At 67.5% G+C, this 57671-nt stretch carries 49 protein-coding genes (2 of these 49 cut by a window edge); 19 read left to right on the top strand and 30 right to left on the bottom strand.

Annotation, left to right across the window (positions count from 1 at the left end):
• Together adiC and WS46_RS25135 are read left to right on the top strand one after the other, a co-directional pair.
• A protein-coding gene (gene adiC, locus WS46_RS25140) for an arginine/agmatine antiporter (RefSeq protein ID WP_059526878.1) crosses the window boundary here: on the top strand, window positions 1-324 show its 3' portion. It extends 1203 nt beyond the left edge of the window; 324 of the gene's 1527 nt are visible here — the last part of the coding sequence; its start codon lies off the left edge, out of view; its stop codon occupies window positions 322-324.
• A gap of 3 nt (window positions 325-327) precedes the next feature.
• Window positions 328-2667 (top strand): Orn/Lys/Arg decarboxylase N-terminal domain-containing protein, encoded by a 2340-nt coding sequence (locus WS46_RS25135; RefSeq protein ID WP_059692111.1) that lies wholly within the window; start codon window positions 328-330, stop codon window positions 2665-2667.
• Between the two features lie 66 nt (window positions 2668-2733).
• Here WS46_RS25135 and WS46_RS25130 read toward each other — a convergent pair whose 3' ends face one another.
• Entirely contained in the window at window positions 2734-3459 is a 726-nt protein-coding gene (locus WS46_RS25130) for a hypothetical protein (RefSeq protein ID WP_059692110.1), read from the bottom strand.
• A gap of 172 nt (window positions 3460-3631) precedes the next feature.
• On the bottom strand, window positions 3632-4606 hold the full coding sequence (gene ftrA, locus WS46_RS25125; protein WP_059526889.1) for a transcriptional regulator FtrA: 975 nt from the start codon (window positions 4604-4606) through the stop codon (window positions 3632-3634).
• Window positions 4607-4717: 111 nt separating this feature from the next.
• Between ftrA and WS46_RS25120 the strand changes: the two genes are divergently transcribed.
• Both WS46_RS25120 and WS46_RS25115 read left to right on the top strand, forming a co-directional pair.
• On the top strand, window positions 4718-5137 hold the full coding sequence (locus WS46_RS25120) for a rhodanese-like domain-containing protein (RefSeq protein WP_059692109.1): 420 nt from the start codon (window positions 4718-4720) through the stop codon (window positions 5135-5137).
• A 90-nt stretch (window positions 5138-5227) separates the two neighbouring features.
• Entirely contained in the window at window positions 5228-5554 is a 327-nt protein-coding gene (locus WS46_RS25115; RefSeq protein WP_059526895.1) for a superinfection immunity protein, read from the top strand.
• Between the two features lie 18 nt (window positions 5555-5572).
• Here WS46_RS25115 and WS46_RS25110 read toward each other — a convergent pair whose 3' ends face one another.
• From WS46_RS25110 to WS46_RS25090, 5 genes are all read right to left on the bottom strand, one after another.
• On the bottom strand, window positions 5573-6739 hold the full coding sequence (locus WS46_RS25110) for a cytochrome P450 (protein ID WP_059692194.1): 1167 nt from the start codon (window positions 6737-6739) through the stop codon (window positions 5573-5575).
• Between the two features lie 146 nt (window positions 6740-6885).
• Window positions 6886-7152 (bottom strand): YodC family protein, encoded by a 267-nt coding sequence (locus tag WS46_RS25105; protein WP_059526900.1) that lies wholly within the window; start codon window positions 7150-7152, stop codon window positions 6886-6888.
• Window positions 7153-7485: 333 nt separating this feature from the next.
• Window positions 7486-8346 (bottom strand): oxaloacetate decarboxylase, encoded by an 861-nt coding sequence (locus WS46_RS25100; protein WP_059692108.1) that lies wholly within the window; start codon window positions 8344-8346, stop codon window positions 7486-7488.
• A gap of 135 nt (window positions 8347-8481) precedes the next feature.
• Window positions 8482-9342, bottom strand: coding sequence for a MurR/RpiR family transcriptional regulator (locus WS46_RS25095; protein WP_059526906.1), 861 nt, complete (start codon window positions 9340-9342; stop codon window positions 8482-8484).
• Window positions 9343-9405: 63 nt separating this feature from the next.
• Complete coding sequence (locus tag WS46_RS25090) at window positions 9406-9759, bottom strand: YgiW/YdeI family stress tolerance OB fold protein (protein ID WP_059526909.1); 354 nt, start codon at window positions 9757-9759, stop codon at window positions 9406-9408.
• A 227-nt stretch (window positions 9760-9986) separates the two neighbouring features.
• On the opposite strand from WS46_RS25090, the gene WS46_RS25085 reads away from it, so the two are divergent.
• The 3 genes from WS46_RS25085 (at window position 9987) to WS46_RS25075 (ending at window position 13021) form a co-directional block, all read left to right on the top strand.
• Complete coding sequence (locus WS46_RS25085) at window positions 9987-10649, top strand: response regulator (RefSeq protein WP_059692107.1); 663 nt, start codon at window positions 9987-9989, stop codon at window positions 10647-10649.
• The gene (locus WS46_RS25080) at window positions 10646-12022 is read left to right on the top strand and encodes a cell wall metabolism sensor histidine kinase WalK (RefSeq protein WP_059692106.1); all 1377 of its coding nucleotides are present in this window, start codon (window positions 10646-10648) and stop codon (window positions 12020-12022) included. The genes WS46_RS25085 and WS46_RS25080 overlap by 4 nt, the downstream gene beginning before the upstream one ends.
• A 798-nt stretch (window positions 12023-12820) precedes the next feature.
• Window positions 12821-13021, top strand: coding sequence for a hypothetical protein (locus WS46_RS25075; RefSeq protein WP_059526917.1), 201 nt, complete (start codon window positions 12821-12823; stop codon window positions 13019-13021).
• A gap of 330 nt (window positions 13022-13351) precedes the next feature.
• Here the strand turns inward: WS46_RS25075 and blaPEN-bcc are convergent, their stop codons facing one another.
• Window positions 13352-14245, bottom strand: a complete 894-nt coding sequence (blaPEN-bcc, locus tag WS46_RS25070; RefSeq protein ID WP_059526920.1) for a PEN family class A beta-lactamase, Bcc-type — start codon at window positions 14243-14245, stop codon at window positions 13352-13354.
• A gap of 115 nt (window positions 14246-14360) precedes the next feature.
• Between blaPEN-bcc and penR the strand changes: the two genes are divergently transcribed.
• Window positions 14361-15251: a beta-lactamase transcriptional regulator PenR gene (gene penR / locus WS46_RS25065; protein ID WP_059692105.1), complete on the top strand. Its 891-nt coding sequence runs from the start codon at window positions 14361-14363 to the stop codon at window positions 15249-15251.
• Between the two features lie 498 nt (window positions 15252-15749).
• Here penR and WS46_RS25060 read toward each other — a convergent pair whose 3' ends face one another.
• From WS46_RS25060 to WS46_RS25040, 5 genes are all read right to left on the bottom strand, one after another.
• Complete coding sequence (locus WS46_RS25060) at window positions 15750-16001, bottom strand: hypothetical protein (RefSeq protein ID WP_059527240.1); 252 nt, start codon at window positions 15999-16001, stop codon at window positions 15750-15752.
• A 103-nt stretch (window positions 16002-16104) separates the two neighbouring features.
• A complete protein-coding gene (locus WS46_RS25055; RefSeq protein ID WP_059692193.1) occupies window positions 16105-18330 on the bottom strand; it encodes an amylo-alpha-1,6-glucosidase in 2226 nt (741 codons plus the stop codon).
• A gap of 155 nt (window positions 18331-18485) precedes the next feature.
• Window positions 18486-24089 carry an autotransporter domain-containing protein gene (locus WS46_RS25050; RefSeq protein WP_059692104.1) on the bottom strand — a complete coding sequence of 1868 codons (5604 nt, stop codon included), beginning with the start codon at window positions 24087-24089 and terminating at the stop codon, window positions 18486-18488.
• 632 nt (window positions 24090-24721) lie between these two features.
• Complete coding sequence (locus tag WS46_RS25045; RefSeq protein ID WP_059692103.1) at window positions 24722-25381, bottom strand: YdcF family protein; 660 nt, start codon at window positions 25379-25381, stop codon at window positions 24722-24724.
• A gap of 205 nt (window positions 25382-25586) precedes the next feature.
• On the bottom strand, window positions 25587-26621 hold the full coding sequence (locus WS46_RS25040; RefSeq protein WP_059526935.1) for a rod shape-determining protein: 1035 nt from the start codon (window positions 26619-26621) through the stop codon (window positions 25587-25589).
• 271 nt (window positions 26622-26892) lie between these two features.
• On the opposite strand from WS46_RS25040, the gene WS46_RS25035 reads away from it, so the two are divergent.
• The gene (locus WS46_RS25035) at window positions 26893-29313 is read left to right on the top strand and encodes a patatin-like phospholipase family protein (protein ID WP_059692102.1); all 2421 of its coding nucleotides are present in this window, start codon (window positions 26893-26895) and stop codon (window positions 29311-29313) included.
• A gap of 6 nt (window positions 29314-29319) precedes the next feature.
• Here WS46_RS25035 and WS46_RS25030 read toward each other — a convergent pair whose 3' ends face one another.
• Both WS46_RS25030 and WS46_RS25025 read right to left on the bottom strand, forming a co-directional pair.
• A complete protein-coding gene (locus tag WS46_RS25030; protein WP_059692101.1) occupies window positions 29320-30450 on the bottom strand; it encodes an ATP-binding protein in 1131 nt (376 codons plus the stop codon).
• Window positions 30451-30514: 64 nt separating this feature from the next.
• The gene (locus WS46_RS25025; RefSeq protein WP_059526956.1) at window positions 30515-31225 is read right to left on the bottom strand and encodes a response regulator; all 711 of its coding nucleotides are present in this window, start codon (window positions 31223-31225) and stop codon (window positions 30515-30517) included.
• A gap of 224 nt (window positions 31226-31449) precedes the next feature.
• Here WS46_RS25025 and WS46_RS25020 point away from each other — a divergent pair, with 224 nt between their 5' ends.
• Entirely contained in the window at window positions 31450-32364 is a 915-nt protein-coding gene (locus WS46_RS25020) for a glutaminase (RefSeq protein ID WP_059692100.1), read from the top strand.
• A 138-nt stretch (window positions 32365-32502) separates the two neighbouring features.
• Here WS46_RS25020 and WS46_RS34500 read toward each other — a convergent pair whose 3' ends face one another.
• From WS46_RS34500 to WS46_RS25010, 3 genes are all read right to left on the bottom strand, one after another.
• Complete coding sequence (locus tag WS46_RS34500; RefSeq protein ID WP_082725396.1) at window positions 32503-32886, bottom strand: cytochrome c; 384 nt, start codon at window positions 32884-32886, stop codon at window positions 32503-32505.
• A 247-nt stretch (window positions 32887-33133) separates the two neighbouring features.
• Window positions 33134-33772 carry a hypothetical protein gene (locus tag WS46_RS25015; RefSeq protein WP_156443182.1) on the bottom strand — a complete coding sequence of 213 codons (639 nt, stop codon included), beginning with the start codon at window positions 33770-33772 and terminating at the stop codon, window positions 33134-33136.
• Window positions 33773-34071: 299 nt separating this feature from the next.
• A complete protein-coding gene (locus WS46_RS25010) occupies window positions 34072-34548 on the bottom strand; it encodes a hypothetical protein (RefSeq protein WP_059692098.1) in 477 nt (158 codons plus the stop codon).
• 328 nt (window positions 34549-34876) lie between these two features.
• On the opposite strand from WS46_RS25010, the gene WS46_RS25005 reads away from it, so the two are divergent.
• Window positions 34877-35512: an isochorismatase family cysteine hydrolase gene (locus WS46_RS25005; protein WP_059692097.1), complete on the top strand. Its 636-nt coding sequence runs from the start codon at window positions 34877-34879 to the stop codon at window positions 35510-35512.
• Between the two features lie 67 nt (window positions 35513-35579).
• Here WS46_RS25005 and WS46_RS25000 read toward each other — a convergent pair whose 3' ends face one another.
• Window positions 35580-36311 carry a ribonuclease T2 gene (locus WS46_RS25000; protein WP_059692096.1) on the bottom strand — a complete coding sequence of 244 codons (732 nt, stop codon included), beginning with the start codon at window positions 36309-36311 and terminating at the stop codon, window positions 35580-35582.
• A gap of 303 nt (window positions 36312-36614) precedes the next feature.
• Complete coding sequence (locus WS46_RS24995; protein ID WP_059692095.1) at window positions 36615-38018, bottom strand: HdeD family acid-resistance protein; 1404 nt, start codon at window positions 38016-38018, stop codon at window positions 36615-36617.
• A gap of 282 nt (window positions 38019-38300) precedes the next feature.
• Here WS46_RS24995 and WS46_RS24990 point away from each other — a divergent pair, with 282 nt between their 5' ends.
• Window positions 38301-38858, top strand: coding sequence for a helix-turn-helix transcriptional regulator (locus WS46_RS24990; protein WP_059692094.1), 558 nt, complete (start codon window positions 38301-38303; stop codon window positions 38856-38858).
• Between the two features lie 85 nt (window positions 38859-38943).
• Window positions 38944-39525, top strand: a complete 582-nt coding sequence (locus WS46_RS24985) for an HD domain-containing protein (protein WP_059692093.1) — start codon at window positions 38944-38946, stop codon at window positions 39523-39525.
• 35 nt (window positions 39526-39560) lie between these two features.
• On the opposite strand, the gene WS46_RS24980 is transcribed toward WS46_RS24985, so the two are convergent.
• Window positions 39561-41099 (bottom strand): MFS transporter, encoded by a 1539-nt coding sequence (locus tag WS46_RS24980; RefSeq protein ID WP_059692092.1) that lies wholly within the window; start codon window positions 41097-41099, stop codon window positions 39561-39563.
• 177 nt (window positions 41100-41276) lie between these two features.
• Between WS46_RS24980 and WS46_RS24975 the strand changes: the two genes are divergently transcribed.
• Window positions 41277-42182, top strand: a complete 906-nt coding sequence (locus WS46_RS24975) for a LysR family transcriptional regulator (protein ID WP_059692091.1) — start codon at window positions 41277-41279, stop codon at window positions 42180-42182.
• 72 nt (window positions 42183-42254) lie between these two features.
• On the opposite strand, the gene WS46_RS24970 is transcribed toward WS46_RS24975, so the two are convergent.
• The 6 genes from WS46_RS24970 to WS46_RS24945 form a co-directional block, all read right to left on the bottom strand.
• Window positions 42255-43394 (bottom strand): enoyl-CoA hydratase/isomerase family protein, encoded by a 1140-nt coding sequence (locus WS46_RS24970; RefSeq protein WP_059692090.1) that lies wholly within the window; start codon window positions 43392-43394, stop codon window positions 42255-42257.
• Window positions 43391-44182: an enoyl-CoA hydratase gene (locus tag WS46_RS24965; protein WP_059692089.1), complete on the bottom strand. Its 792-nt coding sequence runs from the start codon at window positions 44180-44182 to the stop codon at window positions 43391-43393. The genes WS46_RS24970 and WS46_RS24965 overlap by 4 nt, the downstream gene beginning before the upstream one ends.
• Window positions 44179-45081 (bottom strand): 3-hydroxyisobutyrate dehydrogenase, encoded by a 903-nt coding sequence (gene mmsB / locus WS46_RS24960; protein WP_059527008.1) that lies wholly within the window; start codon window positions 45079-45081, stop codon window positions 44179-44181. Before mmsB ends, WS46_RS24965 begins: the two co-directional genes overlap by 4 nt.
• Before the next feature lie 18 nt (window positions 45082-45099).
• Window positions 45100-46629: a CoA-acylating methylmalonate-semialdehyde dehydrogenase gene (locus tag WS46_RS24955; protein ID WP_059692088.1), complete on the bottom strand. Its 1530-nt coding sequence runs from the start codon at window positions 46627-46629 to the stop codon at window positions 45100-45102.
• Between the two features lie 109 nt (window positions 46630-46738).
• Window positions 46739-48445 (bottom strand): AMP-binding protein, encoded by a 1707-nt coding sequence (locus WS46_RS24950; protein WP_059692087.1) that lies wholly within the window; start codon window positions 48443-48445, stop codon window positions 46739-46741.
• Between the two features lie 197 nt (window positions 48446-48642).
• Entirely contained in the window at window positions 48643-49776 is a 1134-nt protein-coding gene (locus WS46_RS24945) for an acyl-CoA dehydrogenase family protein (protein ID WP_059692192.1), read from the bottom strand.
• Between the two features lie 137 nt (window positions 49777-49913).
• Between WS46_RS24945 and WS46_RS24940 the strand changes: the two genes are divergently transcribed.
• The 3 genes from WS46_RS24940 to WS46_RS24930 all read left to right on the top strand — a co-directional run bounded on the left by WS46_RS24940 (window position 49914) and on the right by WS46_RS24930 (window position 53403).
• On the top strand, window positions 49914-50948 hold the full coding sequence (locus WS46_RS24940; RefSeq protein ID WP_059692086.1) for an AraC family transcriptional regulator: 1035 nt from the start codon (window positions 49914-49916) through the stop codon (window positions 50946-50948).
• Window positions 50949-51070: 122 nt separating this feature from the next.
• Window positions 51071-52633: a nodulation protein NfeD gene (locus WS46_RS24935; protein WP_059692085.1), complete on the top strand. Its 1563-nt coding sequence runs from the start codon at window positions 51071-51073 to the stop codon at window positions 52631-52633.
• Window positions 52630-53403, top strand: coding sequence for a slipin family protein (locus tag WS46_RS24930; protein WP_059692084.1), 774 nt, complete (start codon window positions 52630-52632; stop codon window positions 53401-53403). Before WS46_RS24935 ends, WS46_RS24930 begins: the two co-directional genes overlap by 4 nt.
• A 110-nt stretch (window positions 53404-53513) precedes the next feature.
• On the opposite strand, the gene WS46_RS24925 is transcribed toward WS46_RS24930, so the two are convergent.
• The 3 genes from WS46_RS24925 to WS46_RS24915 form a co-directional block, all read right to left on the bottom strand.
• Window positions 53514-53744: a hypothetical protein gene (locus WS46_RS24925; protein WP_059692083.1), complete on the bottom strand. Its 231-nt coding sequence runs from the start codon at window positions 53742-53744 to the stop codon at window positions 53514-53516.
• A gap of 8 nt (window positions 53745-53752) precedes the next feature.
• Window positions 53753-54544: a hypothetical protein gene (locus tag WS46_RS24920; protein WP_156443181.1), complete on the bottom strand. Its 792-nt coding sequence runs from the start codon at window positions 54542-54544 to the stop codon at window positions 53753-53755.
• Window positions 54545-54900: 356 nt separating this feature from the next.
• Window positions 54901-56178, bottom strand: coding sequence for a haloacid dehalogenase-like hydrolase (locus tag WS46_RS24915; protein ID WP_059527026.1), 1278 nt, complete (start codon window positions 56176-56178; stop codon window positions 54901-54903).
• 431 nt (window positions 56179-56609) lie between these two features.
• Here WS46_RS24915 and WS46_RS24910 point away from each other — a divergent pair, with 431 nt between their 5' ends.
• Both WS46_RS24910 and WS46_RS24905 read left to right on the top strand, forming a co-directional pair.
• Entirely contained in the window at window positions 56610-57506 is an 897-nt protein-coding gene (locus WS46_RS24910; RefSeq protein ID WP_059692081.1) for a M24 family metallopeptidase, read from the top strand.
• A gap of 44 nt (window positions 57507-57550) precedes the next feature.
• Window positions 57551-57671: the 5' portion of an SDR family oxidoreductase gene (locus WS46_RS24905; protein ID WP_059692080.1), read on the top strand. It continues 1667 nt past the right edge of the window; the window shows 121 of its 1788 coding nt (coding positions 1-121); the start codon lies at window positions 57551-57553; the stop codon falls past the right edge of the window.

The raw sequence follows: 57671 nt of genomic DNA, 5'->3' as shown, positions 1-57671 counted from the left end.
ACGATCGTCGGCCTGATCGGCGCCGTCTACGCGCTGTGGGCGATGGTCGGCTCCGACGGCCAGCAGACGCGCTGGTCGCTGATCTTCGTGATCGCGACGATCGTGTTCTACGAGCTGTCGATCAACCGTCAGCGCGAAATCGAGGAAACCCATATCCATCCGGGCGGCCGCTCGCCGCGCTGGGTGCGCTACCTCGCGCTCGGCGTCACCATCGTCGCGCTCGTCGCGACCTTCTGGATCTCCGTGGGCCGACACACGGCCGACATCCTTCACGCACGCTCGCCGGCCGCGGGCGTCCAGGCAACCCAGCAAACGGGGGAATAACCCATGACCGCTTCCTTGACCCAACCGGCGTTCCGCCGCCTCGGCATGAAGGCGCTGCTCGTGCAGCACGACATCGACGAACGCACGGCCACCGGACGCGCGGCCACCGCGCTCGTCGAAGAATTGCGCACGCGGCTCGTCGACGTCGTCATCGCGACCTCCGCCGAAGACGCGCGCGCGGTGGTCGACGCCGATCCCGCGATCCAGTGCCTGCTGCTCAACTGGGAACTCGGCAACGATCCCGCCCATGTGCCCGCACAGGCCGTGCTCGACGCGATGCGCGCGCGCAATGCGACGGTGCCGGTGTTCCTGCTCGCGAGCCGCGCGAGCGCGGCCGCGATTCCCGTCGACGCGATGCGCAAGGCCGACGACTTCATCTGGATGCTGGAAGACACCACCGCGTTCATCGGCGGGCGGATCGTCGCCGCGATCGAACGCTACCGCGAAACCGTGCTGCCGCCGATGTTCCGCGCGCTCGCGCAGTTCTCGCGCGTGTACGAATACTCGTGGCACACGCCGGGCCACACGGGCGGCACCGCGTTCCTGAAATCGCCGGTCGGCCGCGCGTACTTCGAATTCTTCGGCGAGGCGCTGTTCCGCTCCGACCTGTCGATCTCGGTCGGCGAACTCGGCTCGCTGCTCGACCACTCCGGTCCGATCGGCGAAAGCGAACGCTACGCGGCGCGCGTGTTCGGCGCGCACCGCACGTATCACGTGACCAACGGCTCGTCGATGTCGAACCGCGTGATCCTGATGGCGAGCGTCACGCGCAACCAGGTCGCGCTGTGCGACCGCAACTGCCACAAGTCGGCCGAGCACGCGATGACGATGTCCGGTGCGATTCCGACTTACCTGATCCCGTCACGCAACCATTACGGGATCATCGGGCCGATCATGCCGGAACGGCTCACGGCCGCCGCCGTGCGCCTCGCGATCGACGCGAACCCGCTGGTGCGCGGGCGCGACGGCATCGATCCGACGCCCGTGCATGCGCTGATCACGAACTCGACGTACGACGGCCTCTGCTACAACGTCGCACGCGTCGAGGAACTGCTCGGCCAGAGCGTCGACCGATTGCATTTCGACGAAGCGTGGTACGGCTATGCGCGCTTCAACCCGATCTACCGCGATCGTCACGCGATGCACGGCGATCCGGCGCAGCACGACGCCAGCAAGCCGACCGTGTTCGCGACGCAGTCGACGCACAAGCTGCTCGCCGCGCTGTCGCAGGCGTCGTTCATCCACGTCCGCGACGGCCGCAATCCGATCGAGCATGCACGCTTCAACGAGGCATACATGATGCATGCGTCGACGTCGCCGAACTACGCGATCATCGCGTCGAACGACGTGAGCGCCGCGATGATGGACGGCCCCGGCGGCGAGGCGCTGACGACCGACGCGATCCGCGAGGCCGTGTCGTTCCGCCGGATGCTCGCGCGGCTGCATGCGGAATGCGAGGAGAACGACGACTGGTTCTTCAACGGCTGGCAGCCGGACACCGTGGTCGACCGCAAGACGGGCCGGCGCGTGCCGTTCCATGAAGCGGACGAAACGCTGCTCGCCACCGATCCGTCGTGCTGGGTGCTGCATCCGGGCGAGACGTGGCACGGCTTCGGCGACATCGAGGACGACTACTGCATGCTCGATCCGATCAAGGTGTCGATCGTCACGCCTGGCGTCGCACCGCACGGCGGGCTGATGCCGGTCGGCATTCCGGCGTCGGTCGTCACCGCGTATCTGGACCGGCACGGGATCGTCGTCGAGAAGACGACCGACTTCACGATCCTGTTCCTGTTCTCGCTCGGCGTGACGAAGGGCAAGTGGGGCACGCTCGTCAACACGCTGCTCGACTTCAAGCGCGACTACGACGCGAACGCGCCGCTCGAACAGGCGCTGCCGGAACTCGTCGCGCGCTATCCGGACCGCTACGGCAAGCTCGGCCTGCGCGAACTGTGCGACCTGATGTTCAGCGCGATGAGCGACCTGAAGACGACCGAGATGATGTCGCGCGGCTTCTCGACGCTGCCGCAGCCCGACTTCAGCCCGGCCGAGGCGTTCGAACATCTCGTGCACAACGACATCGAGATGCTGGAGCTGTCGGAGATGGAAGGCCGCACCGTCGCGACGGGCGTCGTGCCCTATCCGCCCGGCATTCCGCTGCTGATGCCCGGCGAGAACGCGGGGCCGGCCGACGGCCCGCTGCTCGGCTACCTGAAGGCGCTCGAGCAGTACGACCTGCGCTTCCCCGGCTTCACGCACGACACGCATGGCGTCGAAGTCGAGGACGGCGTGTACCGGATCGCGTGCATCAAGGAAACCGCGCGCGACACCAACACGCGCTGAGCATGCGCATCGTGACGCCGCGCCGGCAGAATGCGGCCGGCGTCGCGATGCGTGACGACCCGCCGGTCATGCCGGCAACCGGCCGACCCACGCGGCAAGCTGCGCTTCGCCTTCTTCGTCGAGCTTGCCCTTCAGTTCTCCGTACCAAGGTGCGATCGCGTCGGCCGGCTGCGTGGCCTTCAGGATCTCGAAACTGTTCTCGAGGAACGACGCAAAGAACGGAATGCCGCGCATGTAGAGGAAGGTCGAATCGGTGATGCGCACGTGGCCGTATACGTCGCGCACCCACGCGAGATGCGGCAGCGCCTCGCGCAGGTGGCCGCTTTGCATCAGCGCGGAAATGAAGTTCACGCGCGCGGCGACGTCGGACTGCTCGCGCGTGTCGTGATTGACCTCGGCGGCCTTCTGCATCCACGCTTCGCCGCGCTCCACTTCGTCGCACATCGCCGAGGTCGTCGCGAGCTGAACCGCGTTGTGCGCGCTCGGCTCGCGGTCGAACAGCGCGAGCCAGTACGGAAACGCTTCACGGTAACGCTTCATCGCCGAATACGACAGCGCGCACAGGCGCGCCGCATCGGCCAGCCGCTCCGCATGCGGCGCGGCGGCCGCGATCGCGGCTTCGTGCCGGCCGGCCTGGAATGCCTTCAACGCGGACGCGAGCTCCGGCGCGATGTCGGGGCCGTTCCGATCGTTCGCGCCTTCGGATGCGTCCGGTGCGTCGTTCGCGGACGGCACGGGCGTCGCCGCTTCATCACGCGGTTTCTTTCCGAACAGCTTTCCCAGCAGGCCCATGGCGATTGTCCTTGTCGTTGTGATGGATGAATGGCGGCGGGTTGCAGCGGCGCAGGAAGCGCGGCGCGCGTGAACCGGATCGCCGCACGGCGACCGCCATCTTACGCGCGCTCGAAGTCGGCAGGAAGCGAACGACGGCCGGGCGCCGCCGTGGCGAAGGAAGACGCGACGCTCACGCGTCCGTGGGCCTCACGCCGCGATCCATCCCGCGCCGGTATGCAGCAGGGCTCGTCGCGGCGACGCGCCGGAAATGCCGGCGCAACGACTCCTCGGAACCGAACCCCGCGCGCGCGGCAATCTGCGCGAGCGACAACCCGGGATGCGCTTCGAGCATGTCCTTCGCGACGTTCACGCGCTCGCGGATCAGCCACGCGAGCGGCGACATCCCCGTCGCGTCCGCGAACTGACGCTGCAGCGTGCGCGTGCTCATCGCCGCCTGCGCGGCCAGCGACGCGAGCGTGTGCGGCTCGGCCGCATGCGCGCGCATCCAGTCGATCAGCTTCGCGAGCCGGTCGCTGCCGCCCGGTGCGACCGGTCGCGGCACGAACTGCGCCTGGCCGCCGTCGCGATGCGGCGGCAGCACGAGGCGCTGCGCGACGCGGTTCGCGATCGCGCCGCCGTGGTCGCGGCGCACGAGATGCAGCAGCATGTCGAGCCCCGCCGCCGAGCCGGCCGACGTGACGATCTGCCCTTCGTCGACGTACAGCGCGTCGGGATTCACGCGCAGCGCCGGATAGCGCGCCTGCAGGCGCTCGGCGTAGCGCCAGTGCGTCGTGACGGTGAGCCCGTCGAGCACGCCGGCCGCCGCGAGCACGAACACGCCCGAGCAGATCGAACAGAGCCGCGCGCCACGGCGATGCGCGGCGCGCAGCTTCTTCAGCAGCGGTTCCGGCGGCGGCTCGTCCGGATCGCGCCAGCCGGGAATCACGATGGTGTCCGCGCGATCGAGCATCGCGAGCCGGTACGGCGCGGCGACCGTGATGCCGCCCGCCGCGCGCACGGGGCCCGGCTCGCTCGCGCAGACCGCGAAGCGATACCAGTCGACGCCGAGTTCCGGGCGTTCGAGCGCGAACAGTTCGACCACGCAGCCGAATTCGAAGGTGCAGAGGCGATCGTAGGCGAGCGCGACGACGAGATGATTGTGCATGGCGCGATGTTACCGGAACTTGTCGATCGCGCCACTGCCGCGATGGCCGCCGAACCGCGATACTGCCCTTCATCCCGGCGCATTCCGCGCCGCCCTTCAGGAGCGCCTTTCATGTCTTACGTCACCGACGTCCCCGCCGCCGACAGCGCCGCCGCCCTCGCGCACTTCGAAGCGTCGCTGCGCTTCGAGACCGATTGCTGGGACGTGCACGACGCGCTCGCGTCCGGCGCGCCCGATTTCGTGCTGCTCGACGTCCGGGGTCCGGAGCAGTTTGCCGCCGGCCACGTGCCCGGCGCGCGCAACCTGCCGCACCGCAAGATCGTCGCCGGCAAGCTCGCCGACCATCCAGCCGACACGCTGTTCGTCGTCTACTGCGCCGGCCCGCACTGCAACGGCGCCGCGCGCGCGGCGATCCGGCTCGCGCGCCTCGGCCGCCCGGTGAAGCTGATGATCGGCGGCGTCACGGGCTGGCTCGACGAAGGTTTCGCGTTGTGCAACGAAGCGCAGCCGGAGGACGTCGCGATGCGCTGATCGTCATTAAAAACGCAACAATCAATTGCCGGCACGCAAACGGAAAAAGCGCGACAATCGGCCACATTGCAGTTCGGATGGAGCAGCAACATGGAACACGCAGTCCCGATTCAGATGGCCGGCTCGGTCGCGGCGATCGCGCTCTATTTTCTTCCGGCCATCGTCGCCGACCGGCGCGCCCGGCACGACAAGCTGACGATCGCAATGTTCAACGCCCTGTTCGCGTGGACGGGCATCGGCTGGCTGATGACGCTCTACTGGGCTTGCCAGCCGAACCCGCAAACCGACGTCGCGCAAACCATCCTCGCAAAGCGCCGCGGCATCAGCATGCGGACCTTCTCGGCCGGCCTCGTCGAACGCGTGCAGCGCCGCGTCGCCGCCCAGGAGCAATGGGCCGAGAAGCAAGGTTGCCGCTAGGCAGTCCCGCTGTTCCCCTTACCTCGCCGCTTCGAACTTCGGCATCCTGACGTTGGTCGAGGCCCGGTAGTCCCACACCAGCCTGTCGCGCGGCGCCTCACCGCCCGCGCGCAACCACGCCCCGAACGCCCCCGCCGTCACCGCCCGCGCGATCCGCTCGCCCGGGCAACCGTGCGGCCCCGTGCCGAACCCGAAGTTCGCCCCCGGCGCGCGGCCCGGCAACAATCGGTTCGGCTCGCGATGCACGGCCGGATCGCGGTTCGCCGCCGCGAGCACGACCAGGATGGCCGCACCGGCATCGACGGTCACGCCTTCGATCGTCGTGCGCGACGCGACGAAGCGGCGCGTGTTCTGCACCGGCGCATCGAAGCGACCGACCTCGGCGACGAACGCGTCGAGCGTCGCGGCATCCGGCAGCGTGCGTTCGGCGCCGGTTGCGTCCCACGCGACCAGCACATTGCCGAGCCACGCGGCCGTCGCCTCGCACGTCTGCGACAGCAACCCGACGAGATTCGCGACGAGCGCGCCGCTTGCGTGCCAGCCCGCGGCACCGGCCGCCTGCTGAATCGCCGCGACCCATGAGCCGTCCTGCGCGCGTGTGCGCGCGACGCGCTCCGTCATCCGGTCGAGCAGTTGCCGCGCGGCCTCGCTCGCGCGGGCCAGCGCCGCGTCGTCCGACAGCGGCGATAGCGCGGCGACGAAGTCGACGACCAGCGCAGCGATATCGTCGAGTTGCGCGTCGTCGAAGCCGAGCAGATCGGCGACCGCGCAAACGGGCACCGTCAGGCACCACGCATTCAGTGCATCGGCGTCATGCGGTGCGCGCAGCCGGCGGCCGGCAAGTTGCGCGGCCCGCTCGCGCAACGCGTCGACGTCGATCGGCGCGAACGCCGCGCGCAGCGCCTGCTTCGGCACGTCGTGCCGCAATGCGCCGTCGTTCATGCGCACCAGGTCGCCGAACAGCGCGCCCGCCGTCGTCCCGCGCAACGCGGGCGGCACCGGCGCATCGAGCGGCCTGACGCGGCACGCCGGGTGACCGAGCACGGCCGTCACGCTCGCCGCCCGGCTCGCGACCCATAGGCCGAGCGAGGCGTCGAACGCGAGCGGTGGCCCGTCGACGAGCGTCGAGTAGTACGGATAGGGATCGCGGTGCGTGACCGCGGCAATCGGATTGGTCGGGTTCATGCGTGCAGTATCGGCGCGTCGGGCCGCCGCATGTTTCGGGTTGACGTGAAATGTCGCGGATGTCGCGGTCATGCCCACGCCTGCACCGCGGGCTGATGCGACGCAGCAGTCGGCCGCCGGCAAGCGGCGTCGTGACGGACGTCGCCTCAGGCTGCCGAACGGTAGCGGTGCGCCTGCATGCGCAGTCGGACGCGCCCGGCGGAAATCGCACGCGGTTCGGGCACCACCGTTTCGTGATGAAACATTTCCTGCCGGAAGTGGCCGCCGTCGTCGAACCACTGGCAGATGAGCCAGTCGGCATCGTCGAACACGACCGGCCCGGCATACGTGACCGTCATGCGCGGGCCGCCGGTTTTCAGCGTCACGACATCGCCGACGCGAAAGCCGTTGCTGTGATTTTCTCGGATTTTCATCGCTCTCTCGATTTTTTATATATTCATTTTCCGGCGGCCCGCTGACAGGTCTTTCGGATACGCGGCAGATTACCAATCCAATAAATAACCGGCAACTCCCGAATACCCGAAAACATCGACCTGAAAATCGCAACGATACGCGGCAGCGGTTCGCGCGGCGGGCTTCTGACACCATATTCGGCGCGGCTTGCGCGCCGAATATGGTCAAACAGCCGGAATGCGGAGAATAAACGATGAATTTCGCGCCGTCATCGAACTTCAAATCGGCGGCGGTTTCGATTGATTACTGTCAATCGGTTTTCGGCTGGAAACGTTCCCACGTTTTATCGGCGCTCATTGTTCGAACCGGACGGGCGAATTGTCCGGCGCCGAAAACCAGCGATTGAGGTCGCGCCCCGGCACCGCCGCCTGCGTGAACGTGAACGTGCCGTCGCGCGCCATTTCCGTCGCGGCGCGCAGGAACGCGCCGAATGCGGCCCGCGCCAGCGCGCCGCCGACGCTGACACGCTTCACGCCGAGCGCCGCGAGCGCCTCGAGGCTCAGCAACCCGCCCTGCAGCCCCATCACGACGTTGACCGGCGCGCCGACCGCGCGCGTGATCGCCGCGATCTCGTCGGGATCGGTCACGCCCGGTGCGTAGAGCACGTCGGCGCCGGCGTCGCGGTACGCGACGAGCCGCGCGATCGTGTCGGCAAGGTCGGGACGGCCATGCAGATAGTTTTCGCAGCGCGCGGTCAGCGTGAACGGAAACCGCAGCGAGCGCGCCGCGTCGACCGCCGCCGCGATGCGCTCGACCGCCAGGTCGTGCGGGTAGATCGGCGCGTCGGCGCGGCCGGTCGCATCCTCGATCGAGCCGCCCACCGCGCCGGCGTCGGCCGCCAGGCGAATCGTCTCGGCGACCGCGTCGGGCGCGTCGCCGAAGCCGTTCTCGAGATCGGCGCTGACCGGCAGGCCGCCCGCGGCGACGATCTCGGCGATGTGGCCAAGCATTTCGTCGCGGTCGATCGCGTTGTCGGGCCGCCCCCTCGAAAAGGCGAAGCCGGCGCTCGTGGTGGCAAGCGATTCGAAGCCGGCCATCGCGAGCAGCCGGGCGGAACCGGCATCCCACGGGTTCGGGATGATGAAGGCCCCGCGGCGCGTGTGCAGCGCGCGGAAGGTTTCGGCCTGGCGGAACTGCACGTTGGAATCGGACATTGCGGTCTCCTCGGAATGGAGACGTCAGCATACGCGCGCGCGATACCGCGACGGTTCAGCGCGCGGTGAAATATCGACGTGGATGCCGGGGCCTCGCGCGCGGCGCGGTGTGCCGCCAGTCACGCCGCCGTGCGGCTACACGACGTACGCGCCCTTCGCATGCAGTTCCGCTTCCGTGCGCTCGAGCGCCGCGATCGCATCGCTGCCTTCCATCGCCAGCAACTGCGCGACCAGCGCCTCGGCCATCGCATGTGCGGCGACCAGCGACGGAAAGAACGACGGGCTGTCGTGCGTGAAGATCAGCTGCGCGTCCGCATGCAGCGCGATCGGCGACACCGCGCTGTCCGTGATCGCGACGATCTTGCTGCCCTGCGCCTTCGCCGCCTGCGCGACGCGCGTCGCTTCCGCGGAATACGGCGCGAAACTGATGATCACCGTCACGCTCTGCTTCGCGATCGTGCGCAGCTCCATCTCGAGCGAGCCGGCGACGCCGTTGAGCAACGACACGGTCGGCCGGAACAGCCGATAGCCGTATACGAATCCGAACGCGACCGGATAGCAGGACCGAAACCCCGCGACGTGCACGTGCGATGCCTTGCGGATCAGTTTCGCGGCGTCGGCGAGCGCGTGCTCGTTCTGTGCGGCGGTGGCGACGAGATTGTGCTGCTGGGCGGCAAGGAGATCGTGCGCGAGCGACGCCTTCGCGTCGGGCCGCACGAGCGAACGCGCGCGCTGCGTAAGTGGCTCGGGACGCGCGCGCACGCGCGCGACGCACAGGTCGCGCAGCTCGTTCCAGCCGGGGAAACCGAATTGCTGCGCGAGCCGCACGAGCGACGCGGGCTGAACCTGCGCGCGCTGCGCGACCTTGCGCATCGACGAGGTGGCAACCTCGTCGGGATGATCGAGCAGAAATGCAGCGCCCGCCTGGAATTGCGGGCTCAGTTCGGAAAATTGCGCCCGGATCCGGGACGCGAGTTCATCGAAATTGGCAGCCATCTTGGTGAGAACGGGAACCGGTCGTCCATGGTATCACCGGCCCCGTCCGCACCGGTGCACCGGTCAGCGCAGCACTTCGACGTGATCGGCGTCGACCTTCACCTTGCCCGACCACTTGCGCTCGAACTCGCCGGTCAGCTTCACTTCGCTCTTGTCGCTGACGGGCTGGCCGGCCGCCCACAGCTTCTTGTCGATCTCGACGCGGATCGTGCCGGTTGCATCGGCGAACTCGTAGTCCTCGCCGCCGGTGTGCTTGACGATGCGCCCCTGCAGTTGCACGTGCTGGTCGTCCTTGCCGTTCGCGAGCAGTTCCTTCACGGTCGTCGTGGTCAGCGTGGACGGCCCCGTGTATTCCGCGTAGACGGCGGCGGGCAGCACGGCGAGCGCGATCGCCAGGATTCTCGTCAGGTGTTTCATGATCTCGTTCCTCCATTTTTTCGAGTGCGCCGCGCTCCCGTTGAACGCGACGGCCCCGAGATTACGGAGCGTAAGATTAAGCAAACCTGAAGGCCGTCCGCCGCGGCATGCCGTCGCGGCCTTTCGGTGCGCGAACGCACGGAGGCGCCCGTGTTTAAGCTCGGCCTAAGACACCTGCGCTTATCATGGGAACCCCGGGCGCCACGCCCGCCAACGGACACGAATCCATGCGCGTATTGCTCGTCGAGGACGATCCGCTGATCGGCAGCGGGCTCGAACAGGGCCTCAAACAGGAAGGCTTCGCGGTCGACTGGGTCAAGGACGGCGACGCCGCGACGCTCGCGCTGCGCGCCACCAGCTACGGCCTGCTGCTGCTCGACCTCGGGCTGCCGAACCGCGACGGCCTGTCGGTGCTCGCGTCGCTGCGCCGCCGCGACGAAACCCTGCCCGCGATCATCATCACCGCGCGCGACGGCGTGCCGGACCGCATCGCCGGCCTCGACAGCGGCGCCGACGACTACCTCGTCAAGCCGTTCGTGCTCGAGGAACTGCTCGCGCGCATTCGCGCGGTCAACCGCCGCCACGCGGGGCGCGCGCAGACGACGCTCGCGATCGGTCCGCTGCGGCTCGATCCCGTCAAGCACCTGGTCTGGCTCAACGACGACGAAGTCACGCTGTCGCCGAAGGAATTCGTGCTGCTGCACGAACTGATGCGCGACCCCGGCGCGGTGATTTCGCGCGAACAGTTCGAGGAACGGCTGTACAGCTGGGGCGAGGAAATCGAAAGCAACGCGGTGCAGGTACACATCCACAACCTGCGCAAGAAACTCGGCCACGACATGATCCGCACGGTGCGCGGCGTCGGCTACCGGATCGGTGACGGAGCATGACGCATCTGCAACACGCGATCGCGCGCTGGCGCAGCGCATCGCTGCGGCGGCGCCTGTTGATGTGGCTGCTGCCGGCCGCGTGCGTGATCGGGCTGGTCGCGAGCGCGGGCACCTACTGGGGCGCGCTGCGCGAGCTCGACGATCTCCTCGACGATCAAATGCGCAGCATGTCGAAGCAAATCGTCGTCGGTCCGAACGGCGAACTGTCGTTCCGCGATCACGGCGAAGGCAAGCACGACTTCGAGGCCAGCGATCCCGACGCCGTGCTGCTGCAGGTCTGGCGCAACGGCACGCTGGTTTACTCGACCGATCGCAAGTCCGCGCTGCCGCCGCCCGCGCAGACGGGCATCGGCAGCGTCGACGTCGGCGGCCAGCCGTGGCGCACCTACGTGACCGAACGCGGCGGCACGACGATCCGCCTCGCGCAGGCGCGCCACGCGCGCTGGGAAGCGATCGCGGGCATCGCGGTGCACCTGCTGTGGCCGGTGTTCTCGATGCTGCCGGTGCTCGCGATCGGGCTGTGGTTCGGCATCGGCGCGGGGCTTCGGCCGCTGCGCACGATCGCATCCGGCCTGAAGCGCAGGAATGCGAACAATCTCGAACCGGTCGACATCGCGTCGATGCCGAACGAAGTCCGCCCGCTCGCCGAAGCGATCAATGATCTGCTCGCGCGGCTCGACCGCTCGTTCACGCTGCAGCGCCACTTCATCGCCGATGCCGCGCACGAATTGCGCACGCCGATCATGGGGCTGTCGATCCAGTCGCAGTTGCTGCGGCGCGCGTCGACGGCCGACGAACGCGAGCAGATCCTCGCGCAGATCCAGGCCGGCACGACGCGCCTCGGCCACCTCGCCGAACAGCTGCTGACGCTCGCACGCCTCGAACCCGACGCGCAGGCGTCCGCCGCGGCCTCCGCGCCCGTCGATCTCGCCGCGCTGTGCCGCTCGGTGGTCGCCGACCGCACACGCGTCGCGGATGCGCACCATATCGACCTCGGCGCGATCGTGTCGTCGCCGGTGATGGCCGCGGGCAACATGGACACGTTGCGCGTGCTGCTGAACAACCTCGTCGACAACGCGATCCGCTACGCGGGCAACGGTGCGCGCGTCGACGTGTCCGCGCGCCTCGACGGCGCGACGCCCGTGCTCGAAGTCGCCGACGACGGCCCCGGTATTCCGGAAGCCGAACGCACGGACGTATGGGAGCGCTTCTATCGCGGCGAAGGCGCGCAGGCGGCCACGTCTTCGGGCAGCGGGCTCGGCCTGTCGATCGTCAAGCGGATCGCCGAACAGCATCGCGCGACGGTCGCGCTCGGCACGACGCAAGGCGGGCGCGGGCTGACCGTGACGGTGCGTTTTCCCGCGCCGGCCTGACGCTCGCCCGATGGCCGGCTTTTCCACAGATTGTGTTGGCAAGCTTGTGGACAACCGGCCGCTAACGACGGCAAGCGATTGATCCGAAAGGGTTTGGCGGTCGTGCGCAGCGAATGCGCCAAACCGCGCCGGACACGCTCGCGTCTCGACGCGACATCGCGTACCGATCCCCTCTCCTGCCAAACGCGGATTTCCTGGCCGTGTCGAACGACGACGCCGAGTTCATGAAACGGCGGCCGGGATTCATGTCGACCCGGCTTCATCGCGCAATCGCCACGCGGACTTCTCCACAGAAAATGTTGGCAAGCTTGTGGATATCCTGCGCACCGCGACGCTAAGCCCTTGATCCGACGGACTTTGGCACGCGTGATGCAGACGCGGCGCGCGCCGCGCCGTCGTACGCGCCGGTTCGCCGCACTTCGCATCACGATGCCACGTCGATGTGCGATCCGATGTGCATTCCAATATGCGTTCGATATGCGACGCAATCGTCGCGCCACTTACCCACAGATTTTGTTGGCAAGCTTGTGGATATCCTGCGCACGCATCGCCTAACCCGTTGATCGGCCAACGATTCATGCGCCGCGCCACCGTTGCGGCAGCGCGCGGTCCGCTCACGCGCACGATCGGACGATCCGGCGCAACCGCGGCACCCCGAACGCAGCTTGACGTTCATGTACGCGACGCGTCAGGATCACACGAACCGCACGCGGCCGCGCATCGCGCGACTGCACGCGCGGCGCCACGTGCGGGCCCTTCGGCCCGCATCGGACAACGACACATCATCCGAGGAAGACCATGGAACACTTCACCGCAGGGCAGTTGATCGTCTCGCTCGTGCTCGTCGCGATCGTCGTCTATCCGTATGTCCGAATCGTTCGGCGTACCGGACATTCAGGCTGGTGGATCCTGACGATGTTCATCCCGGTCCTGAACTTCATCATGTTGTGGGTGTTCGCGTTCGCGCGCTGGCCGTCGGTCGACGATCGGCATGGCTGAACATCGAGCGGGCTTGTCCACAGATTGTGTTGGCAAGCTTGTGGATAGCCTGCGCATACCGCGATCAAGCGCTTGATCCGAAAGGTTTTGTCCATGCCGCTTCGAATCGTGCAGGCAGGCCCGCGGCATACCGACGCGCGCCCGCCGCGCGCCGAACGCGACCGCTCGCGGGCTTGTCCACAATTTTTGTTGGCAAGGATGTGGATATCCTGAGCATGCGTGACCTAAGTCGTTGATCGCACAACGTTTCGCCCTGCCGGTCACGACCGCGGCACGGCGTGCCTCCATCGCTTCGCCCATCCGTCGATGAACGCACGCCGCGCCACGCGCTCAGGCGAACGTCGCGACCGCGATGCGCGCGGCGGCGGCGATCACGTCGTCCTTCGCCTTCGCATCGGCACGCGCCTGCGTGTAGTACACGACGAGCACGATCGGCGCACGCGACGGCGGCCAGATCACTCCTGCATCGTTCGTCGTCCCGTAGTCGCCGGTGCCGGTCTTGTCGGCCACCTGCCACCCGGCCGGCACGCCCGCGCGAATCCGCTTGTCGCCGACCTTGTTGCCGCGCAGCCACGCGATGAGCCGTGCACGCTGCACGGGCGGCAGCGCGTCGCCGAGCGTGAGCACGCGCATGCTCGCGGCCATCGCGGCGGGCGTCGTCGTGTCGCGCGGGTCGCCCGGCAACGCGGTGTTCAGTTCGGTCTCCCAGCGATCGAGCCGAAACATGTCGTCGCCGATCGAGCGTGCATACGCGGTCACCGCCTCCGGCCCGCCGATCAGCTTCATCGCCAGGTTCGCGGCCGAGTTGTCGCTGTACTGGATCGCCGCCTCGCACAACTCGGCGACGGTCATGCCGGTGCCGACGTGCTTGCCCGACACCGGCGAGTAGTTCACGAGATCGGACTGCGCGATCGTCACGCGCTGCTGCAGCAGCCCCGGGTGCTCGACGCTCTGCGCGAGCACCGCCGCGCTCAGCATCGCCTTGAACGTGCTGCAGAACGGGAAGCGCTCGTCCGCGCGATGCAGCGCGTGCAGGCCGCTCGCGGTGTCGATCGCGCACACGCCGAGACGGCCGCCCGCCGCGCGCTCGAGCGCGGCAAACGACGTCGCGGACGAAACGTCCCGCCCCGCGGCCGGCGGCGACGCACACGCGGCGACGGTCAGGACGAGCGGCGCCGTTGCGGCGGCCAGCAACAGGGTTCGACGTTGCGATGAGTAGGTCATGTCGTGTCTCTCGTGGTGGATGAATACGGAACGGCCGGCCGCCGAGACAGCACTATCGTGACTTTACGGTTGCCTGACAAGCAACGATAATTGAGCGCTGCCACAAGAAATTCTTATGACCAAGCTCCGCCCTCATCTTCCGCTGAATGCCTTGCGCGCGTTCGAATCGTCGGCGCGCCACCTGAACTTCACGCGCGCCGGCCTCGAGCTGAGCGTGACCCAGGCCGCCGTCAGCCAGCAGGTGCGCTCGCTCGAGGAGCGGCTCGGCTGCGCGCTGTTCACCCGGCTGCCGCGCGGCCTCGGGCTCACCGACGAAGGGCGCGCGCTGCTGCCGGTGCTCAGCGACGCATTCAGCCGGATCGAGACCGTGCTCAAGCAGTTCGAGGGCGGGCGCTTCCACGAGGTGCTGACGCTCGGCGCGGTCGGCACCTTTGCCCTAGGCTGGCTAATGCCACGGTTGAAGCGCTTCGGCGACACGCACCCGTTCGTCGAGCTGCGGCTGCGGACCAACAACAACGTCGTCGACCTCGCGGCCGAGGGCCTCGATTTCGCGATCCGCTTCGGCGAAGGCAACTGGCCGGCGACGCGCAACGAGCGGCTGCTCGACGCACCGCTCACCGCGCTGTGCGCGCCGGAGATCGCGCGGCGTCTCGCACGGCCGGCCGATCTCGCGAACGAAACGCTGCTGCGCTCGTACCGCACCGACGAATGGCTCGGCTGGTTCGACGCCGCGCAGCTCGAACCGTGGGCGGTGAACGGGCCCGTGTTCGATTCGTCGCGGCTGATGGTCGAGGCCGCGATGCAGGGCGCGGGCATCGCGCTCGCGCCGGCCTGCATGTTCGCGCGCGAATTGCAGCTCGGCCAGCTCGCGCGGCCGCTCGACATCGACGTGCGCGCGGGCGGCTACTGGCTCACGTCGCTGAAGTCGAAGCCGCTCACGCCGGCGATGACGCTGTTCCGCGACTGGATCGTTGCGGAAGCGGCCGACGCGGCGCCGGTCGAATGATGGCGCCGTGCTTGTCCACAGATTGTGTTGGCAAGGGTGTGGATATCCTGGGTACCCGGGGCCTAACCCGTTGATCGTGCACGAATTACCGCGCCGATGCACGCATCGGGCAGCCCGTGCGCAAAGGCGCGAGCCTGCCGGCCGCCGCGCGCCCGATCCTCAACCATCAGGAAGCAATCGCGTCAGACTTATCCACAGATTTTGTTGGCAAGCCTGTGGATATTCCACCAATGTGACGCGTAACATCCTGATACAAAAGGGGATTCAGTAGATCGGGCCAGACAGGTCAATGACGCGGCATCGTTTGCGGCCTCGAGGCCTGCACCACGCAGCCGGTTTTGGGGGCCGGACGGTTCTCCACAGATTGTGTTGGCAAGCTTGTGGATATCCTGCGCACCGGCGGGCTAACTCGTTGAGCGCACGGGGTTTTGTGCGCGCCGCGCAGGATTGGGCAGCACCGGCGCGGGCCGTGTGGCCGACGCCCGCGCTGCCGGTTCATCAATGGCGGTCGAGCCCGCCGCGCAAATCACGCGCCTTGTCGCGCAGCGCCTCGTATCCGGAACGCGCATGTTCGGGCAGGTCGGGATCGCCGATCAGCGCGCCGAGCGTTTCGATCAGGCTGAACAGGATGCCCTTCGCCGCGCCAGCCGCGATGCTCTGCGACTCGATCGACTTGTGCAGGTGGTCGACCGCCGCTTCCAGATTCTCGAGCTTGTGCTCGCCGTCGTCGGGCCGATTGTCGGTCGTCATCGTAGGTGCCTCCGCCATCGTTCAAGGGTCATGTCACGATTCTATGCCGCTGCGCGCGGACGTGGCGCGACATCGCGCAACGTCCGTGCAGGCCGCTGCACGACTACAGCACCGCGACCACCTTCACCCGCCCCGGCTGCGCCGCCGCCGCGACCACCTGGCCATCGACGCGCCGGAACGTCAGCGATACGGTTTCGTCGCCGACCCGCAGTTCGTCGATGCGCAGCCAGTCGACGCCTTCGGGCAGCGCCGGGCGCTCGACGCGCACTTCGTGGCGCGCCGCGTCCACGCTCACGCCGAGACAGGCCTGCAGCATCATGAACGGCGCACCGGCCGCCCACGCCTGCGGCAGGCAAGCGACCGGATAAGCCGTCGGCGGCTCGCCGCGCCGGCGCGGGAACCCGCAGAACAGCTCCGGCAGCCGCATCTCGAAACTGACCGCGGCTTCGAACAGCGCGCGCAGCAGGTTCACCGCGGCCGTCTTGTCGCCGTAGCGCGCAAGCCCGCGCGCGATCAGCGCATTGTCGTGCGGCCACACCGAACCGTTGTGATAGGCCATCGGATTGAAGCGCGGCTGGCCGGCCGCGAGCGTGCGAATGCCCCAACCCGTCTGGAACAGCGTCGAGCCGAGCACGCCGGCGACCGCCGCGCCGCGCTCGGCGTCGGGCAGCCCGAACGCGAGCAGATGGCCCGCGTTCGACGCCAGCACGCGGCACAGGTCGCCGTGACCGTCGAGCGCGATCCCGTAGAACTCGCCCTCCGGCATCCAGAACAGCGCGTCGACCTGGTCGCGCAGCGCCTTCGCGCGCAACGCGTAGCGCGTCGAGTCAGCCGCGTGGCCGCGCCGGTGCGAGCACATCGACATCGCATCGAGCGCCGCGCACGCATACGCCTGCACTTCGACCAGCGCGATCGGGCCGTCGGGGAAGCGCCCGTCCGCGTGGAACACCGAATCGTGGCTGTCCTTCCAGCCCTGGTTCGCGAGGCCGCGCTCCGACGTGCGCTGGTAATCGAGCAGCCCGTACGGATTGCGGTCGCACTTGTCGATCACCCACTGCGCGGCGCGCTCGAGCGCGGGCCACAGCTCGTCGATCAGCGCGTCGTCGCCGGTGTGTTCGACGTACGCGCCCGCGAGCACGATGAACAGCGGGGTCGTGTCGACGCCGCCGTAATACAGCGCGAACGGCACCTCGCCCGTCGCGGCCATCTCGCTGCGGCGGAACTCGTGCATGATCTTGCCGGGCTCCGCGTCGCGAAACGCGGACGTCTCGCGCGCCTGGTGCTCCGCGAGAAAGCGCAGCACGCCGCGCGCGAGCGACGGCTGCAGCCACAGCATCTGCAGCGACGTGATCACCGCGTCGCGGCCGAACGGCGTCGAGAACCACGGAATGCCCGCATACGGATACGGCCCGGTGTCGAGCTGCGTCGTGAGCAGCCCGAGATCCGCGAGCGACCGGTCGAGCCATGCGTCGAACAGCGGATTGCCGGTGTTCACGCGCGCCATCGACTCGCGCCGCGAGCGCATCTCGCGATGCACGCCGACGAGCGCGGTGCGCAGCGCGACGCGGCCGCATCCCGGGCCTTCCCCGTCGTGCGCGGGGCCGAGCGTCGCGTCGACGGTCAGGTAGATCGACACGCACGCCTGCGCGGCGATCGTCAGCGTGTAATCGGCGCGATCGACCGACAGCGCGTCGGGCGCCGGCGAGAAATGCACGGTCACGTTGCGCTCGACCTTGTCGAGGCCGTCGTAGCGCAGCCGCACCGCCCCGGCGTCGACGCGCGGCGCGACCACCGTGCCGCGCTTCGGGCGCGGCGTGCCGCGCACTTCGAACATGTCCTTGAAATCGGCCGCGAACGACAGCGACAGCGGCACCTCGGCCTCGCTCGCGCCGTAGTTCGTCAGCGTCAGCGCTTCGTACAGCACGTCGCCCGCGAGCACGCGCATCCGTTCGATGTGGATCACGCCCTCGGGCGTCTCGCGGCCGCCGAGCGGCGGCAGCGGGCGGTTCGTCAGGTGCGCGGTGAACGACGCGTTGTCCGCGCTCGTCGCGCCCGACAGCAGCGACGGCGCGCGGCCGCCGAAGGTCAGGCGCCATGTCGACAGCACGCGCATGTCGTCGACGAACAGGCCGTCGTCATGGCCGCCGATGTCGCCGAGCGCGTCGCTGACGACGAACGCATCGCCGGATTTCAATACGTACTGGTTGTTGCGTGCGAGTGCCTGCGGATCGGCTTCGGGGGCGATGAACGCGGCGCCCGTCGCCTGGGTGGGGGGAACCGGCGCGACTTGCGGCGCCTGCGTCGTGGTGGCTTCGGCGTGATTCGGCATCGATGCTCCTGTGTCGAGGCGCAACGCGCGGTGCGCGTCGCGTGTTTCGCACAGGATAGGCCAGAACGGGGAGTGCGCGCAGCGACGAAAAAGACGCGACCCCCGCGGCGTTGCCGTCGCCGCACGAGGTCGCGCACAGGCACATCAGGCAGCGCTCAGAATTTCCACAGGATGTTGCCGAGCACCGCGTTGTCACGCACGCCGCTGCCGTACTGGCCGCTGAACGTGAGGCCGAGCGTCAGGCGCTTCGTGATGGTCGCGTCGATACCCGCTTCGAGCACCGCGCTGTCGCGAGCAATCGGCACGCCCGACACCTGGAACGACGTACCGCCGTTCGCGAACGTGAACGCCGACGACGGCTGCACGTTGCCGAACGCGTGCCGCCAGCCGACCGTCCCGCGCGCGGTGAACGTGCCGCTCGCGATCGTGCCGAGCTGCGACGCGGCACGCACGCCGAGCGTCGAGAAACCGACGTGGGTCGTCTCGCCGCCGGCGCGCAGCGCGGCCGCGCCGCCGCTTTCCGTATAGCCGTCGGTATGCAGGTTCACGTAGGCAAGACCCGCGAACGGTTCGAGCGCGACCGGCCCGACCGGCAGCGCATAGCCGACTTCGCCGAACACCTGCGCGGAATGCGCGTTGTAGCCGGCCGAATCGTGATCGGAGAAGCCCGCGAAGCCCGGATTGCGGTCGCTGTTGATCCGGTACCACGTGTACGACGCGCCGCCGCGCACGCCGAGCGCACCGTACTGCGCGCCGCCGTACAGCGACAGGTAATAGCTGTTGACCGACGCCGACGAGCTCTGGTCGTTGTCGAGCGAGCTGTGCGTGACCCCGGCGGCCAGGCCGGCCCGCCACTTGTCGTTGAGCGCCATGTCGGCACCGGCGATGAAGCCCGTCATGCTGCGGTTGATCGCCGACGTGTTGCCGTCGCCCGCGAGCCTGCTGCGGCCGCCGAACGCCTGCCCCCAGACCACCGGCTGATACGGCGTGCCGCCATAGCATCCTTCGCGCGAACCGATCCGGCGCTCCGGCGGCAACGTCGGGTCGGCGACACCGGCCGTGTTGTCGCCGCACAGCGCGGCGCCGCCCGACGACAGCGCGGCGAGCGGCCCCGATCCGGGTGCGAGGCCCTGGCGCACGCGATCGGTGACGGCATCGCGCACGTAGCGGCTGTCGAGCAGCAGCATGCTCTTCAGGCTCGCCTGCAGTTCGCCGTCGAGCATCCCGTAGGCCCGGCGCGCGGTGGCCGCGTCGGTCGTCAGTATCGTGTCGTACAGCGGATTGCCCGTGCCGAGCGCGCCGATCGCGGTCGCGACCGCGCGCTGGTTCGGCGTCGTCGCGACATCGGGCAGCGACGTGCCGTTCGTGACGAGCTGCAGGTACACGTGGTCCGGATCGTAGCTGAGCGTCGGCATCAGGAACGCGTAGTTCGAATTCACCTGGCTGAACGTGCCCTGCACGCCCGACGATGCGGTGAGGATCGTGTACTTCGTGGTCGGCTGGTAGCTGGCCTGGTTCGCGAGCACCTGCACGGTGCCGCCGTTCAGCGTGGCCGCGCCGCTCGCCGCGATGCTGCCGCCCTGCTGCGGCGTGACCGCGACCTGCAGCGTCGAGCCCGGCTGGAACGTGACGTTGCCGGCGACGTTCAGCGCCGCGCCCGGCTGCGACACGGCCGCGAACGCGCCGCTCTGCACGACGACCCCGCCGACCGTGCCGGTGCCCGTCAGCGTCGCGCCGCTCTGCACGGTCACGGTCGACTGGCCGAGCGAACCGTCGACGGCGAGCGTGCCCGCGGCGACGGTGGTGGGACCGCTCAGCGTACTGAGGCCCGTCAGCGTCAGTTGTCCGCTGCCGGCCTGGGTCAGCGAGCCGGTGCCGGACAGCACGCTCGCGAGCGTCACGTGGGCGGACTGGTTGAAGATCAGCGCGCCATTGTCGACGACATTGCCGACCACGCTGCCCGACGTACCGCCGTTGCCGAGCTGCAGCGTGCCGCCCGCCGCGATCGTCGTGCCGCCCGTGTACGTGTTCGCGCCCGTCAGCGTCTGGATGCCGGTGCCCGCGACCGTCAGGCCGCCGGTCCCGCCGATCACCCCGCCGAACACGCCGCTGGCGGTTCCGCCCAGCGTCAGCGCGTTGCCGCCGAGGCTCACGTTGCTGCCGGCCACGCCCGACAGCGCGCCGAGCGTTTGCGCGCCCGTCGCGCCGCTCAGGTCGAGCGTCGCGCCGGTGCCGGCGAGGTTCACCGGGCCCGTCGCCGCCAGGCTGCCGCCCGCGCCGACCGCCAGCGTGCCCGCGTTGATCGTCGTGCCGCCGGTATACGTGTTCGCGCCCGTCAGCGTCGTGGTCGCCGCGCCGTCCTTCACGAGCGCGCCCGTGCCGGAGATCGCGCCGCTCAATCCGAGCGTATTGCTGCCGCCGAGCGTCAGCGTCGCGCCCGTGCCGAGAGCAACCGCATTCGTCATCGACAGGTTCGTGTTCGTATCGAGCGTCGCCGCGCCGCCGACGTTCAGCGCGCCGGTGCCGAGTGCCGCGGCGTTGCCGAGCACCAGGCCGCCGCTATTGAGGTTCGTGCCGCCCGAATAGGTGCTTGCGCCGTTCAGCGTCTGCGTGCCGGTGCCGGCCAGCGTCAGGCTGCCGGTCCCGCCGATCGCCCCGTTGAACGTGCCGCTGCCCGTCCCGCCCAGCGTCAGCGCGTTGGCGCCGATATTCACGTTGCTGCCGGCCACGCCCGACAGCGCGCCGAGCGTTTGCGCACCCGTCGCACCGCTCAGGTCGAGCGTCGCGCCCGCGTTCGCGAGATTCATCGCGCCGGTCGCGGCCAGGCTGCCGCCCGCGCCGACCGCCAGCGTGCCCGCGTTGATCGTCGTGCCGCCGGTGTACGTGTTCGCGCCCGTCAGCGTCGTGGTCGCCGCGCCGTCCTTCACGAGCGCGCCCGTGCCGGAGATCGCGCCGCTCAATCCGAGCGTATTGCTGCCGCCGAGCGTCAGCGTCGCGCCCGTGCCGAGAGCAACCGCATTCGTCATCGACAGGTTCGTGTTCGTATCGAGCGTCGCCGCGCCGCCGACGTTCAGCGCGCCGGTGCCGAGGGCCGCGGCGTTGCCGAGCACCAGGCCGCCGCTATTGAGGTTCGTGCCGCCCGAATAGGTGCTTGCGCCGTTCAGCGTCTGCGTGCCGGTGCCGGCCAGCGTCAGGCTGCCGGTCCCGCCGATCGCCCCGTTGAACGTGCCGCCGGTCGTCCCGCCCAGCGTCAGCGTGTTGGCGCCGAGATTCACGGTCGTGCCGGCCACGCCGTCCAGCGCGCCGATCGACTGCGTGCCCGCGGTCGCACCGCTCAGGTCGAGCGTCGCGCCCGCGTTCGCCAGATTCATCGCGCCGGTCCCCGCCAGGCTGCCGCCCGCGCCGATCGCCAGCGTGCCTGCGTTGATCGTCGTGCCGCCCGTATACGTGTTCGCGCCCGTCAGCGTCACGGTCGCCGCGCCGTTCTTCACCAGCGCGCCCGTGCCGGAAATCCCGCCGCCCAGCCCGAGTGCATTGCTGCCGCCCAGCGTGAGCGCCGTGCTCGCGCCGAGATCGATCGCGTTGCCGATCGCCAGGTTCGTGGTCGCATCGAGCGTCGCCGCGCCGCCGACGGTCAGCGTGCCGGTACCGAGGGCCGCGGCATTGCCGAGCGCGAGGACGCCCGCGTTCAGCGTCGTGCCGCCCGTGTAGTTGTTCGCACCGTTCAGCGTCAGCGTCGCCGCGCCGTTCTTCACGAGCCCGCCGCCGCCGGAGATCGTGCCGCCGAGCCCGAGATCGGTGCTGCCGACCACGGTCAGCGTCGTGCCGGTGGCGACGTTGATGCCGTTCGCGAGCGACACGTTGGTGGTCGCATCGAGCGTCGACGAGCCGTTGACGTTCACCGCGCCCGAACCCAGCGCCGCGTTGCTGCCGACGACGAGGTTGCCGCCGTTCAGGTTCGTGCCGCCCGTATACGTGTTCGTGCCGGTCAGCGATTGCGTGCCGGGGCCGGACAGCGTCACGCTGCCCGCACCGCCGATCGTGCCCGCGTAGGTCGCGTTGACGGTGCCGTCGAGCGTCAGCGTGTTGGCGCCGAGGGTCACGTTCGTGCCGGCCGCGCCGGACAGCGCGCCGATCGTCCGCGCGCCCGACGCGCCGCCCAGGTCGAATGTCGCGCCCGCGCCGGTCAGGTTCACCGTGCCGGTCGCCGCGAGACTGCCCGCACCGCTCAGCGCAAGCGTGCCGCTGACGATCGTCGTGTCGCCCGTGTAGGTGTTCACGCCGCTCAGTGACAGCGTCGCCGCGCCGTTCTTCACCAGGCCGCCGTTTCCGCTGATCGTGCCGGACAGCCCGAGGTCGTTGCTGCCGCCGAGCGTCAGCGTCGCACTGTTGTTGAGATTGACCGCATTGTTGAGCGTGACGCTCGCGCTCGTGTCGAGCGACGCCGCCGCATTGACGTTCAGCGCGCCCGTGCCGAGCGCCAGGTTGTTGCCGGCCACGAGGCCGCCGCCGTTCAAGTTCGTGCCGCCCGCATAGGTGTTGGCGCCCGACAGCGTCAGCGTGCCGCCGTCGTTCTTCGTCAGCGCGCCGCTGCCCGATACCGTGCCCGACAGCGTGAGCCCCGTCGCGCCCTGCACCGTCAGCGCGGTGCCGAGCGCCACGTTGTTCGACACGTTGAGCCCCGCCGTGCCCGCCTGCAACGCACCGCCGTTGGCCGTGATCGTGCCCGTGCCGAGCGACGCGTTGTCGTTGATGATCGCGACGCCGCCCGCGAGCGTCGCGTCCTGCGCGGTCGACGGGCCGTTGATCGTCCAGTTGCCGCTCGTGACGTCGAGATGATTGAAGTTGATGTAATTGTTGACCGCGATCGTGCCGTTCGCTGAGGTGCCCTGCTGCAGGTTCAGCGTGTTGTTGCCGCCCGCGCCGCCGTCGACGATCCCCGTCGCCGCCACGTTGATCGTGTTCGGCCCGATCGTGATGTTGAACGCGCCGCCGGTGCCGCCCGCCGCGTTGACCGACGAGCCCGTCACCGCGTTGAACGTGTTGTTGCTGTTCGCGCCCATCGACACGCCGCCGTTGATCGTGCCCGAGTTCGTGAACGTGTTGCCCTGCCCGGGCGTACCGTTGGTGCCGAGCGACACGCGGCCGTTGATCGTCCCGCTGTTCGTCATGTTGACCGTGCCGCCGCCGTACGCGGCGACCACGGGTGCATCCGCGCCGGACAGCGTCGCGCCGACCAGCGGATTCGAGCCGATCGTGCCGGTGTTGTTGATGGTCGACGTGCCGCCGGTGCCGTTCTGGACCGACAGCGCCATGCCGGTCACGCCGCTGATCGCCACCCCGGTCGAGCCGTTCATCGTGCCGTTGTTGGTGACGGTGGTGCTGCTCGCCGACGCATTGCCGACCACCGCCCCGCTCGACAGCACGCCGAGCCCCGAGCCGAGCGCGGACGGGTCGATCAAGCCGTTGTTGGTCAGCGTGTTGTTGTTCCCGGTCAGCGACATCGCGGTGCCGCCGACGCCCAGCAGCACGCCGACGCTCGCGCCGGGATTGACGGTGACGTTCAGGTTGTTCGCGCTGTTCGCATAGCTCGGCGCCAGCGGATTCGCGACGCCCGAGCAGGTGACCGTGGTGCCCGCCGTGCTGCAGGTCGCGTACGCGGGAACGATGCCCGCGCCGGACAATGCCAGGAAAACCCCCGTCGGCAACAGGAATCTCGGAAACGGCTCCCCGCTCTTCTTCGAATGCGCAATGTTCATGCTTCCCCTCATCATCGGCATGGATGCTGATCGGACCGGCGACAGCGGAAAATCCGGGACGCAAGCGTGCCCTCCGGCGGTCGCGGAACGACGTCGGTTTATTCGTGGATGAACTGCTGGTTAATCGATTCTCGTTTGCGAACGCAAAACTAACCGGATGCCATGATCGCGACCCCTCGTTTTTTTATGCAGCGACTTTCTGGTTGATTTGATTTCCGCCTGCTTTTGTCAGACTAGGCTATATCAAAAAAATGCGGTTTTCCAGTCGATGTTTCGTTATCTGATCGAGGTCAATCGAATGCGTATTTTTTACTTGGGGAAATGCGTGAAGCGACCGGCTTACGCAGGCTTCCCGGTCATTCCGGAAAAATCCGGGGCCAAGCTACCGACGCCGCGGAATCCGTGAAAACACCGATATTTCGCACTGAATCGCCGGCTGGATTTTCGCGGTGCGATATGAATGACGACGGCGGCAGTCGGCACACATTATCCGGATCCATTTCATTTGCTAATTGAAAGCACGGATTTTCAACGTCCCGCCAGGCACGTTCGAATCAGGCGCACGTGAAATCGCCGTTTTGAAATGAAAATGAAAGCCGTGAAATCGATCGATTCCCGGCCGGCACGGCGTGTTACGAAAACAGGCTCATCAGATAGAGCATCGGCCGGAACGACATGGGTCGCGCATCGGGATCGAGCCACAGGCGCAGTGCGTAGATCGCGTATGCGGGCACTTCCCGCCAGCTCGAATAGATATCGCGCCACTGGAAGCGGCGCGGATACGCGGCCGAGATGTTCGCGGGCGCGATGCCGACCCGCTCGAACGCGAGGCGCGCCCGCGCGAGGTGGTAATACTGGCTGACGATCAGCACGCGCGACATCCGGTGCGCCTGCATGTACGCGCGCGTGTGCTGCGCGGTCGCGAGCGTGTTGTCGCCCTGGTCGTCGACGGCGATCCGGTCGGCCGGCACGCCGCGCGCGACCAGATGGTCGCGCATCGCGGTCGCCTCGTTCAGCCCTGGGCCGTCGATCGCGCCGCTGACGAGGAACGCCGGACACTGCCCGGTGCGATAGCAGCGCACGCCGACATCGAGCCGCGCCGCGAGCACCGGTTTCGGCGCGCCGCCGTCGTCGAGCGCATTGCCGAAGATCACCGCGACGTCGGCCGGCGCGCTCGGCATCCGCATCCCGGTTCCGACGAGCACGACGGCCGCGACGATCCACAAACACGCGAAAGCGGCCAGCACGCGGCCGATCCGGGCCGCACGGCCCTTCTTGAAACGCTGGTTCAAAGGTGTCGGACTCCTGGGGAAGCATGCCGCCGGTTTGCACGGCACACGGCCCGGCATGCTGCCACGGCGCGCTTGCGCCTGTCCAGGTAACGCGGTCGATACGACCTGCCGAGCGTGTCCGGAGAATCCGGACGACGTTCGGCATGCTGGCGATTCGGGGTTCGAAAGACCGGCGAGGAGTGCCAATGCGCCGGCCCGGCCGGCGTCAATCCACCGGACACGTCGCGAGCCGCCCCATCGCCTCCCCCGCGCCGCGCACCGCGCAGGTGGCCGGCTCGTCGGCGATCCGCGCGGTCAGCCCGGTCTCGTCGCGCAGCAGGCGTTCGAGGCCCGCGAGCAGCGCGCCGCCGCCCGTGAGCACCACGCCGCGATGGGCGATGTCGGTCAGGAGTTCGGCCGGCGCATTCTCCAGCACCGACTTCACCGCGCCGATCACCTGCTTGAGCGGTGCGGCCAGCGCGTCCGCCACGTCGTGGTTGGACAGCTCGATCGAGCGCGGCAGGCCGTCCGCGACGCCGCGCCCGATCGCGCGCGTCGACGTGCGCGGCACCGCGCTGGTGGCCGAGCCGATCGAATTCTTCACGCGCTCGGCGGTCTGCTCGCCGAGCAGCACACCGTACAGGTTGCGCACGTGGTTGACGATCGCCGCGTCGAACTGGTTGCCGCCCACCCGGATCGCCTCGCGGTAGACGATGCCGCCGAGCGCGATCACCGCGACTTCGGTCGTCCCGCCGCCGATATCGATCACCATCGAGCCGACCGGCTCGGTGACCGGCAGGCCCGCGCCGAGTCCGGCGGCGAGCGCTTCCTCGATCAGTTCGACGTCCGATACACCGGCGGCGAACGCGGCCTCGCGGATCGCGCGGCGCTCGACCGCCGTCGCATCCGACGGCACGCACAGCGTGACCTCGACGCGGCGGCCGAAACGCGAACGCGTGCGCGACATGTCGATGAAGCGGCGGATCATCTGCTCGGCGGCGTGCGCATCGGCGATCACGCCATGCCGCATGGGCCGCACGGCCTCCAGATGCCCCGGCTCACGGCCGAGCAGCGCCTTCGCGAGCTCGCCGACCGCTTCGAGCGTCGGTCGCGCGTCGGTCGCGCCGCCCTTGCGAAAACACACGACCGACGGCTGGTTCAGCACCACGCCGCGCTCGTGCGTATAAATCCGCGTACTCGCCGTTCCAGGGTCGATCGCAACGGGTTGCGCAAACAACTTTCCGAACAGCGGTGTCGACATATCAAGCCTTTTTTTGAACAAACCGGCCGAAATGGCCAGGCCGCGTTCCCGCGGCGCGCTTTTACCGCCCCATCATGGACTTAGCGGCAAATCGTTCCGGTACTTTAGACAATTCCGATGATTTTTTCGCGACGAGATTGCCGAATGTGCGTTTCGGCAGGCCCGCGGCTACGCATCGGCCTCTCGCGTCGCGCTTGTAAAACACGGTAATCTCTCGGTCTTGCCTGCTCCCGGCAGGCGTCCGACGACCGATCACGCCAGGTATTCCTCCATGACAGCGACCGCTTTTCCCCGCTGGCTCGGGGTGCGCCCACTCGGCGCAACGCTCGTTGCGCTCTGGTGCTGCACCGTTGCCGCGCAGCCCTTGCCGGCCGCCGACACCCCCGCCGGCCCCGTGACGGCGGCCACTGCCGCCGCACCGGGCGCGCTCGCCGCGACGGCCGCCGCCCCCGCCGCCAAGCCCGCACCGACCTGCAACGCCGACGGCGGCCCGGCCGGCCGGCCGGCGATCGGCCTCGTGCTGTCCGGCGGCGGCGCCCGCGGATACGCGCACCTGGGCGTGCTGAAGGTGCTCGAGGAGAACCGCATTCCGATCGACTGCATCGCCGGCACCAGCATGGGTGCCGTGGTCGGCGGCCTGTATGCGAGCGGGATGGCCGCCGACGAGATGCAGAAGCAGCTGTCGGAGGTGAACCTGGCCGACATCGCGTTCGACGTGACCGACCGCGCGGACCTGCCGCAAAGCAGCCGCGAGGACGAGCGACTGTACATCAACAGCCTGACGCTCGGCTTCGGCAAGAAAGGCGTGAAGGCGCCGGTCGGCCTCGTGCAGGGCAACCGGCTGCAGGCGCTGCTCGCGAACTGGACCGCCGCCGTGCCGACCAACCAGCCGTTCGACCAGTTGCCGATCCCGTATCGCGCGGTCGCGACCGACCTGCAGACGGGCCAGATGGTCGTGCTCGACCACGGCTCGCTGCCGCTCGCGATCCGCGCGAGCATGGCGATGCCCGGCCTGTTCGCGCCGGCCGAGATCAACGGCCGCGCGCTCGTCGACGGCGGGCTCGTCAGCAACCTGCCGGTCGACACCGCGCGCCAGATGGGGGCGAAGGTCGTGATCGCCGTCGACATCGGCTCGCCGCTGCGCCCGCTCGACGCGCTCGCATCGCCGGCCGACGTGATGCAGCAGATGGTCGGCATCCTGATCCGCCAGAACGTGACGTCCCAGCGCAAGCAGCTCGCCGCGCAGGACGTGCTGCTCACGCCCGACCTCGGCGCGCTCGCGTTCACCGATTTCCAGAACGCGAAGCAGGCGATCGCCGCCGGCGCGGCCGCCGCGACCGCGGCGCTGCCGCGCCTCAGGCACTTCGCGCTCACGCCCGAGCAGTACGCGGCCTACCGGTCCGCGCATGCGCAACCGCTGCCGCCGCCGATCCGCATCACGCGGATCGAGATCAAGACGACCGGCGGCGTGCCGAAGCGTGTCGTCAGCGACGCGCTGCATGTGAAACCGGGCGACACCTACGATCCCGCGACCGTCAGCCAGGACCTGCTCGGGCTGACGACCGGCGGCAATTTCGAGAGCGTGACGCAGCAGATCGTGAGCCACGGCGACGAGAACGTGCTCGAGATCGATGCGCGGGAGAAATACTGGGGGCCGAATTTCCTGCTGTTCGGCGTCGGGATGTCGAGCAGCTCGACCGACGAGGGCGGCTTCCGCCTGCACGTCGGCTACCGGCGGCCGTGGCTCACCGAATCGGGCCTGGAGTTCCGCGCGGACACGACGATCGGCAGCGATCTGCAGTCGGCGCGCGTCGAATTGCGCCAGCCGCTGCCGGCCGCGTACGGCTTCTACATTTCGCCCTATGCGGAATACCAGCGCCGCTACGTGAACCTGTACGACAACAGCGGCGAGGTGAAGCTGAATCAATACTTGATGCAGACGGCGCGCACCGGGCTCGACTTCGGCCTGCCGATCGCACGGCTCGGCGACTTCCGGATGGGTATCGGCTACGCGACGGGGCATGGCTCGCCGAACTACAACCTGCCATTCCCGTTCGACGACGGCAGCTCGACGCTGATCTGGCCGAGCTTCACGTCACAGGCGCTGACTGCGCGTGCGCGGCTCGTCATCGATCAGCTCGACGATCCGATGTTCCCGCGGCGCGGCTACTACGGCGAATTCCGTGTCGAACGGTCGCTGTGGTCGCACAACACCCAGTCCGCCCAGGACCTCGCCGATGCGTCCAACACGCCCTATACCGAACTCTACGGCAAGGCGATGATCGCGCAGCAGTTCGGCCGGCACAGCGTCAGTGCAACGATCGAGGGCGGCAAGAGCATCGGCGGCACCAACCTGATCAACGCGTTCAACTTCACGCTCGGCGGATTCCAGCATCTGGCCGCGTATGCGGCCGACCAGCTGACCGGCAACGAACTCGCGTACGGCAACGTGACCTACATGAACCAGCTGATGACGTTCAACGCGTCCCCGATCAAGGCGCTGTCGGTCGGCGCCAGCGCGGAAGTCGGCAACGTGTGGTCGAGCGGCGTGAACGTCGGCGGCGGCACGCTCAAGCAGAGCTACACGTTCTTCACGAGCCTGTCGACCGCATTCGGTCCGCTGTACATGGGTGTCGCGCTCGCGCCGGGCGGCCGGCGCAACATCTACCTGCAGCTCGGCCGCACGTACTGACGGCGCTCAGATCGGCCAGCTGATCTCGAAGCGCGCGCCGCCGAGCTCGACCGGATCGACGACCGCGATCCGGCCGTTGTGCGCGTGGAGCACCTGCCGCGTAATCGCGAGGCCGAGCCCGTAGCCGCCCGTGCGGCGGTCGAGACGCACGAACGCATCGAAGATCCGCTCGCGCTCGCTCTCCGGCACGCCCGGGCCGTCGTCCTCGACGAAGATCGCGATGTTGCCGTGCTCGATCGCGATCCCGACGACGATCCGCGACGCCGCATATTTGCTCGCGTTGCGCAGCAGGTTGCGCATCGCGTACGACATCAGCCGCCGGTCCATCTTCACGCGCAGGTCCGACGCGATCGCGATGCGCGACTCGATCGCGCGCTCCGGATACAGCAGCTGCGCGTCGCTGATCTGGTGCTCGAACCACGCGACCGGCGCGGTCAGTTCGAGGTTCGACTGCAGCGAGCTGTATTCGAGCCGCGCATACGTGAGGCTCATGTCGATCAGCTCCTCGAGCTCGGTCACGTCCTGCGCGATGCTCTCCAGCGCACCGTGGTATTCGGCGGCGGAGCCCGGTTCGCGCAGCATCTCGAGCGCGAAACGCACGCGCGCGAGCGGCGTGCGCAGCTCGTGCGAGATCCCGTTCGTCAGGTCGCGCTGCGCGGCGATCAGCCGTTCCATGCGCATCGCGAGCGCGTTCAGCGTGCGCGCGAGCGGGCCGATGATCACGCTGTGCGACTCCCGTGCGCGCGTGTTGAAGCGCCCGCCGGTGAAGTCGATCGCGCGCTCGCGCACCATCACCAGATCCGACCAGACCGGCCGCATCCACCGATACGCGGCAAGCGCGGGCGCGGCGAACACGAACGCGAGCACGATCCAGATATCGCCCGGCAGCGCGTCGAACGCGTGCCACACGACTTCCGGCGACAGCACCACACACAACGCGAGCGCCGGCACGAGCGCGGTCAGCAGCACGAGGCCGAGCAGATGCAGGTAAGTCCGCACGTACAGGCGCGACCAGCTCGGAATGCGGTCGGCGCGCGTGTCGGTCCACGCGCGGCGGAAATGCAGCCAGCGCCATTTGACATAGCGCGGCGCCGAAAGCGGCGCTGCGTCGGGATGCGAAGGGGTGCGTCGGATCATCGCGGCTTCCGGCTATCGTGCGATGCGGGGATGCGGCGGCCGACGGCGTCGTGCCGGGCCGGCGTCATTCCCACGCATGCTTGCTGAACTGGTAACCCTTGCTGCGGATCGTCTTGATCCGCTGCGGGTTGCCCGCGTCGTCGTGCAGCTTGCGGCGCAGCTTCGAGATGCGCCCGTCGATCGTACGGTCGAGACCGTCGAACTCGACGCCGCGCAGCTGCAGCATCAGGTCGTCGCGGCTGACGACTTCTCCCGCGTGGCACACCAGCACCCACAGCAGGTCGAACTCGGCCGACGTGAGGTCGGGTGAGCTGCCGCCCGGCAGCACGACCGAACGGTCGGTGCGGTCGATCGAGAACTGGCCGAACGTGTAGCGCTCCGGCTGCGGCGCGGCACCCTCGGCCGCGCGCGCGGGGACGCGGCGCAGCTGCGCCTTGATCCGCGCGAGCAGGATGCGCGGCTCGACCGGCTTGTGCACGTAGTCGTCGGCGCCGAATTCGAGGCCGAGCAGCTCGTCGAACGGCTCGTCGCGCGCCGTCACCATGATGATCACGCCGTCGTACTGCTTGCGCGCCTCGCGGCAGATCTCGAAGCCGTCCTTGCCCGGCAGGTTCACGTCGAGAATGACGAGATCCGGGCGCGTGGACAGGATCGCCGGCACGGCGGCGTCACCGTGCAGCACAGTGTCGACTTCGTAGTCGTTCTTGCGCAGGTAGCCGGCGATCAGCGTGGACAGGCGGGTGTCGTCTTCGACGAGCAGGATGCGAAAAGACATGGGCAACGGTCGGATCATACGGGGAGACCGTGGCGGCGGCGGGCTTGCGCCGGCCGCCGGCCATCGGCCGAAACGTACCGCATGATACTGCGCCCGCCGATTGCCCGTTTGAAGATCTGGAGAATAAGGGCGCGATGGCTGCCGCGCTTGACGAATCGGCGCCGAAACGGTTCCATACGGGCTCTTTGAAAATCGGGCTCCGCGCCCGCCCTGCCTCGTACGCGATGAACTATCAGCCGATCCTCGAACGCATCCACGCCGAACTCGCCCCCTGGATCGGCCAGGGACGCGTTGCCGACTACATTCCCGAGCTCGCGAAAGTGCCCGCCGACAAGTTCGGGATGGCCGTCGTGACGCTGGACGGAAACGTTTACACCGTCGGCGACGCGCAGGAGCGCTTCTCGATCCAGAGCATCTCGAAGCTGTTCGCGTGCACGCTCGCGTTCCAGTTGCTGGGCGATGCGCTGTGGGAACGGGTCGGCCGCGAGCCGTCCGGCACCGCGTTCAACTCGCTCGTTCAGCTCGAAAGCGAGCGCGGCAAGCCGCGCAACCCGTTCATCAACGCCGGCGCGCTGGTCGTCACCGACGTGCTGTGCCGCCGCTTCGTCAAGGCCGAGACGGCGCTCGTCGAGTTCGTGCGGCGGCTGATCGGTGTTGGCGACGTCGACTACGATTCGCGCGTCGCGCTGTCGGAACTGGAACATGCGGAACGCAACCGCGCGATGGCGCATTTCATGGCGAGCTTCGGGAACATGCAGATGCCGCCCGATACCGTGGTGGACGCGTATTGCCGCCAGTGTGCGATCACGATGAACTGCATCGAGCTTGCGCAAGCGGCGCTGTTTCTCGCGAACGGCGGCATCGCGCCCGTCACCGGCGAGCGGGTCGTCGATGCGAGTTCGGCGAAGCGATTGTCGGCGCTGATGTTGACCTGTGGCACCTATGACGCGGCGGGCGACTTCGTTTATCGCGTCGGCTTGCCTGCCAAGAGCGGGGTCGGCGGCGGGATCGTCGCGGTGCTGCCGGGTGACATGGCCGTGTGCGTGTGGGCGCCGGGACTCGATGCGAATGGGAACTCGTTGGCGGGGACGTTGGCGCTGGAGTGGTTGACGACTTATACGGGGAGGTCGATTTTTTGAGGGGGCGGGGTTGGGTTTAGGCGTACCTCATTTGGCGCAATGTCGGTGGGTTCATATCGGCGGGCGCCGGTACGTTCGACGGGGAAGTCGGTTTTCGGCAGCGATCGCCCCATCGCGGTCAAACGGTCACCACGGTGATCATCGGCTTTTGGAAATCACGTCATTCATGTATTCATTCAGATCGCGAAAATCCTGAACGGTCCATGCGTGTGGCGCCAGCTTTACGCCGTTCTCCCTCAAAGTTCTCGGAATCAGGTCTCCGTTCGGACGAAGTATTACTGACGAGACAATGACGCCTGGATAATCATGGAGTCGCTTTTTGAACGCAGCAGTTGTGAGGTCAGGTGTGGCAGGATTGCTTTTCTTGGCCAGTGGCCCGGTGCCCTTGATATCTACGCCATGGCACATCGCGCATCTCTGTATATAGAGATTTTTCCCGTTGATGTTTTGCGAGAAGGATAGCGAAGGTTGAGTCAACACCAACGCTCCTAGCGAAGCGGCGAACAATTCTCTTGCTTTCATTTGGCCTTGTCGTATCACGCAAGTCGTCGGGCGGGTGAGTATAAACTCGTAATCGCGGAATGGCCGCTCTTGGCAGCAGACTCACGTGGAGGGCCGCTTCCGACCCGGAACGGACGGTTGAACTTGCCGATAGCGGCCATTCGCTGCACGACTTTGTTCCGGGTCGCAAGAGCAATTGGTCAAACCCGGTGCGCTATTCGTTTTCGATGTACCCCGTGAACGGACGGCGATTTGCGATCGTCGCCAGTCATGAGGCGTTTTGCTGGCTTTCGCCCGTTCGCTCTTTGGCCGCGCGAATGTATGCGTCTATCTGCCACTCCTCGTAACCTAGAAGGAATCCCTCCATGCGTTCAAGTGATTCGTTCCAGCCGTTCACTTGCCCCGTATGCCAAAGAAGGATATAGGCATCAATTCGCCACGCCTCGTCAGGTCGCGCATACAAAACGCGCCTTGTACGGTAGCCTTTCAGAATTTTTGTTTCGACGTACTCTCTCTTTAGAAATCGCCCATCCGTCACATAGCAGTCGAATAGTTTCTCTGGAATCACGCTGTCGTCTGTCAACGATGGGTATTCTTCGTAGAAGGCGGCAAAGGGTTTCATGCCGTCAAGCATCAGCGCAAGCTCCCGATTTGTGTGGACTTGGTAAGGAAGGTCATCAAGCCAATGACGGGGTCTAAGAATTGCCGAGGCCGATTCTCCAATCGAGAAACCGAAATGCGATGAGAATCTAGCCGTCTCGCTCGCGTCCAACTCATAGTCACAGTCTGCGTCAAATTCCTTGTCTACCAACAAAGAGGAAATGACAGACGAATTCGGCACTTCGATCGAAAAGCTCTTCGCAGGACACGCTGTGTTCACGTCAATGGTTTCGAGGATGAATTTCATGACCATATCGAAGCCCCCGAAGTTTGGTGCTGAAGATTGTCGCGCAATCTAGCGCCATCAGTCCAACGTCCGCTTCTGGCTGCGGATTCAACCCGTCGATGCAACACACTTGAAGCTGCGTAGCAGCAAGGAGTGTTGCATCGACGGGTTGAATCCGCAACTCGGAGCGGTCAGTCGAATTCAGCCAACCCAGACGTTGACGCGCCCACCCAGAAACCGCCAACGTCAGCAAGGTACTTATATGCAAACAAAATCAGGGGCGCAGGGGCTATCGTCTGGCAAAGCGTCCGTCGGAGTGTTCAAAGCTTAACTTCATTAAGTGCTGCACGGAAACGCACTTCGTCACGGGTGACCAAGAACAAGCCGGGTGTACCCGACCCAAGCACATGCAGAGGCTCAAACTTGATAACCTGCCCCCAGAATTGCTCCGTGTACTCGTCATCGAAGTTGAGCGCGCTAAAACCTAAGCGATTCACAAAGTTTGCGTGCGGCTCATACTCGTTAAGCCTATCGTACACGTACCACTCGTCAAAGCCTGGCATCGGAAGCTGCGATACCGCCTTGACTAACGGACTGACCGCGAGTTTGCCGATCGTCGACCACCCCGCCATGAATTCCTCATCGGTCGGCATATACGGGCCGCTGTCGCAACTCGCGATTGCAACATGCCGCCCGAGCACAAGTTCCGGGCAGCGTAGAACTAAGTCCTCGATAGCCCCGTCAGTCCCGTCGCTCCATTCGGCAATCAAATACCCAGCTCGTTCACCAGTTCGCATTAGTCTCACCTCGCTCGATCTCAGAAGTTTTGGTTCCCTTGATCATGAAATTCCACTTATCGCGCGATGCCCCTTCTATGCTGCGGGTGACGGAAACCCAGACCGGATTCGTCTCGCCCCATACCAAATTGTCGACGACTTACTGGGGAATGTCGACCGACCGAAATTGGCCGGTAGCAGTCGTCCACGGGCTCGCCACTCGCTTACGGGATCACGTGCCCGGCCACATTGACCGAGTTCCGCCCCCCTTGCACTGAAATGGTTGACGACGTATAACGAGCGATCGATTTTCTGAGACACCGAAATGACTCATGGGAGAGCATCAGTCATGCAACCGGAACACGCTTCAGATCTCGCAACGACTCATCACGCCAACGCGGAAGGCCGCACGCACTCACCGATTCCCCCGATCGTGCCCGCGCAAACCGCACTGATCGTCATGCACTATCAGACCGACATCCTCGGTCTCTTTCCATCGGTCGCCCCCACCCTGCTCGCCAACACGCGCAAGCTGTGCGATGCAGCCCGGGCGGGCGGCGTCCACGTCTGTTTCGCGAATCTCCGCTTCAGCCACGGCTATCCGGAGGTCAGTCCACGCAACAAGAACGGCCAGGGAATCAAGCAGCTCGGCCTGTTCGTCGACGACGGCCTGTGCCCGGAACTCGGGCGGCTGGACAACGAGCCGCTGACCATCGCACATCGCGCGAGCGTGTTCTTTCGCACCGACTTGCAGGCACGGCTCGTCGCGCAGGGTATCGACACGCTGATCCTCGTCGGGATCGCGTCGACCGGCGTCGTGCTGTCGTCGGTTGCGCACGCAAGCGATGCGGATTTCCGGCTGTATACGGTGAAGGACTGCTGCTACGACCCGGATGAGGTCGTGCACGACCACCTGTTCGCGACGGCGTTCGAGACGCGCACGACGGTGTTGTCGCTCGCGGATGCACTGCGACTGCTCGCATAGACACGCAACACCCGCACCACGCCGGCCGGAACGCACCCGACCGGCGCTCCCCACACAACTTCGCGCGTTACTTCGCGATATACACGCCGGACGTCGGGCACGTGCCCTGCGTATTCCCGTCCGTCACGAGCGACGCCGCGCTCGGAAACTGGGTAGTCGCATTCGTCTTGACCGCGATCCACGCCTCCGTGAAATAGCTGACGCCGTTCGTCTTCGTACACTTCAGCGACACCGCGCTGCGCGTATTGCTGCCGAACGCGCCTTCGAACGCGGACAACAGCTGATTGCGCGTCACGGTCTTACCCGCGTTCGCCTGCAGGAACGCGTTGAACGACGTGTTGCCGAGCCGGCTGATCATGCCGGCCGCCTCGTTCCAGTACGCATCCGGCGACGCCGAATTCGAGCAGGTGCCGTGCTTGAACCATTCGTGCTTGTCGAGGCACGACGCCACGCCCGGCATGTAGGTCGACAGCGTGTTGCGGGTCGCGGTGCTGACCGGATACGCATCCATGCTGCACCACTGGTGCGCGTTGTCGAGATCGACGTCGCTCTGCGGCACGCCGCAGTAGAACGGCTGGTTGCCGTCATATCTGTTCGGCCACAGGCCATGCAGCGACAGGCTCGTCGCCGCGTACGTGCCGGCAAGGTTCGTACATTCCGGCGTGTCGTGCGACGCGCAGAAGCCGGGCTCCCACGAAGCCGCGAGCAACAGGTAGTCGTAGCTGGTCTGCGCGACGGCGTGCAGCGAGGCGGATGCGACGGCGAGTGCGGCCGCGGCGCGGGCGAGCGTCTTGAGCATGGCGTTTCCTCGGAAAAGGCTTGCGGTCGCGGGATGCGCCGCAAGATTGTCGAATGTCTGCCTGCGATTGTTGCCTGCGCAACGTTGCATCAATATGAAGGTGGACGAAGGAATTCGTAGTGCAACGCCGAACCTCTTGTTTCCTGCAACGGATCCTCCCCACGATGACGGCCACCCAGCCAGGCATGCCCTACCGCGTCGAGATCGGAAACGGGCGAAGCCATGTGCTCACCGACGACACCCCCGCGCTGACGACCCGCTACCGAGCTGCGTGCACGCACGCGCGAGACCGGCGCCACGCGATTATTTCACCGACGCGGCTTCCGATCCACCCGGCGACAGTGCCGCACTGTCCTGCTCGCGCCACGCGCGGCGCGACGCCATGATCGCCTTCACGGCCGAGCGCGCGACCTTCCACCACGCGAACGGCCGCGGATCGGCGAGCATGCTGAGCGCGCGCGCATAGTCGAGCGTGAGCCCGGGCGTCCAGGCCATCGTCACCGCACGCTTGCGGATCTGCGCGGCGACCCACAGCTCGGGCGTGAGCAGCAGCCGGACGAATGCGCCCCACCCGGCCCGCGTGCCCCCGAGCCGCCACACCGCGCCGTCGAGCGCCGCTTCGAGCGCATTCGACACGGTGCTCGAGCAGTTGCGGTGCGTGAGGTTGTATGTGACGGTCTGCCGATACGACGACCAGAATGCGGCCAGCTTCGCCGGATCGTAATTGCGGATCCGCACGCGCACGGTGGACGGACACCACGCTTTCGACTCGGTCGCATAGTCGGGCTGAAACAGACCCGGCACGTCGTTCTCGCGCGTCGCACGCAGGATCCGCGTGAATTCATCCGGAGAACGATCGATCTCGACCGCCGGATAGAGGCTGATGTAGATGCCCTCGGGCGACTCCAGCGCCGCGTGACCCGTGGAGATCACGCCGTTGACGTCCACCGCCGCGATGTAGCGGTCGATCACCGGATAGCGCTGCGCTTCGGCCTTCGACGTGCCGGTCGGCGTCCACACGTGCACGGTCAGCGCGTGCTCGTGGTCGGCCGGCGGGCCGTCCCATTCGGATTGCGTGAAGCGCGGGATGTCGGGCGCCGCGTCGATGTCCGGCACGATCGACGGCGCCGGCGACGTGACGAACGCGGGGTTGCGCGTCAGCCGCCGCACGCGCGCGGCAAGGCTCAGCATGTGCATCCCGCCGAACATCAGCAGCAGGCCGAGGCAGTACGGCACGGTGCCCACATAATGGGTCGGATACGGCTGATAGAAGAAGACCGCGAGCAGGATCTCGACGACGCCCCACGCGAATGCGACGTTCCAGCGCCGATAACGCACCATCCACGCGGACGTGCATTGCAGCAGCCCGTCGACGAGGAACAGCGTGCCGAAGATCATCGACAACAGGAAGTGGCCGTGATGATGGCCCGCGAACACGAGCCCGGCGGCCACCACGACCGCGATGCCCTTCACGTAGCGCAGGATGCGCTGCCCGCCGACGCCGCTGCCGGCCACCGCGAGCGTCGCGAGCCCCTCGATCAGGAACAGCCATGCGAACAGTTCGATCGGAAAATGCAGCGCACCGTCGAGCGCGTCGACGAAGATGCCGACGCCCGCGACGACCCACAGCCAGCCCAGCACGGTCAGCCCGCGCCAGCGCGTTCGCAGATATTCGATGCCCAGCAGCAGCAAGACCAGTCGTACCATGGCGCCCTCGTATGTATTTTCGGGATACGCGCTGGCACGCATCTCCTGTCATGCCGACCGCCGCATCATGCCTCGACATGCACAATGGCAGCCGGCGCGCTCCGCTTTCGCCGAATAATAAGATATGGATGAGCCGGTTGAAAGCCCGGCGAAAACAATTCCGGCGAGTCAGAACGCCCGACGTCACGCTCTTCGTGATTCAGGCACCCCCGGAATAACGGCCGATTCATCCATTTCGCAACGCGGCGCCAGCACGGCCCGCATCCCGAACGGAACACGAACATGCCCGCCTCACCGCTTCACACTCCGCCGCTCGGCCCGCAACTCAAGCGTTGGCGCACGCTGCATCGCATGAAGCAGAGCCACGCGGCCGAGTTGTTCGGCGTCGCGCAATCGACGATTTCGCGCTGGGAAGCCGGCATCCAGCAGATGTCGCCCGACGAGCGCGCGATGGCCGAGCGGCTGCTTGCCGCGCGTCTCGATTCGGCCGGCGACCACGCGCTCGCGCGGCTGATCGCGAGCAGCACGGCCCGCATGCATCTCGTGTGCGATCTCACGCATCGTCTGCTCGCGTGCTCGCCGTCGCGCGCGGCCGAGTTTTCGCGGCCGCTGCCGATGCTGCTCGGCACATCGCTGTGGCGCTACGCGACGCCGGAAATCGTCCGCATGGAAGCCGCGCTCGACCCGCTCGGCTGGCACGATCGCGCGGGGCCGCCGAGCGTCGAGTTCGCGACCGGCGCCAATGCGTCGCGCATCGTGCCGATCCGCGGCAGCACCTGCCGATGGACGCGGATGACGCTGTCGGACGGCTCCGCCGCGCGGCTCGTCGAAACGCTGTAGCAAGCGCGGCGCGCATATTTCATGCGTGGACGCATCGCGTCCGCGCGACGTACGCTTGAGGGCTCGATTCAAGCACTTCACTGCCATGAACCTCGACACGATCCACGCGCGGCTCGATTTCCTGCGCGAAGCCGAACGCCTGAAAAACGTGCTGCGCAGCGGCCATACGTCGACCGGGCGCGCCGAAAGCACGGCCGAACACAGCTGGCGGCTGTGCCTGATGGCGCTCGTGTTCGCCGATGCGCTGCCCGACGTCGACACGACGAAGCTGCTGAAGCTGTGCGTCGTCCACGATCTCGGCGAAGCGCTGCACGGCGACATCCCCGCGATCGAGCAGGCCGCGCATCCGGACAAGAGCACGCACGAACGCGACGACCTGCTGACGCTGACGGCCGGGCTCGATCGCACGTTGCGCGACGAGATCGTCGCGCTGTGGGACGAATACGAGGCGGCGGCATCACCGGAAGCGCGCGCCGCGAAGGCACTCGACAAGCTCGAGACGATCCTCCAGCACAACCAGGGCAGCAATCCGCCGGATTTCGACTACGCGTTCAATCTCGGCTACGGTCGGCGCTACACCGACGCGGCGCCGCTGTTCGGCGCGATCCGCGCGATCGTCGACGCGGACACGCAACGCCGGATCGACGCTCGCGGCGACGGCACGTAAGCGCGCGGAACCGGCCGCGCGCGACACTGCGCGCATCATTCGCACACCGCCGCCCTGCGCCTTGCCGGCGCGAACGCCACCGCGCTCGCGGTCGCGAGCACGGCCACGCCGGCCGCGCCGTACACCATCACCCAGCCGAACCCGTGCACGAGCGCCGCGTGCAGCGCCGTGCCGGTCGGGTCGGCCTTTGCGAGCGCCGGCGCGATCGCCTGCAGCCCGTCGGTGCGGCCCGACGCGATCTGCTGCGCCAGCATGCGCAGCGTCCCCGCATCGACCGCCCCCGCGACGCCCGCCTTCAGGCTCGCGACGATCCCCGCGACCAGCACGAAGCCCATCGCCGCGATGTTCAGCGCGAGCGAGATCATCCGCGCGCTCATGTCGATGCCCGACGCCATCCCGGCCCGCGAACTCGGCACCGCGCCCGTCGTCGTGTTCGTGACGGGCGTATTGGTGAGCCCGAGCCCGATGCCGGCGATCACGCAGCCTGGCAGCATCGTGAGCCAGCTGGCAGGCTCGACGCCGCTGCCGATCCGCATCAGCGCGAACCCGGCCGCGATCGTGAACAGTCCGCCCGGAATCACGACACCGGGCCCGTAGCGCAGCGCGAGCCGCTCGCCGACCGGCGGCGCGACGAGCGTCGGCAGCGTGTACGCGAGCAGCGCGAGGCCGGCCGTCACGCTGTCGTAGCCGAGCGCGACCTGGAACCAGATCGGCAGGTAGATCATGAACGGCCAGAAGCTGAAGTTCATCCCCATCGAGCCGAAGATCGCGCCGGTGAACGCGCGAATCCGGAACACGGAGAAATCGAACATCGGCCGCGCGCTCGTGCGCTCCGCGACGAAAAAGCCGGCCAGCGCGAGCACGGTCGCGCCGAGCACGCCGAGCCCGGCCGCACTCGTCAGCCCCAGCTCCGCGCTCTGCGTGATATAGAACGCGAGGCCGAGCACGGCCAGAGACAGCGTGACGATGCCCGCGACGTCGAGCGTGCCCGCATGCGGATCGCGCGACTCCTGCACCGCGCCGCCGATCAGCACGAGCGCGATGGCCGCGAGCGGCGCATGCACGAGGAACACCCACGGCCAGCTCGCCAGCGCGACGATCGCGCCGCCGACGATCGGCCCGAAGCCGAGACCGATCCCGAACACGATCCCCCAGATTCCGAACGCGCGACCGCGCTCGCGCCCTTCGCGAAACTGCTGCGACAGCACCGCGATCTGGCAGATCAGCATTGCGCCGCCGCTCGCGCCCTGCAGCAGCCGGCCCGCGACGAGCACCGGCACGTTCGGCGCGAGCCCGCACAGCAACGACGTCGCGCCGAACAGCACGGTGCCGATCACGTACACGCGCTTGCGGCCGAACCGGTCGGCGAGCGTGCCGGCCGCCATCAGCACCGTCGTGCACGCGATCGTGTACGCGTTCATGATCCACTGCATGCCGTTGAAGTCGCCGTGCAGCACGTGTTCGAGCGTCGGCAGGATCACCGGCACGCTCGAGATCTCGAGGCCGAACATCAGCGACGTGAGACAGACGGCCGCGAGCGCGACCGCATTCCTGCGGGAGTCGGATAGCGTCATGCGTATTGCGCGACGGCCCGCGACAGGCCGCGCGCCTCCAGATAAGAAAGATGCGCCGCGTGCGGCCGGCAACGCACGCTGAACGGGAATCGGTACTATAGTGAGAATTTCCCTCCCCATTGACGCGACCATTTCTCCAGACTGGGGAATCACAGGACGCAATCAACCCATCCTGCCATGACGGACAGACTCGACGGCGTCACGACCTTCGTCCAGGTCGTGGAATCCGGCAGCTTCGCGCTTGCCGCGGAACGGCTCGACATGACGCGCTCGGCGGTCGGCAAGGCGATCGCGCGGCTCGAGAAGCGGCTCGGCGCGCGGCTGCTGCAGCGCACGACCCGCAGCCAGAGCCTGACGGACGACGGCCAGGCGTACTACGACCGCTGCGTGCGCGCGCTGGCGGAGCTGGAAGCGGCCGAAGCCGATCTCGATAGCGGCCGCAACGAAGCGCGCGGCAAGCTGCGGCTGAGCGTGCCGCTCGCATTCGGGCATCACTGCGTGACGCCGATCGTGCTCGACCTCGCGCGCACCTATCCGCATCTGCGGATCGACGTGTCGATCACGGACCGTTTCGTCGATCTGGTCGAGGAAGGGATCGACCTCGCGGTGCGGATCGGCACGCTCGCGGACAGCACGAGCCTCGCGGTGCGGCGCCTCGGCACGCAATACGGCAGTCTCGGCGCGGCGCCGTCGTATCTCGCGCGCTACGGGATACCGCAATCGCTCGACGACCTCAGGCACCACCGGGCGATCGCGTATTCACGTTCGGGCGTCGTGCAGCCGTGGGACCTGCGCGCGCCGGACGGCTCGACGGTGCGCATCGACATGCCGCACCAGCTCAGTTTCGACGATGTGCAGGCGATCGCGGCGGCAGGCGCCTCGGGGTTCGGAATCGCATGGCTGCCGAGCTGGCTGCTCGATCATTACGTGAAGCGCGGCGAGATGGTCGTCGTGCTCGATCGCTGCTTCGTGTGCGAAGGCGACATCCACGCGATCTGGCCGAAAACGCGCTACCTGCCGCGCAAGACGCGCTGCGTGATCGACGCGCTCGTGCAGGCGGTGCCGCCGATGATCGAGCGCTGAGCGCGAAAGCGCGGAAAGAAAAACGGGTTGAAGCCGACGCGCCGCACGGGCGCGTCGGCACATCGCGTCACCTCACGCCGCGCCGAGATCGGCGAGCGGATGCGCGAACAGTTTCCACGGCGACGTCAGGAAATGCCGCACGCGCTCGGCGCGCAACTCGACGAGCGACGCCGGCGCCCAGCGCGGCTTGCGATCCTTGTCGACGAGATGCGCGCGCACGCCTTCGCAGAAGTCGCCCTCCTCGATCGCGCGCGCCACGATGCCGAGTTCCATCCGGAACGACTCGGCCAGCGTCATCTGACGGCCGCGCAGCAGCGCTTCGCGCGTCACGCACAGCATCGTCGGCGAATGACCGGTGAGCGCGTCGAGCGTCGCCTGCAGCCATTGACGGTGCTCGCGCGCCAGCTCGTCGCGTTCAAGATCCTGCTTCAGCGTCGCGACGATCCGTTCGACGGTCGAGCGCTTGTCGAAATGACGGACGATCCACGCCATCTGGCTGTCGAGCGCCGAATGCGGCACGACGTTGCACGGCGGCTCGAACACCTTGCGCAGCGCCGGCAGCACGTCGCCGTCCCACTTGACGCTCTCGATGCGCGTCTCGAACGTATCGAGCCACGACGACGGCACGCACAGGTCCGCGAGCTTCGCGGTCAGCGCATCGGCGCCCGACAGCATTGCGCCCGTCAACCCCACGTACAGTTCGAGTTCGACCGGCATGCGCGACAGGAAATGCGTCGCGCCGACGTCGGGCACGAGGCCGATGCGCGTCTCCGGCATCGCGATCTTGCTGCGCTCGGTCGCGACGCGCAGCGCCGCGCCTTGCGCAAGGCCCATTCCGCCGCCCATCGTCACGCCGTCCATCAGCGCGACGATCGGCTTCGGGAACGTATGGATCGCGTAGTCGAGCCGGTATTCGTCGACGAAGAACGGCAGCCAGGTCTCGCGCTGCGCGACCATCCGGTGCAGCGCGCGCACGTCGCCGCCCGCGCAGAAGCCCTTCTCGCCCGCGCCGCGCAGCACGACCGCGACGATCTGGTCGTCGGTGCGGCAGCGTTCGAGACGCGCGGCCAGCTCGCCGATCATCGGATAGGACAACGCATTGAGCGCGGCCGGCCGGTTCAGCGTGATGAGCGCCACGCGGTTCACCACGCGGAACAGCACCTCCGGTGCGGGTTGCGCGAAACTGCCATGAGTCGTGACCGGCGTGCTCATCGTTGCGGCTCTCCATCGGTATGCCATTGCGGCGCGCGCTTGCCGAGAAACGCGGCCACGCCTTCGCGCGGATCGTTCGTGTCGAACAGGTCGACGAAGCGTTCGCGCTCGACCGCGAGCGCCGCGCCGCGCGGCACGCCGCGGCGCGCGAGGCCGATCAGTTCCTTGCTGTATGCAACCGCGTGCGGGCTCTGCCGCGCGACGTTGCGCGCGAGCGCCAGCGCCGCATCGCGCGCCGCGCCGCTTTCGACCACGTCCTCGACGAGGCCGATCCTGAGCGCCGTCGCCGCGTCGACGCGCGTGCCGGCCAGGATGATCTTCTTCGCCCAGCCTTCGCCGACGAGCCAGGGCAGCGTCTGCGTGCCGAGCCCGCACGGCAGCAGGCCGACCGACGGTTCGGGCAGCGCCATCTGCGCGTGCGTCTCGGCGATCCGCAGGTCGCACGCGAGCGCGCATTCGAGGCCGCCGCCCATCGCGTAGCCGTTGATCGCCGCGATCGTCACGACGCGCGCGTCATGCAGCGCCTCGAACGCCGCGCCGAAGCGCGCGGCCATCGCACGCGCGACCGCGCGGTCGCCGTCGGCGAACGTGTTCAGGTCGGCGCCCGCGCTGAAGAACTTCGGGCCGTCGCCGGTGATCACCAGCGCGCGCACGCGCGGGTTCGCGTTCAATTCGGCGACGGTGTCCTGCAGTTGCAGCAGCCCGTCGGCGGTAAAGGCGTTCGCGGGCGGACGCTTGAGCGTCGCGCACGCGATCGCGCCGTCGTCGACGTAGTCCAGTTCGATCATGAGGCGTCCTTCTTCGTGGCCGGTTGGTACAGGCGGATCACCGCCGAGAAATCGAGTTGCCCGTCGCCGCGGCTGCTCATCGTCTGGTAAAGCTGCTGCGCGAGCGCGCCGAGATAGACGGGCTGGCGCGCCTGCTTCGCGGCGTCGTTGGCGAGGCCGAGATCCTTCAGCATCAGGTCGGTGCCGAAGCCGCCGCTGTAGCCGCGCGACGACGGCGCGGTGTCGATCACGCCCGGATACGGGTTGTAGGTATCCGAGCTCCAGCAGCGGCCCGTCGACGTATTGACGATGCCGGCCAGCACCTTCGGATCGATGCCGAGCGCGACGCCGAGCGACATCGCCTCCGACACCGCCGCCATCGAGATGCCGAGCACGAGGTTGTTGCAGACCTTCGCGACCTGCCCCATGCCTGTCGCGCCGCAATGGACGATGTTCTTGCCCATGCCGGCGAGCACGGGCTTCACGCGCTCGAAATCGGCGTCGCTGCCGCCGACCATGAAAGTCAGGGTGCCGGCCGCCGCGCCGCCGGTGCCGCCCGACACGGGCGCATCGACGAACGCGCCGCCGTGCTCGCGCACGAGCGCGCCGAACGCCTGCGCGCTCGCCGGGTCGATCGTGCTCGAATCGATCACGGTCGCGCCGGCGCCGAGGCCGGCCAGCACGCCGTTCTCGCCGGCGAGCACCGAGCGCACGTGCGGCGCGGCCGGCAGCATCGTGATCACGAACGCCGCGCCCGATGCCGCATCGCGCGGCGACGCGGCCACCTGCGCGCCGGCATCCTGCAGCGCGCGCAACGCGTCGGCGCTCAGGTCGAACGCGTGCACTTCATGGCCGGCCTTCAGCAGGTTCAGCGCCATCGGCGCACCCATGTGGCCCAGTCCGATAAATCCGATCTTCATGTTCGTGTCCTCCCCGGCTCAATGCAACCGGATCGTCGTGTTCACGGGGCCGGCCGTCGTGTCGTCGTCGAACCAGCGCGCGGTGACCGTCTTCGTCTGCGTGTAGAACTGCACGACCTGCTTGCCGTACGGGCCGAGATCGCCGAGCTTCGAGCCGCGCGAACCGGTGAAGCTGAAGAACGGCACGGGCACCGGAATCGGAATGTTGATGCCGACCTGGCCGACGTCGATCTCGCTCTGGAACTTGCGCGCGGCCGCGCCGCTCTGCGTGAAGATGCCCACGCCGTTGCCCATCGGGTTCGCGTTGACGAGCGCGATCGCTTCGTCGAGCGTGTCGACTTCCATCACGACCAGCACCGGCCCGAAGATTTCATGCGTGTAGACCGTCATGTCGGTCTTCACGCCGGAGAAGATCGTCGGCCCGATGAAGTTGCCTTCCTCGAAGCCGGCGACCTTCACGTCGCGGCCGTCGAGTTCGAGCTTCGCGCCTTCCTTGATGCCCGTGTCGATCAGCGACAGGATGCGCGCCTTCGCGCCGCGCGACACCACCGGCCCGACGTCGGTGCCCGCTTCCGAGCCCGCGTTGACCTTCAGCAGCTTCGCCTTCGCGACGATGTCCGGCAGCCAGTCGCGCGCGTTGCCGACGAGCACGGCGACGGAGGTCGCCATGCAGCGCTGGCCGGCCGCGCCGAAGCCCGCGCCGACCAGTGCATTGATCGCCTGCTCGCGGTTCGCGTCGGGCAGCAGGATCGCGTGGTTCTTCGCGCCCATCATCGACTGCACGCGCTTGCCGTGCTGGCTGCCGAGGTTGTACACGTGCGTGCCGACGGCCGTCGAGCCGACGAACGAGATCGCCTTCACGAGCGGATGCGTGCAGATCGCGTCGACCACTTCCTTGCCGCCGTGCACGACGTTCAGCACGCCCTTCGGCACGCCGGCCTCGATCGCGAGTTCGACGAGTTCCATCGTCGACATCGGATCCTGCTCCGACGGCTTCAGCACGAACGTGTTGCCGCACACGATCGCCATCGGGAACATCCACAGCGGAATCATCGCGGGGAAGTTGAACGGCGTGATGCCCGCGCACACGCCGAGCGGCTGGCGCAGCGTGTAGGTGTCGACGCCGCCCGCGACGTTCTCCGCGAACTCGCCGAGCTGCAGCGTGCCGACCGAGCACGCGTGCTCGACCACTTCGAGGCCGCGGAAGATGTCGCCTTCGGCGTCGGGCAGCGTCTTGCCCTGCTCGGCCGTCAGCGTCTTCGCGATGCGCTGCAGGTTCGCGCGCACGAGATCCTGGAACTTCAGCATGATGCGCATGCGCGCGGAAATCGGCGTGTTCTTCCACGTCGCATACGCGGCGTGCGCGGCCTGCACGGCCGCGTCGACTTCCGCGACGGTCGCGAACGGCACGCGCGCGAGGACCTGCTGCGTCGCCGGATTGACGATGTCGCGCCACTCGCTCGTGGTGGACTCGACGAAGGCGCCGTCGATCAGCAGCTTGACCGTCGGCACGTCTTGCCCCGTGCGGGGCGTCGGATTCGCGTTCATCGATGCACTCTCCTTGCAGTGGGCCGTGTAGCGTCATGCCACGCGCGGCCGGTTCAATCGGTGTTGCGGGCGACGGCCGCGACATGCGGCGCGCATGGCCCGCGACAGGTCATTTCAGTTCCGCGGCGAAATCTTCTTCCCAGTATTCGCCGGGCATCCGCGTGGCCGCATCGTCGCCGCGCTCGATCTCGCGGCGGCGCAGCTCGACGCGGCGGATCTTCCCGGAGATGGTCTTCGGCAGCTCCGCGAACTGCAGGCGGCGGATGCGCTTGTACGGCGCGAGCTTCTCGCGCGAGAAGCGGAAAATCTCCAGCGCCAGCGCGGGGCTTTCCTCGTAGCCCTGGCGCAGCGTGATGAAGGTTTTCGGCACCGACAGCCGTACCGGGTCGGGGCTCGGCACGACGGCCGCTTCCGCGATCGCCGGATGCTCGATCAGCACGCTTTCCAGTTCGAACGGGCTCAGCCGGTAGTCGGACGACTTGAACACGTCGTCCGCGCGGCCGATGTAGACGTAGTAGCCGTCGTCGCCGCGCATCGCGATGTCCGACGTGCGGTAATGGCCATCGCGCATCGCGTGGGCCGTCGCGTCGGGATTGTTCGCGTAGCCCGTCATCAGCCCGACCGGACGCATCACTCCCGCACCGATCGGCAGCGCGACCTCGCCTTCGCCGACGGGCGCGCCGTCCGGGTCGAGCAGCGCGATCCGGTAGCCGGGCAGCGGGCGGCCCATCGAACCGGCGACGACCGGCTGGCCCGGCGTGTTGCCGATCAGGCAGGTCGTCTCGGTCTGGCCGTAGCCGTCGCGAATCGTGATGCCCCACGCCTTCTTCACGCGCTCGATGATCTCGGGATTCAGCGGCTCGCCCGCGCCGACGATCTCGCGCAGCTTCACGTCGAACGACGCGAGCGGCTGCTGCACGAGCATGCGCCACACGGTCGGCGGCGCGCATAGCGTGGTCACCTGGTATTTGACGAGCGCGTCGAGCACGACCTTCGGCTCGAAGCGCGCGTAGTTGAACGCGAACACGCACGCCTGCGCGTTCCACGGCGCGAAGAAGCAGCTCCACGCATGCTTCGCCCAGCCCGGCGAGCTGATGTTCCAGTGAATGTCGCCCGGCTGCAGGCCGACCCAGTACATCGTCGACAGGTGCCCGACCGGATAGGTGCGATGCGTATGCTCGACGAGCTTCGGTTTCGACGTCGTGCCCGACGTGAAGTACAGCAGCATCGGATCGTTCGCGTGCGTGACGGCGTCCGGCTCGAATGCGGCGCTCGCCGCGTAGCCGTCGTTCATCGCGAGCCAGCCCGCGCGCGGCGCGCCGGCGACGATTTTCTGCGCGAGGCCGAGATCGGCCTGTTCGAATTTCGCGGTTTCGCTCTCGTCGACGATCGCGTATTTCGCGCCGCCGATCTGCACGCGATCGCGCACGTCGTCGGCCGACAGCTGCGTGGTCGCGGGCAGCACGATCGCGCCGAGCTTCATCGCGGCGAGCATCGCGTCCCACAGCTCGACACGGTTCGGCAGCATCAGCAGGATCCGGTCGCCGCGCACGACGCCGATGCCGCGCAGCCAGTTCGCGATCCGCGACGAGCGCTCGGACATCTGCGCGAACGAATACGGGTCGCCCGTGCCGGTTGCCGCGTCGACGATCCACAGCGCGGGCTTGTCGTTGCCGCGCGCCATCGGGTCGAAGTAGTCGAGCGCCCAGTTGAACGCATCGAGCACCGGCCATTCGAAATCGCGGTACGCGGTTTCGTAGTCGGTGCGATGGCGCAGCAGAAAGTCGCGTGCGTCCAGGAATGCCTGTACCGTCATCGTGTCGTCTCCGTCTCGAGTCTCCATGCCCAGCGGTCAACCGTGCACGCGCCGCGGCGCATGCACGGTTCCGTGTCGCGCGGCGCACGGTCACGTCGTTGCGTGCCGCGTTTGCCGCGCTGCCCTCGTGCCCTGCCTGTTTGCCTGCCTTATTGGTTTGTGTGATTGCCGATGGCGCGCGCGTCGCGATTCAGGACTCAAAGCTGTCGCGCGATCACCATCCGCTGCACTTCGCTGGTGCCCTCGTAGATCTGCGTGATGCGCGCGTCGCGATAGTGACGCTCGACTTCGTAATCGGCGAGATAGCCGTAACCGCCGTGAATCTGGATCGCATCCGAACACACGCGCTCGGCCATCTCGGACGCGAACAGCTTCGCCTGCGATGCTTCGGACAGGCACGGCAGCCCGGCCGTGCGCAGCTTCGCCGCGTGATGCACGAGCAGGCGCGCCGCGTTGATCTGCGTGGCCATGTCGGCGAGCTTTTGCTGGATCGCCTGATGCTCGGCAATCGGCTTGCCGAACTGCACGCGCTCGCCCGCATAGCGGCGCGCCTTGTCGAACGCGGCGCGCGCGATGCCGAGCGCCTGCGCGGCAATCCCGATGCGCCCGCCTTCCAGGTTCGACAGCGCGATCTTCAATCCTTCGCCGCGATTGCCGAGCAGGTTTTCTTCCGGAATCGCGCAGTTCTCGAACGTGATCGGGCAGGTGTCGGATGCGCGGATGCCCATCTTCTTTTCTGGCTTGCCGACGATGAAGCCCGGCGTGTCGGTCGGCACCAGGAACGCGGAAATGCCGCGCTTGCCGGCTTCCGGGTCGGTCATGGCAAAAACGATCGCGACCCCGGCACGCTGGCCGTTGGTGACGAACTGCTTCGCGCCGTTCAGCACCCACTTGCCGTCGCGCAGTTCCGCCCGCGTGCGCAGGTTGTGCGCCTCGGAGCCGGCCTGCGGCTCGGTCAGGCAGAACGCGCCGATGATGCGGCCCGCCGCCATCTCGGCCAGCCAGCGGTCCTTCTGCGCGGGCGTGCCGAAGCCGAGGATCGGCCCGCAGCCGACCGAGTTGTGCACGCTCATCATCGTCGCGCATGCGGCGTCGCCGGCGGCGATTTCCTCCATCGCCAGCGCGTAGGCGACGTAATCCGAATACGCGCCGCCCAGCTCCTGCGGCACGATCATCCCGAGCAGGCCGAGTTCGCCGAGCTGCGCGACGACGGCGTCGGGCAGGTGCGCGTCGTGGTCCCACTGCGCGGCGTTCGGCGCCAGCACCTCGGTGGCAAAAGCGCGCGCGGCGTCGCGGATCATCCGCTGGTCTTCGGTGTAAAGCTCGTCCATGGCGCTGCTGTCTCCCGCGGCCGCGTGCCGCGACCGACCTTTCGTTTCGATGCAACAAGTGTAGGCAAGCGCGCGCGACTGTTCGATGCTCGCGCCGCTCATTTACACTGAGCGTTTTTGCCATACCGGCGGCTTCGATGAAGCAGGAAGACAAGGGAACCGTCGCGATCAGCCTCGTCGCCTACAGCGTCGCGCTCGCCACCCGGCGCGGCGTCGCGGCCGAGCCGCTGCTCGCGCAGGCCGGCATCGCGCCGGCGCTGCTCGCGCAGCCGCGTGCGCGGGTGTCCGCGCAGCAATACGGCGCGCTGTGGAACGCCATTGCGCGCGCGCTCGACGACGAGTTTTTCGGGCAGGATCGCCATCCGATGCGCAGCGGCAGCTTCATCGCGATGAGCCAGGCGGCGCTGTCCGCGCAGGACGGGCTGCACGCGATGGCGCGCGCGGTGAATTTCATGCACTGCGTGCTCGACGACCTGCACGCGGAGCTCGACGCCAACCCGCAGCGCGTGCGGCTGCGTTTCGTGCACCGCAACAGCACCGCGACGCCCGCGATGTTCACGTACGCGACCTATTTCATCATCGTGTACGGGCTGACCTGCTGGCTGATCGGGCGGCGCATCCCGCTGCTGCACGCGAGCTTCCGCTGCGACACGCCGCCGGCCGACCACGAATATCCGTCGATGCTGTGCGACGACATGCGGTTCAACCAGCCCGATTCGTATGTCGATTTCGATCCCGAATTCGCGACGCTGCCGGTCGTGCAGAACGCCAGGACGCTGAAAACGTTTTTGCGCAACGCGCCGGCCAGCTTCATCGTCAAGTACCGCAACCCGAACGCGCTCGCGCAACGCGTGCGCACCGTGCTGCGCGGCATGCCGCCCGCCGCGTGGCCCGGCGCGGACGGGATGGCCGCGCGGCTGCACGTCGCCGAGGCGACGCTGCGCCGCAAGCTGCACCAGGAAGGCCACGCGTACCAGGCGATCAAGGACACGCTGCGGCGCGACCTCGCGTTCGAGGCGCTGGCCGATCCGTCGCGGACCATCGCCGACGTCGCGGCGGCCACCGGTTTCGCGGAACCGAGCGCGTTCTACCGTGCGTTTCGCAAATGGAGCGGGCGCAGCCCGGCCGAATATCGGGAAGAAGCGCTCGCGCGCGGCGGCGGCGCCGGCTGATTCCGCGGCCTGCCGCGTCGCCTTCGCGCTTTCCGCCGAAACCGCCTAATCTTCAAATATCGGGCCAACGCCCCTTTCCGCGAGCCGGACGGCGTGCGGCCGCGCGCCGCCCGGACGCCCCGATGCGCATTCACCGTCATGGGCCGTCGCCGGCACCTGCATCGCCCGGCGCCCGCCCCCGTCACCCGCTGTCCGCGCGGGTCGCGCGCGCCGCGCTGTTCGCGGCGCTGCTCGTCGTGTGCGCGGCCGTTGCCGCCCCGCCTCCCGCCGCCGCGCCGCCGGTGTTCGTGATTCCGGTCAACGGCGCGATCGGGCCGGCCAGCGCCGACTTCATCGTCCGCTCGCTCGACCGTGCGGCGCGCGAGCACGCGCCGCTCGCGATCCTGCAACTCGATACGCCGGGCGGCCTCGACACGTCGATGCGGCAGATCATCAAGGCGATCCTCGGCTCGCCGGTGCCGGTCGCCGCGTTCGTCGCGCCGGGCGGCGCACGGGCCGCGAGCGCGGGCACCTATATCGTCTACGCGAGCCACGTCGCCGCGATGGCGCCCGGCACCAATCTCGGCGCGGCGTCGCCGGTGCAGTTCGGCATCGGCGGTGGCGCGCCGGGTGCGCCAGGGACGCCGGGCGCGCCCCGACCGTCGCCGGCCGGGGCATCGGGTGCGGCCGGCGCATCGGGCGCATCCGCGACGCCAGCCGAGTTGCCGAACGATACGCAGTCGACCGAGATCCGCAAGGCGACCCAGGACGCCGCCGCGTACATCCGCGGCCTCGCGCAGTTGCGCGGACGCAATGCCGGATGGGCCGAGCGCGCGGTGCGCGAGGCCTTGAGCCTGTCGGCGACCGAGGCGCGCGCGCAGCATGTCGTCGACCTGATCGCGCAGGATCCGGCCGACCTCGCGCGCCAGCTCGACGGCCGCACCGTGACGACGACCGCCGGCACGGTGCGCGTCGCGACCGCGCATGCGCCGCTCGTCGTGCTCGCGCCCGACTGGCGCAGCCGCTTCCTGTCGATCATCGCCGATCCGAACGTCGCGCTGATCCTGCTGACGATCGGCATCTACGGTCTGTTCTTCGAATTCGCGAATCCCGGCTTCGTGCTGCCGGGCGTCGCCGGCACCATCTGCCTGCTGATCGGGCTGTTCGCGATGCAATTGCTGCCGATCAGCTATGCGGGGCTCGGGCTCGTGCTGCTCGGTCTCGGCTGCCTCGTCGCCGAGGCGTTCCTGCCGACCTTCGGCGTGCTCGGGTTCGGCGGAATCGTGTCGTTCACGATCGGCGCATTGATGCTGATCGATACCGACGTGCCCGGCTACGGCATTCCGTGGCAGGTGATCGCGGGCCTCGCGGTCGGCGGCGGGCTGCTCGTCGCCGGCGTGTCGAGCGTCGCGCTGCGCGCGCGGCGGCGGCCGGTCGTGACGGGCGCCGAGGCGATGGTCGGCAGCATCGGCGAAGTGCTCGACGACGGCCTGCGCGCCGACCAGCCGCAGGACGCGGCCGGCCCCGCCCCGTCGGCGGCGGGCTGGGCGCGCGTGCACGGCGAGCGCTGGCGCGTCGCGAGCAGCACGCCGCTGGCCGCCGGCTGCCGCGTGCGCGTCACCGGCCGCCACGGGCTGACGCTCACCGTCGCGCCGCTCTACGACGTGCCGGCACACGAACAACAACACCAGGGAGCACCGTCATGATGGGCTACACGTTCGGCTTCAGCGGCGTCCTGATCGTCTTCGCCGTGGTGCTGGTCGCATCGTCGATCCGCATCTTCCGCGAGTACGAACGCGGCGTCGTGTTCATGCTCGGCCGGTTCTGGAAGGTGAAGGGGCCGGGGCTCGTGCTGATCATCCCGATCGTCCAGCAGGTCGTGCGGATCGACCTGCGCACCGTCGTGTTCGACGTGCCCGCGCAGGACGTGATCACGCGCGACAACGTGTCGGTGAAGGTCAATGCGGTCGTGTATTTCCGCGTCGTCGATCCGGAGAAGGCCGTGATCCAGGTCGCGCGCTTCTTCGAGGCGACGAGCCAGCTCGCGCAGACGACGCTGCGCGCGGTGCTCGGCAAGCACGAACTCGACGCGTTGCTCGCCGAGCGCGAGCAGTTGAATGCCGACATCCAGAAGACGCTCGATGCGCAGACCGATGCGTGGGGAATCAAGGTGTCGACGGTCGAGATCAAGCACGTGGACCTGAACGAAACGATGATCCGGGCGATCGCGCGACAGGCCGAGGCCGAACGCGAACGGCGCGCGAAGGTGATTCACGCGGAAGGCGAATTGCAGGCGTCGGAGAAGCTGCTGCAGGCGGCGCAGCGGCTTGCGCAGCAGCCGCAGGCGATGCAGTTGCGCTACCTGCAGACGCTGACGACGATCGCGGCGGACAAGAATTCGACGATCGTGTTTCCGCTGCCGGTGGATCTGCTGAGCGCGTTGCTGGATCGGTTGGGGCCGCCGCGCGAGCGGTGAGGGTCAGCGGTTGCCGGCATCGAGAAGCGTTCACGCGCAATCTGTCGACATCCCGAAACGCGAACCCGCTACCCGCCATGCGGATGAGCGTCAGTGTATGGCCATGCCGGCTATGCAGCCGATGCCAAGATCGAATCGATCAACTCCGCCCCGCCCTCAATGTCTTCGTTGCCAACGAATCGGGAAACTTCCATGTGCCCGTCTTCGAACACGTCAATCTCGATACGTTGCCCAACGACCGTTACGGAAACGAGGACGGAGTCCGACCGGTGACGACTGAGCGCGTAAGAAACACGCGCAACGTCCAGCTTCGTCAGCAAGTCAAATATCGGGTGAGTCATGTTAGATCCTACTTTTTGAATCGGTTGTCGTTCAGGAGTTTGAGGGCTTTGCGGGCATCCTTGACTCCGCCGCGCGCGTCGCTCTGAATATCGTTGAGTGTCGCGTTCAGATACTGGCTCGGAAACACGCGCAATACGGAGCCTTTGCACTCCGCCGAGATCACGTCGCAAGCGTACATTCTGCCGCGATCCGCACCTGCCATCTCCATCACGTCACCGGTCAGATCATCGGGAACGTATTCAAACGGCTGCGCGCTACCCAGCGCCGTGGCTATGGTGCCATCGGGCAGCATGTCGCCCGGTTTCGCAAACCATATCGCGATTCCATCGTTGACGGAAAGCTTGCGTACCGCGCGATTCGACGTGTCCAAACTGGTCGCTGCGCCGGCCGCGCGCTTGAATAGCTGAGACGGCGAGAATGTGATCGATCGCGGGCGCGGCGGCTGATCGGTTCCTCGACTGCTTACCCCGGATGAGCGTAGCTGCTCAACAATCGCAATGACGTCACCGCCGCTCATGGCGCGCTGCAATGCCGGCAAAAGTTGTTGCGGCTCAATGCTCTGCGCGTAGTGCCCGACGCGGCAGTCCTCAAGAAAATCGCGCAGGCGCGCAAGTTGCGCGGTATCGCGTGCCAGGTCTCCCACGCCGGCCGCCCCCACAAGCTCCTTTCCCGCCTTTTCCCCCGGTGTGCCGGAAGGGAAACGCGAGCGATATTCACTTCGCGAATACAGTGTGCAACGCCTGCCGACGCCCACCGCAAAATCAAAGGGCATATGGACTCCATCGGGATAAGCGCTCAACGACACTCGAGTTCATGCACTTGCATCGTCATTGCTCGCTGAATGGACGCATCGTAGTGCATCCGTCCATCACGCAGGCATGCGCCATCTCGCCGCACTTCGCCTGTATCGGCGACGGAATCAACGAAACGTACGACGGAGCGCAAGGAAGTTCTGCGAATTCACAGCGACGCGCACACAAGCTTGGAAAGTGTCACGGCGGCACTGTGCGATCGCGGCAAGGGCTGACCTACCGTGGCCAGCACCTTATGTCCGGAGGTATTTTTTGGGGGGTATGTCTGACGAACAAAACTTGCGTGCTTCAACCGGCAGCGGATGGCGGCCGGAAATTCAGTCCGGCCCCCACCCGCCACGCGTCAAGCCAGCAGCTTGCGATCCGTCTTGCCGTACTTGATCGACTTCTCGTCCGGGATCATCAGGCCCGTGTGCTCGTCGCGGCCCTGCAGCAGGAAACGCGCGTCCGGATTGCCGATCTGTTCGGCCGCGAGCTTGCTGTCCGCGCCGATCTCGCCCTTCTTCATCCGGTTGACGATCACGCCGGCCGCGGTGTCCTTGAAGTCGCGCAGCATCCACGCGTCGCCGTCGCTGTCGCCGAACACCAGCAGCGGGCCGTAGCCCTTCTTCGACGCGAGCACGTTGCGGATGCCCACCGTCTTGCCGGGCCCCCAGTTGAAATGCCAGCCGGCCGGATAGGTGCTCGTGTACTTGCCGTCCTGCATGTCGAGCCGCAGGCCGATCACATTCTCGGGCGGCACGCCGTAGCCATAGTTCGGATTGCCGGCGAATACGCGCACGACATCGTCGAGCGACGCGGTGCTCACGTACACGTCGATGCCATTCGCACGCAGCGTGTGCATCACCGCGCGGATTTCCTCGTGAATGCGGATGCCGTGGAAATGCGTGTCGGCCACCACGCCGGCCTTGCCCGGCAGCGTCTTCGGGCTTTCGTAGCGGACCTTGCGCAGCGCGTCGCCGATACCGTAGTTGTTCGACGCTTCCGCCATCGCCTGCAGCTCGGCGGTCGTCATGTTCTTGTAGAAGTAGATGATCCACTTGTAGCCGACTTCGAGCGGATGCGTGTCGCAGATCGCGTCGTACATGAAGTACAGCTTCGCGCGAAAATCCTTGAACTGGTCGGTCTCGCGAATCTCGTCGAGGCTCTTGTCGCCGCCGAGGCCCTTGTAGTTCGCATGAAGCCAACGGTAGTCGGACTCGACGTCGGCGGCGAGATCCTCCATCGTCACCGGCTTGCCGTCGACGGTCGTGTAGTCCTTCATGAACGCGCCCTTCGGCACGTCCTTCCACATCACGCCGACGAACTCGTCCGGCGTCAGCTTGTACTGCAGATGGTTGATCTGGTACATCAGCAACGCCTCTTCGCAGTCGTTCATGATGCACGTGTTGTCCCAGTCGAACACCGCGTACGGGCGGCGCTTTCCGTCGTAGCGCGCGCTCGCGACGCCGTGCCGGTCGAGCACCGCCTGCAGGCGCGCGGCGTTGAACGGCGACCAGCGGCCCGGGTCCAGCGCGTCCGGCGCGGTCGCGCTCTTCGCGCCGGCCATGCCGGCCTTGAGCATCAGCGGCGTCGCAGCGGTCGCAGCGGCAAGGGTGTTCATGAACTTGCGGCGTTGCATGGTCTCTCTCCGTGGAATGGTCGAATCGGCTTGGATCGCTGCCCCGCGCAACGCGCGGCACACCCGCTCCGCGAAGCCGGAAAGGCTTCGAATCGGGGGCGAATGATGTGACGAAATTATTTCGGCAATTTGACAGCGTCTCGCCACGACACGACGGGGAATTGATCCGGTGCGACATGCCGGGCCGGCGCCGCCACCGCGCGCGCTCCGGCCGGCCCTCCCGCACCGGCCACGTGCACGGCGACGGCCATCCGGCCCCGACCGCCGAAAACCTAGAGCGTCCCCTCCATTTCGGCCTTCATTAGGAGAAGCCCTCACCTCCGCGCCACGTCGAACCGGCTATGATCTTTACATCGGTCAATGACACATTAAATGCTGACTGAATAATTCGCCCGCGTCGCCGAACGCAGGCCGACACATGGAGACGCAACATGCCCGATCATCCGCTGCCGGAAGTCCATCTCGACGAGCTGCCGCAATTCCGCGCGGTCCAGCAGCTTGCCTATCGCTGCGTCGAGACCGTCGGCGCGATGCTCTACCCCGGCATCACCGAGAAGGAAGCCGCGCGCCTGCTGACCGAATGGCTGCAGGACAACGGCGTGCACGACTGGCTGCACAAGCCGTTCGCGTGGTTCGGCGACCGCACGGCGTTCCAAGGCTTCTCCGGCCTGAAGCACATGGGCGGCTTCAACCTCGCGTTCTTCCCGAGCAACCGCCAGCTCGAGACCGACATGCCCGTGATCCTCGACGTTGCGCCCGTGCTCGACGGGATCGTCGCGGACGTCGGCTACGCGCACTGTCTCGGCCAGAACCCGATCCTCGAACAGTTGCAGGACGACCTGATGGACCATCGCGACATGATCGTGCGGCTCGTGAAGGAGCGCCGCCCGATGGCCGAGGTCGCGCAGGCGGTCGACGCGCTGTGTCGCCGCCAGGGCGTCGAGCCGCGCCACAAGGCCTATCCGTTCAAGGTGCTCGCGCATCGCGTCGCGAAGATCCACAAGCTGTCGACACCGCGCTTCGTCGCACGCTTCGGGCTGAACGCGACGCGCAACCTGCTGCTCGATCAGGGCCGCGCGGCGAAGCAGCAGGGCTGGTCGCCGCTGTGGTCGATCGACCGCCGCTCCGAACACGCGCCGGTGCCGGGCCTGTGGGCCGTGGAGCCGCATCTCGGCTTCGCCGGCGTCGGCGCGAAATTCGAGGAACTGCTGGTGATCACCGACGACGACGCGTACTGGCTCGACGACGACCTGCCGCACGTGCGCCGCTGGCAGCGCCGCCAGGCCGAACGCGCGCAGGCCGTCGCGAGCGTGCCGGCGGCCGCCTGACACGAACGCCGCCTTCCACCGAATCCCTGAACGACGGACACACGATGCAGCCTCTTTCCGATGAAGCGCCGCTGGCCCTGTTCGAATCGGTTCACAGCGAGACGGCCGTCGCCTCCGGCGACCTGACGCTCGCGGTCAGGACCTGGGGCGACCCGGCCCGCTCGC

The organism is Burkholderia sp. RF4-BP95, from assembly GCF_001521985.1.
In the GTDB taxonomy this organism is placed as follows: Bacteria; Pseudomonadota; Gammaproteobacteria; order Burkholderiales; family Burkholderiaceae; genus Burkholderia; species Burkholderia diffusa.
This window is presented reverse-complemented; position numbering and strand designations above follow the sequence as displayed.

Bases quoted from the DNA above. Each gene is read 5' to 3' on its own strand.
- WS46_RS25095 (WP_059526906.1), bottom strand. From the start codon at position 9,342: ATGGCTGCCAATTTCGATGAACTCGCGTCCCGGATCCGGGCGCAATTT.
- WS46_RS24915 (WP_059527026.1), bottom strand. From the start codon at position 56,178: ATGCAACGCCGCAAGTTCATGAACACCCTTGCCGCTGCGACCGCTGCG.
- WS46_RS25085 (WP_059692107.1), top strand. From the start codon at position 9,987: ATGCGCGTATTGCTCGTCGAGGACGATCCGCTGATCGGCAGCGGGCTC.
- WS46_RS25115 (WP_059526895.1), top strand. From the start codon at position 5,228: ATGGAACACGCAGTCCCGATTCAGATGGCCGGCTCGGTCGCGGCGATC.
- WS46_RS25060 (WP_059527240.1), bottom strand. From the start codon at position 16,001: ATGACGACCGACAATCGGCCCGACGACGGCGAGCACAAGCTCGAGAAT.
- WS46_RS25050 (WP_059692104.1), bottom strand. From the start codon at position 24,089: ATGAACATTGCGCATTCGAAGAAGAGCGGGGAGCCGTTTCCGAGATTC.
- penR (WP_059692105.1), top strand. From the start codon at position 14,361: ATGACCAAGCTCCGCCCTCATCTTCCGCTGAATGCCTTGCGCGCGTTC.
- ftrA (WP_059526889.1), bottom strand. From the start codon at position 4,606: ATGCACAATCATCTCGTCGTCGCGCTCGCCTACGATCGCCTCTGCACC.
- mmsB (WP_059527008.1), bottom strand. From the start codon at position 45,081: ATGAAGATCGGATTTATCGGACTGGGCCACATGGGTGCGCCGATGGCG.
- WS46_RS25135 (WP_059692111.1), top strand. From the start codon at position 328: ATGACCGCTTCCTTGACCCAACCGGCGTTCCGCCGCCTCGGCATGAAG.
- WS46_RS24925 (WP_059692083.1), bottom strand. From the start codon at position 53,744: ATGACTCACCCGATATTTGACTTGCTGACGAAGCTGGACGTTGCGCGT.
- WS46_RS34500 (WP_082725396.1), bottom strand. From the start codon at position 32,886: ATGAAAGCAAGAGAATTGTTCGCCGCTTCGCTAGGAGCGTTGGTGTTG.
- WS46_RS24990 (WP_059692094.1), top strand. From the start codon at position 38,301: ATGCCCGCCTCACCGCTTCACACTCCGCCGCTCGGCCCGCAACTCAAG.
- WS46_RS24940 (WP_059692086.1), top strand. From the start codon at position 49,914: ATGAAGCAGGAAGACAAGGGAACCGTCGCGATCAGCCTCGTCGCCTAC.
- WS46_RS25005 (WP_059692097.1), top strand. From the start codon at position 34,877: ATGCAACCGGAACACGCTTCAGATCTCGCAACGACTCATCACGCCAAC.
- WS46_RS25120 (WP_059692109.1), top strand. From the start codon at position 4,718: ATGTCTTACGTCACCGACGTCCCCGCCGCCGACAGCGCCGCCGCCCTC.
- WS46_RS25010 (WP_059692098.1), bottom strand. From the start codon at position 34,548: ATGCGAACTGGTGAACGAGCTGGGTATTTGATTGCCGAATGGAGCGAC.
- WS46_RS24985 (WP_059692093.1), top strand. From the start codon at position 38,944: ATGAACCTCGACACGATCCACGCGCGGCTCGATTTCCTGCGCGAAGCC.
- WS46_RS25080 (WP_059692106.1), top strand. From the start codon at position 10,646: ATGACGCATCTGCAACACGCGATCGCGCGCTGGCGCAGCGCATCGCTG.
- WS46_RS25025 (WP_059526956.1), bottom strand. From the start codon at position 31,225: ATGTCTTTTCGCATCCTGCTCGTCGAAGACGACACCCGCCTGTCCACG.
- WS46_RS25055 (WP_059692193.1), bottom strand. From the start codon at position 18,330: ATGCCGAATCACGCCGAAGCCACCACGACGCAGGCGCCGCAAGTCGCG.
- WS46_RS25020 (WP_059692100.1), top strand. From the start codon at position 31,450: ATGAACTATCAGCCGATCCTCGAACGCATCCACGCCGAACTCGCCCCC.
- WS46_RS24965 (WP_059692089.1), bottom strand. From the start codon at position 44,182: ATGATCGAACTGGACTACGTCGACGACGGCGCGATCGCGTGCGCGACG.
- WS46_RS25090 (WP_059526909.1), bottom strand. From the start codon at position 9,759: ATGAAACACCTGACGAGAATCCTGGCGATCGCGCTCGCCGTGCTGCCC.
- WS46_RS24955 (WP_059692088.1), bottom strand. From the start codon at position 46,629: ATGAACGCGAATCCGACGCCCCGCACGGGGCAAGACGTGCCGACGGTC.
- WS46_RS25030 (WP_059692101.1), bottom strand. From the start codon at position 30,450: ATGATCCGACGCACCCCTTCGCATCCCGACGCAGCGCCGCTTTCGGCG.
- WS46_RS24950 (WP_059692087.1), bottom strand. From the start codon at position 48,445: ATGACGGTACAGGCATTCCTGGACGCACGCGACTTTCTGCTGCGCCAT.
- blaPEN-bcc (WP_059526920.1), bottom strand. From the start codon at position 14,245: ATGACCTACTCATCGCAACGTCGAACCCTGTTGCTGGCCGCCGCAACG.
- WS46_RS25015 (WP_156443182.1), bottom strand. From the start codon at position 33,772: ATGAAATTCATCCTCGAAACCATTGACGTGAACACAGCGTGTCCTGCG.
- WS46_RS24945 (WP_059692192.1), bottom strand. From the start codon at position 49,776: ATGGACGAGCTTTACACCGAAGACCAGCGGATGATCCGCGACGCCGCG.
- WS46_RS25035 (WP_059692102.1), top strand. From the start codon at position 26,893: ATGACAGCGACCGCTTTTCCCCGCTGGCTCGGGGTGCGCCCACTCGGC.
- WS46_RS24910 (WP_059692081.1), top strand. From the start codon at position 56,610: ATGCCCGATCATCCGCTGCCGGAAGTCCATCTCGACGAGCTGCCGCAA.
- WS46_RS25075 (WP_059526917.1), top strand. From the start codon at position 12,821: ATGGAACACTTCACCGCAGGGCAGTTGATCGTCTCGCTCGTGCTCGTC.
- WS46_RS24975 (WP_059692091.1), top strand. From the start codon at position 41,277: ATGACGGACAGACTCGACGGCGTCACGACCTTCGTCCAGGTCGTGGAA.
- WS46_RS25130 (WP_059692110.1), bottom strand. From the start codon at position 3,459: ATGGGCCTGCTGGGAAAGCTGTTCGGAAAGAAACCGCGTGATGAAGCG.
- WS46_RS24980 (WP_059692092.1), bottom strand. From the start codon at position 41,099: ATGACGCTATCCGACTCCCGCAGGAATGCGGTCGCGCTCGCGGCCGTC.
- WS46_RS24970 (WP_059692090.1), bottom strand. From the start codon at position 43,394: ATGAGCACGCCGGTCACGACTCATGGCAGTTTCGCGCAACCCGCACCG.
- WS46_RS24935 (WP_059692085.1), top strand. From the start codon at position 51,071: ATGCGCATTCACCGTCATGGGCCGTCGCCGGCACCTGCATCGCCCGGC.
- WS46_RS25105 (WP_059526900.1), bottom strand. From the start codon at position 7,152: ATGAAAATCCGAGAAAATCACAGCAACGGCTTTCGCGTCGGCGATGTC.
- WS46_RS25100 (WP_059692108.1), bottom strand. From the start codon at position 8,346: ATGTCCGATTCCAACGTGCAGTTCCGCCAGGCCGAAACCTTCCGCGCG.
- WS46_RS25040 (WP_059526935.1), bottom strand. From the start codon at position 26,621: ATGTCGACACCGCTGTTCGGAAAGTTGTTTGCGCAACCCGTTGCGATC.
- WS46_RS25000 (WP_059692096.1), bottom strand. From the start codon at position 36,311: ATGCTCAAGACGCTCGCCCGCGCCGCGGCCGCACTCGCCGTCGCATCC.
- WS46_RS24995 (WP_059692095.1), bottom strand. From the start codon at position 38,018: ATGGTACGACTGGTCTTGCTGCTGCTGGGCATCGAATATCTGCGAACG.
- WS46_RS24930 (WP_059692084.1), top strand. From the start codon at position 52,630: ATGATGGGCTACACGTTCGGCTTCAGCGGCGTCCTGATCGTCTTCGCC.
- WS46_RS25110 (WP_059692194.1), bottom strand. From the start codon at position 6,739: ATGAACCCGACCAATCCGATTGCCGCGGTCACGCACCGCGATCCCTAT.